Source organism: Nocardioides sp. zg-1308, from assembly GCF_013155375.1.
GTDB lineage: Bacteria > Actinomycetota > Actinomycetes > Propionibacteriales > Nocardioidaceae > Nocardioides > Nocardioides renjunii.
Genome location: NZ_JABJQY010000002.1, coordinates 2,308,942 through 2,363,946, shown reverse-complemented (window position 1 = coordinate 2,363,946; position 55,005 = coordinate 2,308,942). Strand labels below are relative to the sequence as shown.

The window sequence follows — 55,005 nt, the reverse complement described above, 5'->3', positions numbered from 1 at the left end:
GGCACCGACGACGGCGTCGCGCAGGGCGCCGCCCGCGCCCTTGCGACGGTGCGCCAGGTGCTGCCCAGCCACCTGCGTCACCGCGTCGACGCCGTCCGCGTGACGGCGCTCGACCGCGGGCCGGCCGTCGATCCGGCCGTCATCGTCGAGGTGAGCACGGCGATCCGCCGCTGCGAGGTGCTGCGCTTCGACTACGGCGAGGAGTCGCCCGGCGCGCCACCGCGGCGGACGGAGGCGGTGCACCTGGTCCGGCGTCGCTCCCGCTGGTACGTCGTCGGGTGGGACCTCGACCGCGAGGCCTGGCGGACCTACCGGCTGGACAGGATGCGGTTGCGCACCCCCCACGGTCCGCGCTTCGTGCCCCGCGAGCTGCCGGCGCCCGACGTGGCGACGTTCGTGTCCGCGCGCTTCAAGGGCTCGGCCGACGAGGACGCGTGGCCGTGCCGGGGCACCGCGGTGCTGCGGGCACCCGCCTCCGAGGTGGCGCCCTTCGTCGGCGACGGCGACGTCGAGGCGCTCGCCGACGGCACCTGCCGGGTCACGCTCGGCGCCTGGTCGTGGGTGGCGCTCGCGGCGGCGTTCGCCCGCTTCGACGCCGACGTGGAGGTCGTGGCGCCGCCCGAGCTGGCGGCGGCGTGCCGGGTGCTGGCGGCCCGGTTCGCGGGGGCCGGCGGCTGAGCGCCGCGCGGCTCAGGCTGGCGGCAGGTTCCACCACGTGTCGAGACGGGCGACGGCGGGCGCCGTACGACCCTCGCGGAGGACCCGCGAGAGCCGCAGCAGGTGGGCCGCGATGCCGGCGGCGCCCTGCATCCAGCCGACTCCGGGCGGCAGGAGGGGGTCGTCCCTGCGGTGCTCGGTGAAGCGCCAGCACGCGCGGTCGCCGTCGCGGACGGCCCGGTCGAGCAGCGCATCGCCCAGGACCGTCGCGAAGGCGAGGTCGTCGGGGTCGCCGAGCCGCTGCCACGCGTCGAGGAACACCTCGCCGACACCGGCGGTGCCGCAGCAGCGTCCGTCGTTGTCCCAGAAGCCCGGGCGCAGCCGTCGCGGCACGCCGGACGTGCGGACGCTGCGCAGGCAACGGCGGTGCCACTGGGCCGGGGACTCGCCCGCGACCACGTCGACGCCGGCGTGCTCGAGGGCGGTGAAGAGCAGCGAGGTGCCGGTCGGTCCGTGGCACCAGGTGAACGTGACCTCCTCGAGTCCCGGTGAGGGCGGGATCGCCGCCGGCACGACGAAGCCGTCGCCGCCGGTGTCGCCCAGCGTCACCAGGTGCTCCGCCCCGCGGCGTGCCGCGTCGACGAGGTCCGGCCGGCGCAGCTCGCTGCCCGCCACCGCGAGCGCGGCCGCGATCCCGGCGAGGCCGTGCGACCAGTTGGGCATCTCGCGCTGCCGCTCGACCGGCACGTCGGCGCGGAAGCGCCTCGGCACGAACGACCAGTCGGTCCCCGCCTGCGTCGGCTCCCCCTCCGCGAGGAGGATGCCGGCCGCCCGCGCAGCCAGGTCCTCCGCCCCGCGTGCGCCGTGCCGGTGGGCCCACACCGCGCCGAGCAGGACACCGGCCGTGCCCAGCGTGACGTCGTTGATGCGGGTGTGCGGCGCGAACGGGGGCGGCACCAGGTAGGGCTGCTCCCACCCGTCGTCGGTCGCGAGCTCGACGAGCCGCGCGACCGCGACGCCGGCATCCTCGGCACTGCCTGCGCCTCGTGCGTCCAGGGCGATCAGCACCCCGAGGTCGCTGACCACCCCGTCGAAGTACGTCGCCAGCCCCTGGGTCGGCAGTCCTGCGCGGATCCGGGCCGCGATGCCGTCGGCGAGCCGCTGCTCCTCGTCGGTCCACGCCCGCCCGAGCCGGACCTCGGCGAGCACGAGGGCGAGCCCGCCGATGCCGCTGTGCATGCCGTCGCGCTCCTCGGGCGGTCCCCCGGCGTGCGGCACCGTCTCGGGGATCCACGGCCCCGCGTCGTCCCACCGCACCTGGTCGAGCACCCAGCGCCACGCCGCCTCGCCGAGGTCGGCGTACGTCGCGGGGTCGGTCATCCACCGATCATGGCAGCACGGGAACCCTGTCGTCGCGCAGTCGATCCTGTGCACCAGGTTCCTGCGACGAGTACTGGTCTATCGCAGGAAGGTGGCGCTCCGGATCGACTGCCTGACGGGTGTGCGGCACCAGGCGTCAGCTCGTGCGAGCCGGCCACCTGCGGGCGCGGATGCCCCGGATCGGGTCGTAGTCGGCCGTGACGACGGCGGAGACGCCGACCCGGGTCAGCTCCTGGACGAGGATCGACTTCATCGTGTCGGCCATCCGGCGGCTCAGCCATGCGTCGGTGTCGGCAGCGACGTAGGCCGCGTCCTCGTCGACGGAGACAGCGGTGCTGCTCGGCCCGCGGTCCTCCTCGTCCCAGAAGTCCTCGTCCTCGCTGTGCTCGGTGCCGCTCTCCCCCACCATCATGAAGCGCTCCGCTGCCACGAGCAGTGCGTCCGCGGCGAGCTCGACGGTGTCCGTGGCCACCCTGAACCGTGGCTCGGCCTCCCACCCTCGCCCCTGGTCGAAGCACCCGGTCCCGAACGTCACGGCCATGCGCACACCCTAGGAGCGGCGGAGCAGTGCGCCCAGCACCCGCGTCCCGGCCGGCAGCCCGTGTCGGTCGTAGTAGGCGAACATCGCGGTCAGCCACGGGTGCGTCCCGGGGTCGTCCACCCGACGGGCCTCGACACCCGCCTCGTCGGCGAGCTCGCGCACGGTGGCCACGCGGGTCGCGAGCTCGTACGTCGCCCCGCCGTGCCCCGGCTCCGTCAGGACGAAGGCCGCGGCGCGGCCGAGGTCGGCGAGGTCGAGGAAGCCGAAGGGGACGTCGAGGGAGTACGGCACCTCGAGGCGCCCGGTGAGGTCGAGGTTCTGGAGGTAGGCGCCGGGCTGCAGGATCGTCCACTCGAGCCCGCTGCGGCGGACCAGGTCCTCACCGGCCGCCTTGCCGAGGTGGTGCGGCATCGCAGGGACGTAGGGCGAGGCGACCGAGTGGTAGACCACCCGGGTGACGCCGGCGGCGTGGAGCGCTGCCAGCGCCGCGGCGACGTAGGCCGGCTCGTCCGGGTGCAGGTTGGGCGCGATGACGTAGGCCGCGTCGCAGCCGGCCAGCGCGACCGCCAGGGACGACCACTCGGCCCGACCCAGCGGCAGCGCCTCGGCGCCGCGGTCGGCGAGCGCAGCACCGACGGCGCGGCCGGTCTTGCCGTGGCCGCCGAGCACCGCGACCCGCACGGCCGCCTGCACCCCCGACCGCCGCTCAGACGGTGTCGACGTCGGCGTGGGGCGCCCCGTCGGCCAGCGAGGCGTAGCCCGGACCGCGGTCGAAGAAGGCGTCGTCCTCACGGCTCCACGGCGCCCGGCCGCCGCGCTCCGCGGCGGTCGCGTCCGCGTCGTGGGCCAGGCTGCCGTCGTCGACCGAGCCGGTCAGGACCACGCCGTAGTCGCGCAGCGCGGCCTCGGCCGAGACCTTGCGCCACACGACGTCGCGGACGACGAGCTCGGGGTCGCGGGCCAGCGGGTCGCCCCAGCCCCCTCCGCCGGTCGTACGGATGCGGACGACCTGGCCGGCGCGGACCACCTCGGCGTCGGCGAGGGCGTCGACCTCGCGCTCCTCCGGCCCGCCCGGGTCGATGACGACCTGGAACGGCGAGCCCGCCCTGCCGCCGCGCACGCCCCAGCAGGCGAGGATCGAGCGGTCGGCGATGGACATGAAGTGCGCGTCCTTCAGCATCCGGATGTGCTTCTCGTATCCGAGGCCGCCGCGGAACTGCCCGGCGCCGCCGGAGTCGACGGCGAGCCCGAGGCGCTCGACGACGAAGGGGAAGCGCGACTCGGTGAACTCGGTGGGCAGGTTGCGCGAGTCGGGCACCACGTGGATGGTGTCCTCGCCGTCGGCGTAGTAGCGACCGCCGGAGCCTCCGCCGAGCACCTCGCGCATGAGGTAGTCGTTGCCGTCGAGGTCCTTGCCGTAGACGCCGGTGTAGCGGATCGTCTCCTGGTCGGCGGGCATCTTGCCGTCGACCGCCTTGGCCACGACGCCGGCGAGCACGCCGAGCAGCCGCAGGATCACGAAGGTGCGGGCGTTGGTCGGCGCGGGGTGGATCGGCGTGAGCAGCGTGCCCTTCTCCGGGAACCGCATCTCGATGAGCGGCACGATCCCCTCGTTGACGTCGAGCTCGGCCATCCGCTCGGGGGTGTCGGCGAGGTTGCGCAGGATCGGCGCGAGCCACTTCTTGAGGAAGTTGCCGCCGACGTAGTCGCCGCAGTGGTTGATCGGTCCCTTGGCCTGGGCGCTGGTGCCGGTGAAGTCGATGATCAGCCGCGGGCCGGCCGGGCGGCCGTTGTCGGGGTCGGCGGGCGCGTCGCTGACCTTGGTCAGGGTGATCCGCTGCGTGTGCAGCTGTGGCTCGTCGACGCCGTCGTGCTCGGCGTAGTCCTCCCAGACGTAGGTGCCGTCGGGGATCTTCGACAGGATCTCGCGACGGTAGGTCTCGGTGGTCGCGTCCAGGATGGCGTCGAACGACGCCTCGATCGCGTCGCGGCCGTAGCGCTCGAAGAGCTCGCCGAGCCGGCGCGCCCCCATCAGGCAGGCGGAGCACTCGGCGTCGAGGTCGGCGGCGAGGCTGTCGGGCATGCGCGAGTTGCGCGTCATGATCCGCAGGGCCGACCTGTTGGGGACGCCCGCGTCCCACAGCTTGATCGGCGGGACGGCCAGCCCCTCCTCGTAGACGGTGGTCGCGTTGCTGGGCATCGAGCCCGGCACCGCGCCGCCGATGTCGTCGTGGTGGCCGAAGGCCTGCACGAAGGCGACGACGCTCTTCACACCATCGGCCTCGTGGAACACCGGGACGGTGACGCACAGGTCCGGCAGGTGGCCGATGCCGCCCTCGGACTCGTAGACGTCGTTGTGGAAGAAGACGTCCCCCTCCCGCATCTCCTCGATGGGGAAGTCGCGGACGATCGGGTGCACGAGCGCGCTGTAGGACCGGCCGGTGAGCTTGCGCAGCTGGCGGTCATGGATCCCGGCCCGGAAGTCGTGGGCGTCGCGGATCATCGGCGAGCGGCTGGTGCGGCCGATCGCGGTCTCGACCTCCATCTCGACGCTGGCGAGCGTGCCCTGGACGATCTCGACGAGGATCGGGTCGACCGTCGTCCCCTCGGCGGTGAGTCGCCCGCCGTGCTCGTAGGCCGTGGGCAGGCCGGCCGGGTTGGCCGGCCGGGCGGTGACGTAGGCGGGGTCCACTGCGGTGCCGCTCATCGGGCGGCCTCCTTCCGGATCACGAGGTTGGCCCAGTCGTCGACCACGACCTCGAAGCCGGGGTGGACGGGGATGGTCGAGCCGAACTCCTCGACCACCGCCGGGCCGCTGAAGGCGTCGCCGGCGCCGAGGTCGCCGCGCCAGATGACAGGCGTGTCGACGTAGCCCTCGTCGGCGTCGAAGCACACCTGTCGCCGGCTGCGCACGGCACGCTCGAGCACCTCGCCGTCGGCCTTGTCGAGCATCGGGATCTCAGGACGCGTGATCGGCCCGATGCCGGTGACCCGGAGGTTGACCCACTCGACCTGCTGGTCGCGGTCGCCGCGGAAGTCGTAGCCGTAGAGCTGGCGGTGCTCGGCGTGGAAGGTGTCGGCCACCTGCGCGACGTACGTGTCGTCGACGGCGCCGTCCGGGGCGGGGACCCGCACCTCGTAGGCCTGGCCGACGTAGCGGACGTCGATGGTGCGCAGGAACTGGTGCTGGTCGGCGGTGAAGCCCTCCTTGTCGAGGGCGCTCCGGGCGCGGTCGGTGAGGTCGTCGAGGATCGCCTGCACGACCGCGTGGTCGAGCGCCGACTCCTTGGCGACGTGGGTCTGGACGTAGTCGTTCTTGACGTCGACCGTCAGCAGGCCGAACGCGCTCACGTTGCCCGGGTCGGGGGGTACGACGACGCCGGCGAGGTCGAGGATGTCGACGAGGCGGCAGGCCAGCAGCGAGCCGGATCCGCCGAAGGTCGTCAGCATGAAGTCACGCACGTCGAGGCCACGCTTGACGCTGACCTGGCGCAGGGCGTTGGCCTGGTTCCAGGCGGAGATCTCGAGGATGCCCGTGGCGCACCGCTCGAAGTCGAGCCCGAGCTGCTCGGCGAGGTCGGCGATCCCGTGCCGAGCCGCCTCGACGTCCAGCGGGATCTCGCCACCGAGCAGGTGCGGCGGGATCCGGCCCAGCGAGACATGGGCGTCGGTGATGGTGGGCTGGGTGCCGCCCTTGCCGTAGCAGAGCGGGCCCGGGTCGGCCCCGGCCGAGTGCGGGCCGACCTTGAGGGAGCCCTCGGGCGAGAGCCAGGCGATGGAGCCGCCGCCGGCGCCGACGGTGACCACGTCGATCATCGGGATTTTGCTCGGGTAGGCCCCGACCGTGCCCTCGGTGGTGAGGGTCGGCTGGCCGTCGAGCACGACCGACACGTCGGTCGACGTGCCGCCGCCGTCGCAGGTGAGGATCCGCGGGAAGCCGGCGACCTCGGCGATGAGCGCCGCGCCCAGCGCGCCCGCGGCGGGCCCGGACAGCACGGTGGTGATCGGCTGGTGGACGACCTCGTCGGCCGAGAGCACGCCGCCGTTGGACTTCATCACGTAGAACGGGATCGAGGCGCCGCCGGCACTGCGCCCGCCGGTGAAGGCGTGCAGCCGCTCGGTGATGTTGGTGACGTAGCGGCTGACGTTGGGCTTGACCGCCGCGTCGACGAGCGTGGTCATCGCGCGCTCATACTCGCGGTACTCGCGCAGCACCTCGCTGGAGATCGAGACCACCGCGTCGGGGTGCTCGCGGCGCAGGATGTCGCGCATCCGCAGCTCGTGCTCGTCGTTGGCGTAGGCGTGCAGGAAGCAGACGCCGAGCGTGGTGATCCCCTGGTCGCGGAACCATCGCGCCGCGGCGACCGCCGCCTCCTCGTCGAAGGGCCTGATCTCGGCGCCGGTGAAGTCGAGGCGGCCACCGACCGTGCGCACCCGGTCGGCCGGCACGATGCGGTCGGGCTTGACCCAGAAGTAGGAGTTGCCGTAGCCGTCCGGCACGGACTGGCGAGCGATCTCGAGCATGAACTCGTAGCCCTCGGTCGTGATGAACCCGAGCGCCTCGACCTTGCCCTCGAGGAGCTTGTTGGTCGCCACGGTCGTGCCGTGGGAGACGGCGGTGATGTCGCCGCCCCCGGCACCGACGATCCCGAGGATCTTCTCGATGCCCGCGATGAAGCCGTCGGCGGGGTTGCCCGGGGTGCTGGGGGTCTTGGTCGTGACCAGCTCGCCCGAGTCCTCGTCGAGGGCGACGACGTCGGTGAACGTGCCGCCGGTGTCGATGCCGATCCTGATCCGCGTCATGGGCTCGATTCAACCGACGCCGGGTGGGCGGCGACCACGGCAGGGATTGCCGACGACCGGGTCTACCTTCGGCAGATCGTGTGGACGTCAGTCGTCGCGCAGGGCCCGGTAGTGGTCCCGGTTGCCGTCGCCCTCGGGATCGCGGGGCGGCTCGGGGTCGACCTCGGCGATGGTGTCATCGAGCCGCACCGGCGCGGGCAGGTGGCGGTAGTCCGGGTCGGTCATCCCACGCGCCGGCTCGACCCGGGGCCGGTCGAGGACGAGGTCGAGGGCCTCGTCCAGCGTCATCCGGGCCCCCTCGGACCGTAGCTCCTCGAACCGTTCGTCCCCGAGCGCGGCCCGGATCGCCGCGACTACCCGGTCGTGCTCGGGCACGTCGCCGGGGTGGCGCCGGGCGCCGAGCACGCGCAGCGCCTCGTCGCCGGCACCGATGAGCACCGCGCCGAGCTCGGGCCGGCCCAGTGCGTGCTCGGGGCCGGCGAGCTGCGAGACGGTCCAGGCCGCCATCAGCCGGCGGCCCTGCGACCAGCAGATCCGCAGGGCCCGGTGGGTGAGCCGCCGGGCCTCCTCGTGGTCGCCGCGGTGGTCGGCCAGGTAGCTCAGGTTGGAGAGGAACACGCTGACGTACAGCTCGTCGTCGAGGTCGGACGAGATCTGCAGGCCCTCCTCGTAGGCCGCGCGCGCCTCCTCGTCGCGCCCGGCAACGCGGGTCAGCTCGCCCCGGATGTTGAGCACCTGCGCGACCAGGGCGGGGCTGCCCACGCCACGTCCCAGCTCCAGCGCCTCGTCATTCGTCTGCATGGCGAGGTCGATGCGCTCGTCGTCGTCGATGTAGGTCGCCGACGTGACCGCGAGCCCGTAGGCCACGAGCCGGGTCTCCCCCAGGTCGCGGAAGAGCCCGGTTGCGCGCTCCCAGTGGGTGCGCGCCTCCGGCCGGCTCGACGGGAAGGCCATGAATCCCGCCGCGAGGCGGATGCGAGCCGACACGAGGGGGTCCAGCTGGTCCTCCACGGCGAGCATCTCGTCGATCCAGCGCAGGCCCTCGGCGTGGTTGCCCTCGAGGAACCAGTAGGCGCCCAGCGACGCCGTGATGCTCGCGGTGAGCGTCAGGTCCCCCTCGCGTGCCGCCCAGGCGTGCGCGGCCCGCACCTCGTGCAGCATCTCGCCGATGTCGTCGAGCCATCGGTACGTCGCGTCGGTCCACCGCCGCTCGTAGAGGTCGTCGAGGTAGGAGGCGAAAAACGCGGCATGGGCCGCCCGGCCGGCGTCCCGGTCGCCGTCGACCAGGCGCGCGGCGTGCTCCCGCACCAGCGACAGCATCCCGAAGCGCGGCTCGTTGCGGTAGCCGGTCGTGCGCCGGACCAGGCTGTGGTCCACCAGGACGCTCAACGGGTCGACCACGTCCCCGTCGGCCCACACCGCTTCGACCGCCTCGAGCGGGACGGCGCCGTGGAACAGCGAGAACAGCCCGAACAGGCGCTGCTCCGCCGGCCCCAGCAGCTGCAGGCTCCAGTCGATCGCGGCCGGGATCGTCTGCTGCCGGTCGGGGAGGTCGCGGCCCGCGGCGGCCGCCGAGCCCAGGCGGCTGGTCAGCCGCTCGCGCAGCAGCGCCGGGGAGAGGGTGCGCAGGTGGCCTCCGGCGATCTCGATGGCCAGCGGCAGGCCGTCCACCGCTCGACAGATCGCGACGACGTCCTCCGTGTGGTGTCCCAGCTCGAAGTGCGGGTCCACGGCGGTCGCCACCTGCTCGAAGAGGGCGACGGCGTCGGTGAGGCCCTCGTCGCCGTCGACGGTCAGGGGATGCACCTCGTAGACGTGCTCGCCGGCGACGCGGAGCCGTGCCCGGCTGGTCACCAGGACGCGGAGGTCGGCGGACCACTGGAGCATCTCGCTCACGAGGTCGGCGGCCTCGACCACGTGCTCGAAGTTGTCGAGCACCAGCAGCATGTCCTGTCGCTGCAACGCCTCGTGGAGCATCTGGACGACGTTGGAGTTGTCGCCGGACCTGATGCCGAGCTCGCTCACGGCCAGCTCGGCGACGAGGCCGGCGTCGGCCACCTTGGTGAGGTCGACGTAGGCGGTCCGGTGCGGGGTCGCCCTGCCGTAGGCGTGCGCCACCTCGGCCGCCAGCCGCGTCTTGCCGACTCCCCCGACGCCGAGCAGGGTCACGAGGCGGTGGTCCTCGAGCAGCGAGACGACAGCGGCCACGTCGTCCTCGCGCCCCACCGTCGGGGTCGCCGGCCGCGGCACCCGGGTCGAGCCCGAGCCCGGCGCCAGCGCCGACGGCTCGACCGGCGGCATCGCCTGCGCCCGCGCGTGCAGCGCTCGGGCGGCCGGCCCGGGCTCGGCACCGAGCTCGTCGCGCCAGAGCCGCGCCATCGCGTCCAGCTGGCGCAGCGCCTGGCCGCGGTCGCCGCTCTCGACGTGCTGCTGGACGAGCCGGAGGTGCGCCTCCTCGTCGAGCGGCTCGGCGACCAGCAGCTCGGCCCAGCGCCCGGCAGCGCGGAGCAGCTGGAGGTAGCAGACCCGCAGGCGCTGGCGCTCGGCGTCGGCCCACGGCTCGTAGAGGTCCTCCGGCAGCAGGTCACCCCGGTAGAGGTCGATCGCGTCCCCGACCGACGACGGGTCCCCCGCCGCCCGGTCGAAGCGCTCGACGTCGACCGTCACCTCGGCACCCGGCAGGAGGGCGACGACGTCGCCGGCGAGGACCACGGCGGACGGGATCCCGACCGCCGTCCTGGCGTAGTGCGCCGCCTTGTGCAGCCGGGGCGCCGCCTGCTCCAGCAGGAGGTCGGGCCACAGCAGGTCGACCAGCCGCTCGCGGGGCAGCTGTCGCCCGGGGCGCAGCGCGAGCACCTTCACGAGCGTGGCCGCGCTGCGACGGCCCCATGCGTTCGCGGCAACAGCGCGGCCGTCGACGACGACCGCGAAACCTCCGAGGAGGCTGATGTCGACGTGCATCGCACCCTCCCAGCCACGAGCGATGCGACTCTACGCCCGCGCGGGCACCCGGATCGACGCCAATTCTGGGGTCGTGCGACCGCGGCCCGCCGGCGGGGCGCTCAGCCGGCCACGTCGAGCCGGCCGAGCGACTCGAGGTGCTCGACCTCGTCACCCATCGCGGCGCTGAACTGCAGGAGCAGCGAGCGGATGCCCGGGGCGTCCCAGTCGTACGCCGCCACGCGCTCGGTCACCTCGAAGAGCTGCCGGGAGAGGCGCTCGCGGGTGCCCTCGTAGCGCGCGAGGGCCACCTGCTCGGCGACGGCGCCCGCGTGGGCGGCGAGCACCTGCTCGGCGAGCAGCTCGGCGTCGCGCAGCGCGTCGGTGATGCCGTGGGAGGTGATCGGGTCCTTGAAGTAGCCCGCGTCCCCGACCAGCGCCCAGCCGGGACCGCCCGACTCACGGACGAAGCCCGGCACGCCTCCCCAGCCCCGGACCGGAGACACCGTCCCCAGGTCGTGCGCACGCTCCACCGCGGCGGGTCCTGTCTCGCCCAGGAGGTCGGCGAAGGCGCGCTCGACCCCGAGACGGCGCAGGCGACGCATGCGTCCGGGCGTGGTGGCCACGAACAGGCAGGAGGCACCGTCGTTGGTCGGGATCAGCCCCGAGCCGGCGGCGTCGCCGTAGGCCCACTCGTAGCCGTCTCCCCACGGGTCCTCGACATAGCGGTAGAGCACGGCGCTCGAGGTCCGCCCCTGCCGCAGGGCCCGGGCGCCGACCTGCTCCGCGACCCGGGACCGGAGGCCGTCGGCCCCGATCGTTAGGCCGGCGGCCAGCTCGACGCGAGCGCCGGCCCTGGTGCGGGCGACGACGCCGGCCACCCGGCCGGTCCTGCCGCGGCGCAGGGACGTCACGGTCGTCTCGTGCAGCACGTGTGCTCCGGCCTCCTCGGCGGCCTCGACGAGGAGCCGGTCGAGCAGGTGGCGGCGCGGGGCGTACAGCGCGTCCACGCCGGCCCGGGGGCCGATGGCCACGTCGGTGACCTCCCCGTCGGCGTAGCGGAAGACCGTGCGCCGCACGGCCGGGGTCCCGGCGGCCACGAGGCCCTCCAGCACCCCCCAGCGCGCGAGCTGGAGCGCACCGCCGCGCATCAAGGCGTGGGTCGAGAGGGTGTCGCTCCCCCGCCGCCCCCGGTCGAGCAGGGCGACCGACAGGCCGGCCCGGGCCAGCAGCATGGCGCTGGAGGCGCCGGCGACGCGTCCGCCCACCACCACGACGTCGTACCGCCTCATGCCGCCGGCTCCCGTCGACGCGCGCCGGCCCCGGCCGTCGCCGGCGTCGGGGTCCCGGAGGCCGCCAGGAGGTGGTCCACCACGGCCCGGGCGTCGTGCCGGGCGCCGTCGATCTGGCCGGAGTCGCGCCGGTGCTGGAACCGCTGGCCGACGACGTACACGCCCTCGGCAGGCGTCACGCCGCGGCGCTGTCGGACGGTCCCGTCGGCGTCGGTGATCGGGAGTCGCAACCACGGGTGGTGCTGTCGGTACCCGGCGGCGAGCAGCACCGTGCCGATGCCCTCGGCGCGCAGGTCGACCCGGGTGCGGGCGGGCCCGATCGCGACCGGGCGGGGGCGCGGCCCGTCCCACAGCTGTCCGCCCAGGCCGACACGCTCGACGAAGCGGTCGAAGCTCTCGAGCAGCTCGGCCAAGGTGGCGTCCGCCGCCGCGACGTTCGCGGCGAGGTCGCTGCGGAACCGCGCCGTGCATCCCTCGACGGCATCGAGTCGTCCGACCAGTCGGACGCCGTGCTCCTGGAGGCGCCCGAGGTCGAGGTCCTCAGTGGCACGCACCCGGTCGTCACGGCCGACCAGCTGCAACGACGTCTCCGCGCGTGCAGCCACCGGGTCATCCATCTCGTCGATGGTCCGCGCCAGCCGACCGGTGTTCTCGAGCCACCAGAAGATGTCGAGGCCGCGGTGGCGCCGCGGCATCCGGGTGTGCGTCCCCACCGCGAGCGTGACCTCCCGGCCGGCGCGGTTGAGCTCGTCCGCGATCTGCACGCCCGACGCCGACGCGCCCACGACGAGCACTCCTCCCGACCCGAGCCGGGACGGGTTGCGGTAGTTGTTGGAGGTGACCAGGTCGACCCGGGCGGTGTCGAGCCCGGCCAGTCCGGCCGGGACGTACGGCGTCCCGTGCGGCCCCGTCGCGATGACGACGTGCCGGGTGTGCCAGGTGCCGCGGCTCGTGACGACGCGGTAGCGCCGGGCCGCCGGCTCGCCGGTCGCGGCCGAGACCTCGTGCACGGTCGCGCCGTCGACCACGGGCGCGTCGAACGAGGCGGCGTACGCCTCGAGGTAGCCGATGAAGGAGCCGACGCTCAGGTAGCCGTCGGGGTCGGGACCGCGATAGCCCCAGCCGGGCAGCCTCGTCATCCAGCTCGGGGTGAGCAGGTGGAGGGAGTCCCAGCGCTCGGTGCGCCAGCGGTTGCCGATTCGGCCGCGGTCGAGCACGACGTGCTCGCGGCACGCGTCCGTGAGGAGCTTGCTCACCGCCAGGCCGGCATGGCCGGCACCGATGACGACGGTGTCGATGGTGGTCATCCGGGTTTCCTTTCCAGGAGCGGCCGGCCGGAGGTCCGGCCGGCCGCTCGCACGGGCGACGGGGTCAGCCCGTCACGACCTCGATGTGGACGGGTGTGGGGTTGGTCAGCGCGTCGTAGACGGCCGAGCGACGGCGGGACTGCTCGACGATGTCGCGCAGGGTGGCGTCGTCGGCGTCGCCCTCGACGCGGAAGGTGACCTTGACCTGCTCGTAGCCGTTGCGGACCGCGCCGCCCGACAGGCCGAGGATGCCGAGCAGGTCGATGTCGCCGGCGACGGTCGAGGACACGTGCGTGAGCCGCACTCCCCGGGCCGCGGCGACGTTGGCGATGCCGGAGGTGAGGCACGCCGCGATGGCGTGGAGGAGGTACTCCACGGGCGTCGGTGCCACGTCGCTGCCGACCAGGACGGCCGGGTGGTCGGACTCGACCACGGTGTCCTGCTCGTGGCGCAGCTCCTGCATGGCGCCGTGGAAGTCGGCGAACGTCGATCGGCTGTGCGTCCCGGCCACCCAGGCGTTGGTGGCCCGGAACTGGAACTTGGCGATCTCGTTCGTCTGCTTGACGGCGTCGCGGGTGCCGAGGAGCGTGGCGACGTCCACTCCATTGAGGGGCGCCCTCTCGATGGTGGTGCTCATGCGATCTTCTCCTGTGTCGATGCCGGTGACCCGGCGCTGGATGGGGTGACGGCACGAGGTTGCTGCGCGCACCTTCCGCGGGCCTTCCGGATTCCTTCCCCGCGCGGCCCGTCGGGAGGGAAGGGCGCCGGAAGGCGGTCGGACCAGCCTCGGTGGTCCAGTCCGACACCGACCCAGGAGCACTTGATGCACCACGACCTCAGCGCGGCCCTCGCGGGCTCGCGCGAACGGGAGCTGCGCACCGTCGTACGCCGTCCCGACCACCTGATGGCCCACGCGCTCGAGCTCGACGGCGACGTCCCGCCGAGCAGGCGGGTGCGCCGCACGCGTCCCTCGACCCGGTCCCGGAGGAGGTCCTCATGACCTGCAGCACCCTGACCGCGCCACGCACCACCGCAGGCGACGTGTGGCCGTCACGCCCGACCCACGTCCACGTCCACGTCCGGCTCCGCGACGGCGGGTCCGCCCTGCTCCGGCCGCTCGAGGTCGGGGAGGTCTCCGTCCTGGAGGCCGTCTTCGAGGGCCTGTCGACGCAGTCGCGGCGCAGACGCTTCCTCGTCCCGATGCCGCGCCTCCCGGGTGCCCACCGGCGCGCGCTGGCGGACGTGGACGGCTACCGGCACGTCGCCTGGGTCGCGCTCGTCGACGGCGAGCCCGTGGGCATCTGCCGCTACGTGAGGACCGCTCCGGACGCCGCGGAGCTGGCCTTCGAGGTCGTCGACGCCCACCACGGCCGGGGCATCGGCTCGGCACTCGTCGACGCCGTCACCACGGTCGCCCACGCGCGGGGCATCACCCGGCTGGAGGCGACCGTCGAGCCCGGCAACCTGGCCTCGGAGGCGATGCTGGCCCGCGTCGGCGTCCGGCTCCGCCTGGTCGACGGCCTGCTCGAGGGCCAGGGTGAGCTGCACCTGTCCACGACACCGGCACGGGTCAACCGCCGGGCCGTGCTGGCGCTCGCGGGTCAGCCGGCGAGCAGCGCCTCGAGCGCAGCCGCCACCTCGAGCAGCCGGCGGTCGGCGCCGTGCCGGGCGACGAGCTGCACCCCGACGGGCAGCCCGTCGGGCGTCGTGCCGGCGGGCACGGAGATCGCGGGACAGCCGGTGACGGTGATGAAGTAGGCCGAGCGCATCCAGGCGAGGTAGTCGGGCATCTCCTGGCCGTTGATCGTCTCGGGGAACTCCTGCTCCACCGGGAACGGCGGCACCTGCGACGTCGGCAGCAGCAGCACGTCGTGGTCGCCGAAGAACAGCCGCATAGTCTCCGAGAGCGCGGTGCGCTGGGTGTAGCCGCGGGCGACGTCCGCACCGGTCAGCGGCTCCCCGGCCCGGATGTTGGCCTCGAGGGATGCCTTGAACGCCGTGGGGTGCTCGGCGAGCAGCGGGCCGAGCTTGGCCTGGAAGTGCCAGGCCCGCAGGGTGCGGAAGGTGTCGTCGGCGAGCGAGAGGTCCGGGTGGGCCTCGGCGACCGCGGCGCCGGCGTCGGAGAGCCGCGCCGCCGTGGCGCGTACGACGTCCGCCACGGCGTGGTCGACGACGATCTCGCCGCCGAGGTCGACCGAGCAGGCCACCCGCAGGCCGGCGAGCGGTGCCGGGGCGAGGGGCGGTGCGAACGTCGAGCCGGCGTCGCCGAGCGCCTGGGGCGCCCGGGGGTCGGGACCCGCGAGGACGGACAGCAGGAGGGCGAGGTCGCCCACGTTGCGGGCCAGGGGTCCACCGACCGACGTGCTCTCCCACTGGTTGTAGAGGGGCCACTCGGGCACGCGGCCCAGCGAGGGCCGCATCCCGACCACGCCGCAGAAGGACGCCGGGTTGCGCAGGGAGCCGCCCATGTCGGACCCGTCGGCCAGCGGCACCATGCCGGCCGCCAGCGCGCACGCCGCTCCCCCGCTGGAGCCGCCCGCCGACCGCGTCGGGTCGACCGGGTTGCGGGTGACGCCGAAGACGGTGTTGAAGGTGTGGGACCCCGCGGCGAACTCCGGCACGTTGGTCTTGCCGACGAACACGGCGCCGGCCGCGCGGACGCGCTCGACCAGCAGGTCGTCGTGGTCGGCGACGGCGTCCGCGAAGATCGGCGAGCCGTACGTCGTGCGCCAGCCCTGCAGCGCGTGGGTGTCCTTCACCGCGAACGGCAGGCCGTGGAGGGGGCCCAGCTCCTCACCCGCGGCCATCGCCTGGTCCGCGCCCGCCGCCGCGGCACGGGCCCGCTCCTCGTCGAGGGAGACGATGGCGTTGAGGTGGGGGTTGCGCTCGGCGATGCGGTCGAGGTGCAGCTCGAGGAGCTCGCGGGCCGAGACCTCGCCGGCCTGGACCGCCGCGGCCTGGTCGCGCGCGGTGGAGTCGACCGTCAGGTCGGTCACCGGCGACGACCCAGCAGCACGCCGAGGGCGACGAGGCCGGCCCCGATCGCGACGCCGAGCAGGAGCTCCTGCCGGCCACCGGCCGTCGGCGCGGCGGCGGGCGCCGTGAAGACCGCACCACTGCTCGTCGCGGCCGGGGCGCTCGTGTCCGCCGCGACCTCCGTGGCCGTCCCGGCGGGAGCGGCTGCGCCGCCGCCGGCGATCGCGGCGTCGACGTTGCCGAAGAACTCCCCCGCCATCCGCTTGGAGACGCTGGTGAGCATCCGCTGGCCCACACCGCCGATCATCCCGCCGACGACCGCGTCGGCGTCGTAGGAGATCCGCGTCGAGGAGCCCTCCGGCGTGAACCGCACGTTGACCGTGGCGCCGATGGTGCCGGGCGCGCCGGCGCCGTCGAGCTTCATCACCAGCGACTCGTGCTCGACGAGGTCGCGGAGCTGGCACGACCCGGCGTACGTGCCCTTGATCGAGGCCACGCCCGCGGTGACGGTCATGGCGTAGGCGTTCTCGCCCGTCGCCTCGAGCCGCTCGCAGCCGGGGATCGTGCGGACGAGCACGGCCGGGTCGAGGAGCGCGTCCCAGGCCTGCTCGACCGGCGCGGCCAGGACGTTGTCTCCGGTGAACTTCATCGGGTCTCCTCAGCGATGGCTTCTGCGGGTGTGTCGGCGTGCGCCAGGCGCAGCGCGAACAGCTCGGACGGCGAGATCGGCATGGCGGTGATCGGGAAGCCCTCGGCGTCCTCGATGGCGGCGGCGAAGACCGCGGCCGACGGGATGACCCCCGCCTCGCCCGCGCCCTTGATGCCGAGCGGGTTGAGCGGCGACGGGGTCTCGAGGTGGTCGATGTCGATGGTGGTGGGCACCTCGGTGACGTAGGGCATGAGGAAGTCCATGAAGGAGGCGTTGAGCAGCTGCCCCGACTCGTCGTAGGCCATCCGCTCGTAGAGCGCGCCGCCGACACCCTGGGCGACACCGCCGTGGATCTGGCCCTCCACGATCATCGGGTTGATGAGGTGGCCGCAGTCGTGCACGACGGCGTACTTGAGGATCGTGATCTCGGCCGTGTCCGGGTCGGTCTCGACGATGACGGCGTGCATGCCGCTGGCGAAGGTCGAGCGCTCGGGCGAGTAGAAGTCCTTGCCCTCCAGGCCGGGCTCGTCGTCCTCGGCCACCGGCGGCTTGCCCGGGTCGCCGACGGAGAACTGGGTGGCGGCCTTGGACGCCTCGTCGAAGGCGTAGCGCAGCGGGTTGGACAGGACGGCGACCGTGCCGAGGTCGATCGAGGTGTCGGTGCCGCGCACCGAGACGACGCCGCCGGCGATCTCCAGGTCGTCCTCCGAGGCCTCGAGCGCCTCGGCGGCGATCCGCAGCGCCTTCTCCTTCGCGCGCAGGGCGGCGAGGTGGATGGCGGAGCCGCTCATCACGGCGGCGCGCGAGGCGAAGGTGCCGACCGCGTACGGCATCTTGCGGGTGTCGCCGGTCGTGATCTCGACGTCCTCGAACCGCACGCCGAGGGTGTCGGCGACGATCTGCGCGAACGCCGTCTGGTGCCCCTGGCCCTGGGTGGTGAGCCCGGTGGCGACCTTGACCCTGCCAGAGGTCTCGATGTGCACGTGCGCGCCCTCGTAGGGGCCGACGCCGGTGCCCTCGACGTAGCAGGCGAGGCCGATGCCGACCCGCCTGCCCTGCGCGGCCATCTCGGCGCGGAAGTCCTCGAACTCGTCCCAGCCGACCAGCTCCTTGAGCTTCACCAGCGAGGCGGGGTAGTCGCCGGAGTCGTAGGTCAGCTCGCGGCCGTCCTGGAACACCAGCCCGTGCTCGAAGGGGAACTCGTCGGGCTGGATGAAGTTGGTGCTCCGCACCTCGGTGCGGTCCTTGCCGAGGTAGGCCGCGATGGCGTCCATCGTCCGCTCCATCACGAAGCACCCCTGCGGCCGGCCGGCGCCGCGGTAGGGGGTGACGATGACGGTGTTGGTGTAGAGCGACTCGAAGACGACGCGGTAGTTCTGCGGCTTGTAGGGGCCGAGCAGCTGGGTCGAGGTGATGATGGGCACGATCAGCCCGTAGGGCGTGTAGGCGCCGTGGTCGTGCCAGAACTCCACGTCGAGCCCGAGCAGCCGGCCGTCGTCGTCGAAGCCGACCTCGACGTGGTGCTGCTGGGCGCGCTCGTGCGCGGAGGAGATGAAGTGCTCGCGGCGGTCCTCGGTGAACTTCACCGGCCGGCCCAGTGTCATCGCCGCCAGCGGCACCAGCAGCTCCTCGGGCCAGGGGTGGTTGATCTTCACCCCGAACCCGCCCCCGACGTCGGGGGTGATGACGTCGACCTTGGCGAGGTCGAGACCGAGCTTGGCCGCGACGCAGCCGCGTACGCCGGTGGAGGTCTGGGTCGAGGACCACACGGTGAGGCGCGACGTGTCGGGGTCCCACCTCGCGACCGTGCCGCGACCCTCCATCGGCGTGCACGCCGAGCGCTCGACGTCGAGCTCGAGCGTCAGGGTGTGGGGGGCCGCGGCGATCGCGGCCCGCGCGTCGCCGTTCTCCTGCTCCATCCGGGCACCGACGTTGTCGGGCACGTCGTCGTGCACCGTCCGCCTCGCGGCCCGCGCGGCGGCGATCCCCACGACGGGCTCGAGGTGCTCGTAGTCGACGCGGATGCGCGAGACGGCGTCCTCGGCGACGTAGCGGTCGACGGCGACGACGAAGGCGATCGCCTCGCCGACGTAGTTGACCTCGTCCTTCGCCAGGGCGTACTGCGTGCGGCCGTGGGTCAGGGTCGGGTGCGGGATGAGGAGCGGCAGCGGCTCGGCCATCGGGCCGGTGAGGTCCTCCCACGTCCACACGGCGAGCACGCCCTCGACGTCGAGGACGTCGGAGACGTCGATGTCGAGGATGCGGGCGTGCGCGTGCGGCGAGCGCAGCACCGCGGAGTGCAGCAGCCGGGGGTCGTCGGTGAGCAGGTCGTCGACGTAGCGGCCCTGGCCGCGCAGGAAGCGCTGGTCCTCCACCCGCGGGACCTTGGTGCCGAAGAGCTTGGTGGTCATCCGCGCTCCTCCTCCGTCCCGACCTTGGTCCCGCCCTGGATCTGGGAGGCCCGCAGCACCGACTTCACGATGTTCTGGTAGCCCGTGCAGCGGCAGAGGTTGCCGGCGATCATCTCCCGCGCCTCGTCCTCCGACGGGTCGGGGTTGTCACGCAGGCCGGCCGTGATGGTGGTGAGGAAGCCGGGCGTGCAGAAGCCGCACTGCAGGCCGTGGCAGTCCGAGAAGGCCTGCTGCACCGGCGACAGCGACCCGTCGGCCTCGGTCAGCCCCTCGACGGTGGTGATCTCGGCGTCCACGGCCGACACGGCGAACATCAGGCACGAGCGCACCGGGGCGCCGTCGACCAGGATCGTGCAGGCGCCGCACACGCCGTGCTCGCAGCCGACGTGCGTGCCGGTGAGGCCGCAGTCGTGGCGCAGGGCGTCGGAGAGCAGGCGCCGGGCCGGCACCTGCACCTCGTGGACGGACCCGTTGACGTGCAGGCGCACGTCGTGGAGCTTCTCGCTGGTCACGCGGGGCTCACCTCTCGTGCCCGGGAGCGGGCGTGGTCGGTCGCGGCGGCCAGCACGCGCGGGGTCAGCACGCTGACCAGGTGCGCGCGGTAGGCCGCGGTGGCATGGATGTCCTGGGCCGGGTCGAGCTCGGCGAGCGCCGCGGTCGCAGGGGCGTCGAGCGCATGGGTCACGTCGACGACGACGGGGACGTCGCTGACCGAGACGAACCCGACCCTCGCGCGGGTCACCTCGTCCCCGTCGGTCTCGACGAGCGCGGCGACGCCGACGAGCGCGTAGTCGCCGTGGCGCCTCGCGATCTCCTGGAACGCGACGCCGGCGCCGGCGGGCAGGGCCGGGAAGAACGCCTCCACGGCGAGCTCGTCGTGGGCCAGCGTCGACTCGAGCGGTCCGGCGAACAGCTCCGCCGCCGGGATCGTACGACGACCGCGCACCGACGCGACGTCGACCGATCCCTCCAGGAGCCGCAGCACCATCGGCATCTCCGCCGCGGCGTCGGCGTGCACGATGGAGCCCACGGTGGTGCCCCGGTTGCGGATCGTCGGGTGCGCGACGTGGGACAGCGCCAGCGCGAGCAGCGGCTGGACCTCGGCGGCCTCCGCGGAGCCGAGCACGTGGGCGTGCCGGGCGAGGGCCCCGATGCGCACGCCCGACGGGTCGCAGTGGACGTGGTCGAGGTCCGGGAGGCCGTTGACGTCCACCAGCATCGACGGCGCCGCCAGCCGCATGGACAGCAGCGGCACCAGCGACTGGCCGCCGGCCAGCACCTTCGCCCCCTGCTCCCCGGCGAGGGCCGCGAGGGCCTCCTCGAGGGTGGTGGGGCGCAGGTAGGCGAAGGGTGCGGGCTTCATCGGGGCGCGGGACCTCCGGAGGCGACGTCGTCGACGCCACCGTCGTAGTCGGGGTGGCTGAGGTTGCGGGTGACGTTGCCGGAGCCGGAGCGGTGGTCGCCGCGACCCTTGACCATGTGGAAGAAGACGATGACGAGGATGGTGCCGAGCGCGATGCCGCCGAGCTCGAAGTCGTCGCCGAAGGTGAGGGTCACGCCGCCGATGCCGGCGATCAGGCCGGCGGCGAGGCCGACCATGTTGACCGGGTTGCCGAAGTCGATGTTGTTCTCGACCCAGATCTTGGCACCCACCAGACCGATCATCCCGTAGAGCACAACCGTGATGCCGCCGAGCACCCCACCGGGGGTCGCGTTGACGATCGCGCCGAACTTCGGGCAGAGGCCGAGCAGGATCGCCACGATCGCGGCGACGTAGTAGGCCGCGACGGAGTAGACCCGCGTGGCGCCCATGACGCCGATGTTCTCGGCGTACGTCGTGGTGGGCGAGCCGCCGAAGGCGCTGGCGAAGGCGGTGGCGATGCCGTCGGCACCGATGGCGCGGCCCATGTAGGGGTCGAGGTCCTCGCCGGTCATCTCGGCGACCGCCTTGACGTGGCCGGTGTTCTCCGCGACGAGCGCGATGACGCCGGGCAGGACGAGCAGGATGGCGGTCAGCGAGAAGGACGGGCCGTGGACCACGGAGACGCCGTCGGCAAGCGTGCCGCTCGGGAAGCCGATCCAGCTCGCGGCCTCGACCCCGGCCCAGGAGACGCGGTCGTGCTCGGTGGCCTCGGTGGCGCCGCCGAGGACGGACGTGATGGGTCCGAACAGCAGGTCGGCGACGTAGGACAGGACGTAGCCGAAGATCAGCGCCAGGAAGACGGCCACGCGGGACCAGAAGCCGGGCAGGGCCACCGCCGCGAAGACCATGAAGGCCGCGGTCGCCAGGGCGATCCACTGGTCCTGCGGCCAGTAGACGCCGGCCACGACCGGGGCGAGGTTGAAGCCGATCAGCATGACGACCGCGCCGGTCACGGCCGGCGGCAGGATCCGGTGGATGAGGCCGGCGCCGGCGAAGTGGACGAGCACGCCGACCGCGGCCAGCACGAGCCCGCCGACGAGGATCGCGCCCGTCACGTAGGAGGAGTCATTGCCCTCGTCGAGCGCGCGGATCGCCGCGACGGAGGCCACGAAGGAGGCGCTGGTGCCGAGGTAGCTCGGCACCCGGTTCTGCACGATGAGCAGGAACAAGATCGTGCAGAGGCCCGAGAACATGATGGCGAGGTTGGCGTCGAGCCCCATCACCAGCGGGAAGACGAAGGTGGCGCCGAACATCGCGACGACGTGCTGGGCACCGAGCCCGATCGTCTTGCCCCACGGCAGGCGCTGCCGCGGGAGGACCGACTCACCCGGGGCGGGATCGACCACGTCCCACTTGAACATCGACATGTGCAGGCCTCCAGTTCGGCGGGGATGTGTACCCGAGAAGCCACAAACTAGTGCGCCACATCACACACCCTCACTGGCGACATCTGCCGAAGGAACGCCGGGGTCGATGACAAGTTATTCCGCGGGTCCACCCGACGTACGACAATGCCCACATGACCGCCGACACCGAGCTCCGCCGCGCGACGGCCGCGGACGTCCCGGCGCTGCAGCAGATCGCCGAGGCGGCGTACTCGCCCTACGTCGCGCGGATGGGCGGGCTGCGTCCCGGGCCCATGGAGACCGACTACGCCGGCGCGGTCGAGGGCTCCGAGGCGTGGGTCGCGACCGTCGACGGCGAGGTCGTGGGCTTCCTCATCCTGGTCCCCGAGCCCGACACGATGCTGCTCGAGAACGTCGCGGTGCCGCCGGACCACCACGGCCGGGGCCACGGACGGAGGCTCCTCGACCTGGCGGAGTCGCGGGCGCTGGCGCACGGCCTGCACCGGATCCGGCTCTACACCCACGAGACGATGCTCGAGAACCAGCGGCTCTACACGCGCCTCGGCTACACCGAGACCCACCGCACGACCGAGCACGGCTTCACGCGGGTGTTCTACGAGAAGCCGCTGGCCTGAGGGCGCTGCCGCGCTAGCCCACGATCTCCAGCGCGCGCAGCGCGACGGCCACGTCGAGGCGCAGGTGCGGGTCGCTGGCGACGGGGCCGAGGAGGCGCTGCAGCTTGCCGACGCGGTAGCGCATCGTGTTGTAGTGGAAGAACTGGGCGCGGGCCGCCTCGGCCACGTTGAAGTTGGTGTCGAGCAGCACCTGCAGCGTCTCGCGCAGGTCGGCCGCCTCCGGCGTGCGCTCGGCCAGCGGACCGAGGACGTCGGCGGCGAACGAGGTCAGCTCGGCGCTGTCGGGCACGAGCGCGAGGAGCCGGTGCAGGCCGAGCTGGTCGAAGCGGGTGACCGATCCCCCGCCGTGCACCCGACGGCCGATCTCGACGGCTCGCTGAGCCTGGCGGAACGCCTCGGGAAGGTCGCCGAGGCCGTTCGCGACGCGGCTGACGCCGGCCGAGAACGCGACCCGGCCGCCGCCGCGGTCGCCGCGGACCGCCTCGATGATCCGGTCGACCGCGCCGTGGTCCCCCACTCCGCCGCCCGGGCCACCGGGAGCGCTCCCGACCGGGGTGCCGACCGGGACCAGCGTGACCACCTCGCGGCTGAACGCGACCGACGCGATGCTGCCGTCGACCGTCGCGGCGACCTGGCGCCAGGCCTGCGCGAACCGGTCCTGCCACGCGCGGCGCTCCTCCGGGTCCGGCCCGAGGGCGGCGATCGCGTCGGGGTCGAGGACCGCGACCACCACCAGGACCGGGCGGTCGAGGTGCCAGCCGAAGGCCTGGGCGTGCTCGGCGACGTAGTCCTCCTCGCCGGCGCGGCCGAGGAACACGTCGCGGAGGAAGTCGCCGCGGTACTTGTTCTCCACCGCGGTGATCGCCTCGACGCGCGTGACGAGCAGCGCCGCCACGATCGCCGCCCGCTCCAGGGCGTGCACGTCGGAGGAGTGGATGGTGCCGTCCGGGCGCAGCGCGACGAGCCGCGCCAGGTCGACGCCGGCGGCCACGACGCGGCGCACGAGCGCCTCCCCCTCGCCCACGGCGGTGCCGTCGGGGTCGATCCGCTCGACGCGCAGGCGACCGGTCGGGTCGAGCAGGTCGGCGGCCGCCAGCGACTCGCGCTGCGCCTCGTCGAGGTGGGCGGCGCGCTCCCGGCCGTCGGTCGAGGTGAAGACGACGCCGCAGCCCAGCGCGTCGCCGACGGCCTCGGCGATCGCGGCCAGGTCGCCGCCCTCGAGCACGATGTGGGTCAGCGCCGTGTGCAGCGCGTCGGCGCGCTCGAGCGCCGCCACCGCCTCCGGGTCGTTCATCAAGTCTTGGCCCACATCTGCCCCCTGCGCTGACAAGTTCTCACATTCGCGAGTCTGTCACGTGCCGCTAGCGTCTGGGGAGTGATCGCCCGCCAGGTTCCGGTGGCTGCACCGACCCGCGTGCGGTCGCGGCTGGCCGCGGCCCACGACGGACCCCGCCGCGTGCTGCACGCGAGCGCGACCGGCGTCTACGTCGACCTCGACGGCTGGTGCGTCGGCCTGGTGTCCGCCACGGCGACCCGGGTGCCGTGCGCCGTGTGGTCGACGCTGCCCGACCTCGCGCACCTCGCCGGGCTGCCCGTGGCGGTGCACGGCGGGACGCTGGTGGTCGGCGACCAGGAGCTCCGGGTGGTGCGCCTCGCCGACCCCGGCGTCGCCCGCGTCGGGCGCCACGACGTCGTCCCGCCCACACCGGCCGCGGTGACGGCGTACGGCTGGGACCTCCCTGCCGACGGCCGGCTCACCCCCGCGCACGTCGACCGGCTGCTCGGGCGCGGCCCGGGGTTGACCCCGCTCGGCGACGACGTGCTCGCCGGGTGGTTCCTCACCCGGGCGGCCCTCGGCCTCCCCGACCCGGCGCTCGTCGCGGACCTCCGCCGGCGGCTGGGCGTCACCACGCTCCTGTCCGCCACGCTGCTCGACTGCGCGCTCCGCGGGGAGGCGCTGCCCGAGCTCGCCGCGTGGCTGGCCGACCCCACCGCCGCCGCCACCGATGCCCTGCTCGCCGTCGGCGCCACCTCGGGCGCCGGCCTCCTCGCCGGAGCCGGGCTCGCCCTGGCCTCCGTCTCCACCGACCGCCCCGGGAGGGCCGCATGAAGGACCAGTCGTGAAGGACCACGTCGAGCTCCGCCCCGGCGCGTACGCCGACTCCGTCACCCTGCTGCAGGTGAGCCGCGCGGTGCAGGCCACGCCGGGCGTGGTGGCCGCGCAGGTGGCGATGGCCACCGGGCTCAACCTCGAGGTGCTCGCCGGCATGGGCTTCGACGTGCCGGGGTCCTCGCCCAACGACATGGTGGTCGCGCTGCGCCTCGATGACGACGCCGAGCTGGGCGCCGCGCTCGCGGCCGTCGATGCCGCCCTCGTCCCCACCCGGCCCGGCTCCGGCGACAGCCGGGTGGCGCCGCCGCGGACCACGGGGTCGGCGCTGCGGCACGCCGGCCCGGGCGCCGTCGCCCTCGTCTCGGTGCCCGGCGCGAGCGCGACGGTCGAGGCGATGGACGCCCTCGAGTCCGGCCACGACGTGATGGTCTTCAGCGACAACGTCCCGGTCGCCGAGGAGGTCGCCCTCAAGACGTACGCCGCCACGCGCGGCGCGATCGTGATGGGTCCCGACTGCGGGACCGCGGTCATCGACGGCGTCGGCCTCGGCTTCGCCAACACGGTGCGCCCCGGGCGCATCGGCCTCGTCGCCGCCTCCGGCACGGGCTGCCAGCAGCTGCTGGCGCTGCTGCACCACGCCGGTGAGGAGCTGGCGGCCCACGGCAGCGACGGCGTCGGCGTGCGCCACGCGCTCGGCGTCGGCGGGCGCGACCTGTCCGCCGCGGTGGGCGGGCTCGCGACCCGCGAGGCGCTGCGCCGGCTGGACGCCGACGCCGACGTCGACCTGGTCGTGGTCGTCTCCAAGCCACCGGCGCCCGAGGTCGCCGACGCCCTCGCGACGGAGGCCGAGGCCCTCGGCACGCCCGTCGAGCTGGGCCTGCTCGGACCCGGTCAGCGCGACCTCACCGCGGTCGCCGAGGCCGTCCTCGCCCGCCTCGGCCACGACGCCCCGCAGTGGCCGGTCGCCGGCGCGCACAACACCGGTGCCGCCACGGGACCGCTGCTGCGTGGGCTCTTCGTCGGCGGCACCCTCTGCGACGAGTCCATGCTGATGGCGACCGAGGCCCTTGGCCCGATCCGCAGCAACATCCCGCTCGCCGACGACCTCGCCCTGGCGCCCGACGAGCTGCTCGTGGACACCCACACGATGGTCGACTTCGGCGACGACGCCCTCACCCAGGGCCGGGCGCACCCGATGATCGACCCCACGCTGCGCAACGAGCAGCTGGCCCGCGCGGCGGCCGACCCCGCGACCGGCGTCCTGCTGCTCGACCTCGTGCTCGGCCACGGCGCCGAGCCCGACCCGGCGGCGGGTCTCGCGCCCGCCATCGCGGCGGCGCGCGCAGACCGGCCCGTCCCGGTGGTCGTCAGCCTGGTCGGCACCGACCTCGACCCGCAGGGCCTCACCGCCCAGCGCGACGCGCTCGTCGCGGCCGGCGCCGAGGTGCACCTGTCCAACGCCGCGGCCACCCGCCGCGCGCTCGACCTGCTCAGCCAGCTGGAGGCGTCGTGATGAGCGAACCCACCGTCGTCACCCCCGGGGCCACCGGTCCCACGGTCGTCACCTGCGGTGCCGACATGTTCGCCGAGGCGGTCGCGGGCCAGGCCGTCGGCGTGGAGCGCGTCGACTGGCGGCCGCCGATGCCCGGCACCGAGGCGGACCTCGCCGCGGTCGCCACCGACCCGCGCCGCCCGGACGCCAACCGCCGCGCGGTCGAGGCGGTGCTCGGCGTGACCGCCACCCTCGTCGACGTCGCCCCGGCGTCCGAGGTCCTCGGCCTCGAGCCGGGCCAGTTCCTCCACGCCGGCCCGCCGATCGGCTGGGACCGGGCGTCCGGTCCCCTGCGCGGCGCCCTCATGGGGGGTGCGGCGCTCGAGGGCCTCGTAACCGACCCCGAGGACGCGGTCGCGCTCTTCGAGTCCGGCAGCTCCGTGAGCCTGGAGCCCTGCCACCACCGCAGCGCCGTCGGACCGATGGCCGGCGTCGTCACCCCCTCGATGTGGATGTGGGTGCTCGAGGACGGCACCACGGGCCGGCGCACCTACTGCTCGCTCAACGAGGGCCTCGGCAAGGTCCTGCGCTACGGCGCCTACGGACCCGAGGTGCTCGCCCGGCTGCGCTGGATGGGCGAGGTCCTGGGCCCGCTGCTGCAGGCCTCGACCCGGGCGGTCGTGGCGGAGTCCGGGCCGGTCGACGTGACCGGCATCCTCACCCAGATGCTGCAGATGGGCGACGAGGCCCACAACCGCAACCGCGCCGGCACGCTGATGCTGCTGCGCGACCTCGCTCCGGCGATGGTCGCCAGCGGTGCCGACGCCGGGTTCGACGGCTCGGACGTGGCCGAGGCGCTGCGCTTCGTCGGCGGCAACGACCACTTCTTCCTCAACCTCGCGATGCCGGCCTGCAAGCTGGCCCTCGACGCCGGGCGCGACATCCCCGGCTCGACGATGGTCGTGGCGATGGCCCGCAACGGCACCGACTTCGGTATCCAGGTCTCGGGCACCGGCGACGAGTGGTTCACCGGTCCCGCGCAGGTGGCCGAGGGGCTGTTCCTCGGCGACTACGGCCCCGACGACGCCAACGCCGACATCGGCGACTCCGCGATCACCGAGACCGCCGGCATCGGCGGCTTCGCGATGGCCACCGCACCCGCGATCGTCCGCCTCGTCGGCGGGTCGGTGCCCGACGCGCTCGCGACCACCCGCCGGATGCACGAGATCACCCTCGCCGAGAACCCGCGGTGGTCCGTGCCCGTCCTGGAGTTCCAGGGCACCCCGACCGGCATCGACGTGAGCAAGGTCTGCCGCACCGGCATCCTGCCCCAGATCAACACCGGCATGGCCGGTCGCGTGGCGGGCGTGGGCCAGGTCGGCGCCGGCCTGGTCACCCCGCCGGCAGAGATCTTCCCGCAGGCGCTGGCCGCGCTCGCCGCGCGCACGCCCGGGGCGGGGGCCTGACGGCGGTCGGCTCTAGGACGGGTCCTGCGCCTCGGCCGGACGCTCGTTGTAGACGCCGGCGGGCTGCTGACCGGTCAGCTCACCGATGGCGCCCATGATCCGGTCGGTGAGGTCGCGGCGCGCGCGACCGGTCGGCACGCCGTCGTACTCGCTCCCGACCGTGATGGGCGCGCCGAACCGCACGGTGACCTCCACCTTGCCCAGTCGGGGCCGGTTGGTCCCGACGGGCTGGATGTCCTCGGTGCCGCTCAGCCCGACCGGCACGACCGGGCAGCTTGCGGTCAGGGCGAGGTGGGCCACGCCCGTGCGGCCCCGGTAGAGCCGGCCGTCGCGGGAGCGGGTGCCCTCGGGGTAGATGCCGAAGGCCTCGCCGCGCCGCAGCACCTCCAGCGCGGTGTCGAGGCTGGCGATCGCCGCCTTGGTGTCGTCGCGGTCGACGGGCAGCATGCCCAGCCCCTCGAACCACACCCGCGTCAGCGTGCCCTTGACGCCAGTGCCGGTGAAGTAGTCGGACTTCGCCAGGAACACCACCTTGCGGGGCACCACGACGGGGATCACCACGCTGTCGAAGAAGGACAGGTGGTTGCTGGCCACGATCACCGGGCCGGTCGAGGGCATGTGGTGCAGCCCCTCGACCGTCGGGCGCCACACGGCGCGCGCCACCGGGGGGATGACTCCGTGCGCGACCGTGTAGAGCATGCGGGTCATTGTGCCCCGAGGCTCGGCCGGGCGAACGCGCGTCCCAGGTCGACCGCGCCGCTCGCCCGCAGCGGCGTGCCCTCCTCGAGGTAGGCCTGGCGCGCCTCCTCGTCGTGCGAGGGCGGCAGCGAGCCGTCGGCCCGCACCACGCGCCACCACGGCACTCCCCCGCCGTGGCGGGCCAGCACCGACCCGACCAGCCGGGGACCGCCGCGACCCAGCCGCTCGCCCACCACGTCGGCGATCGCCCCGTACGTCGTCGCGCGCCCGCGCGGCACCGACTCCGCGCACCGCAGCACCAGCTCGGCATAGAGCTCGCGCTCCTCCTCGGTCGTCACTCGGGCTCCGGCTGGGTGAAGCGGGCGGTGACCGCGAGCAGGACCGCCGTCGCGACGGCCGCCGCGGTCCACAACCACGGGGGCGCCAGGTCGGCGTCGAGCCCGCGCACGGCGAGCCACGTGACGGGCATCGGCACCAGCGCGAGGAGCGCGCGCCGCGTCCACAGCCGGGCGAGGCCGGCGTCGACCGGCAACGTGACCGGTCCGTGCGCGAGCACCGTCGCGACGACGTGGGCCGCGACGAGGAGGACCGCCACCACGAGGACGCGCCAGTCCACCACCCCGTGCGCCGCCCACCAGCCGGCGACGAGGAGCAGCGCGACCGCTCCCGCGACGTGGTCGGGGGTGCCCGCCCACCGGGCCGAGCACGCGACGACCAGGGCGACCACGACCAGGTTCGGCACCTCCGGCAGTGCCACCGCCAGGGCCGCGCAGGGCAGGAGGAACAGGACCGTGCGCAGCGCCAGTCCCGACCGGGCGGCGCCGGGCGGGAGGATCCTCGCGACGATCCCGTCCGCGGTGCTCTGCTCGGTGCTCACCGCGACCGGACCTTCGGCACCTGGGCGCGCCGCGCCAGCTGGTGCAGGACGGTGTCGAGGGTCCCCGGCCCGCGCCACGGGACGACCGGGCACCCGAGCGCCGCGAGCTGGCGCAGCCGGTCGTCGCGCTCGATCTTCTGCATCCGGGCGGCCAGGCTGGGCAGGGCGAGGCGGTCCTGCCCCGTCGTCCGGTCGCCGAGCGTGTCGATGACGACCACGGACGCACCGCGGCGCTGCAGGCCCGCGGTCGCCGTCACGAGCGGGGTGAAGAGCATCGGCGACAGGACGTGGACGACGCTGCCGGCTCCCGCGCCGAGGTCGAGCCGGGACGGCGGCTTGCTGCGCGCGTCGGTGCGGATCCGGGCCAGTGTGCCCTCGAGCCGGTGCAGGTGCCGCGGGCCGGAGCCGAGGGGCACCCGCGCGCGGTCGGAGGACACGACGAGCAGGCCGACGCGGTCGCCGGTGCGGATGTGGTGCTCGGCCAGCGCGGCGGCCGCGCGCACCGTGAGGTCGAGCGAGCTCGCCTCCCCGTCGATGCCGCCCGAGGCGCCGATGTCGCGCAGCCCGTCGACGACCAGCCACACGCCGGCGTCCTGCTCGGCGCGGGTGGTGATGACGTGGAGCTCGCCGGTGCGCAGGGACACCGGCCACGTGATCCGCTTGAGCCGGTCACCGGCGGCGAACTGCCGGATGCCCTCGAACTCGGTGCCGCTGCCGAGGCGGCGGGAACGGTGCCGGCCGACGAGGCCGTCGGGCTGCGGCACCTCCGCGCGGCTGTCGTACGGCGCGGTCTGCGGCAGCACGAACAGCCCGTGCTCGGGCAGGTCGGTCGGACCCCAGCGCCAGCCGGCCCACGGGCCCGTCAGCGCCACCCGCTCGGCGCCGATGACGCGGCGACCCCACCGGCGCGGGCTGAGCTCGACCACGGGGAGGCCGTCGGCCACGAGGGCCCCGGAGGCGCCGTACGTCGGCCGGGTGGCCACGTGCGGCGCCGGGGCGGCGACCCGGGTGACGTGCTCGACGCCGGTGAGGTCGTCGACCACCAGCCGTGACGCGGTGCCCTGGCCCTCGTGGAGCCGGTGGTGGTCGATCTCGCTGGCGACCCGGGGCAGGTGCCGGGGGCGGCCGAGCACGCCCGCCGCGGCCAGGACCACGAACGGGGCGGCCAGCACCACCAGCACGTCCAGGCCGGCCACGACGCCACCGGCGAGGCCGCCGAGGGCGAGCAGGCACGACCGGACGAGCGACGGCGTCGGCCGCCAGGGCGTCACCGCGGCGACTCCAGCGTGCGGGGCGTCGCGACGGTGCCGAGCACCGAGTCGACCACCCGGGCGCCCGAGGCCTGGGTCATCCAGAGCTCCGGCTTGACCGTGATCCGGTGCGACAGCACCGCCCGAGCGACCACCTTGACGTCCTCGGGCACCACGAAGTCGCGACCCCGGATCGCCGCCCAGGCGCGGGCGGTGAGGACCAGGCCGAGGCTGCCGCGCGGCGAGGCCCCGGTGAGCACGTCGGCGTGCACGCGGGTCGCTGCGACCAGGTCGACGCAGTAGCGGGCCACGGACTCGTCGACCGAGACCCGCTCGACGGCGGCCTGCACGGCCGCGAGCCCGGCGGCGTCGGTCACCTGCGCGATGTCGACCTCCTCGCGCTGGCGGTCGAGGCGACGGCGCAGCACGTCGTACTCCTCGCCGGCGCTGGGGTAGCCGAAGCCGACGCGGAGCAGGAAGCGGTCGAGCTGGGCCTCCGGGAGCGGGTAGGTGCCCTCGTACTCCACGGGGTTGGCGGTGGCGAGGACGTGGAACGGGCTGGGCAGCCGGTGGGTCTGGCCCTCGACGGTGACCTGTCCCTCCTGCATCGCCTCCAGGAGGGCGGCCTGGGTCTTGGGCGGCGTTCGGTTGATCTCGTCGGCCAGCAGCAGGCCGGCGAAGACCGGGCCCGGCCGGAAGTCGAACTCGGCGCGGCGCTGGTCGTAGACGTAGGAGCCGGTCAGGTCGGCCGGCAGCAGGTCGGGGGTGAACTGGGCCCGCGCGAACTGCAGGCCGAGGGCGCCGGCCAGCGAGCGCGCCGCGAGCGTCTTGCCGAGCCCCGGGAAGTCCTCGAGCAGCACGTGGCCCTTGGCGAGCACGCCGGCGAGCACCAGCGTCAGCGCCTCCCGCTTGCCGACGACGGCGCGGCCGACCTCGTCCAGGACGCGCTCGGCGAACGGCGCGACGGCCGACGGGTGGACGGGTGCCTCAGTCACGGGCTTCCTCGATTCGGGTCAGGATCCGGTCGATCTCCGCCGGCGACAGCCGGCGGTCGGGCTCGAGCTCGGCGTGCAGCGCGTCACCGAGGTCGGGGTCGCGGCCCCGGGCCAGGGCCACGAGCCGGTCGCGCAGCGCCTCCGAGGGCGCCCGCGCCTGCTGGTGGCTGGTGAGCACGCGCAGGTCGGAGGTGGCCTCGTCGGCGCGGTCGCCGGTGCGCGGGATCACCGAGACCCACTGCGCCGTCTCGGCGTCGGCGGTGTCGAGGACCAGCCACGCCAGGGCGAGGACGACGACCGACATCACGACGTACGGCACCGGCTGCGGGTCGAAGCGCAGCAGGAACGCGTAGCCGTAGCCGACCGCCGCGACCACGGCGCCGGTGAGCAGCCGGCCGCGCCACCGGCGCGACGGGGCGGGCAGCCTCATGTGCGCACCTCCAGGCTGCGCCGGATCGTGGCCAGCGCCTCGAGGGCACGGCTGCGGTGGTCCTCGGTGATCGGGTGCTGGGAGAAGCGGGCCTCCCGGTAGAGGTCGGCCAGCCGGGTGACCGCCCCCGAGTCGGCGGAGACCAGGTCGAGGATGCGGAGGGCGTACTCCGAGGACGTCTCCCACGACCTGCGCCCCACACCCGCGGACGCGCCCTGCACCTCGAAGCGCAGCCACGCCGCGACGATCGCGTTGCGGGGGTCACCCGTGCCGAGCACCGCGTCCTGCTCGGCGGCGTCCTCGGTGATCGCCTCCACCAGCCGGTCGGGCTCGTCGAGCGTGGTGAACTCGACGGCCTCGCGGCGCTCGCGCCGGCGCGGGCCCGACCGGTCCCGGGCGAGGCGGACGACGAGGACCGCGGCGGCGAGCACCCCCGCCAGCACGGCGAGCAGGAAGACCCAGGCGAGCACCTGCAGCCAGAGCGGTGCGTCGGACCGCGGCGGCGGGTCCGAGCGGTCCTCGCCCCCGGCGGGCTGCTCGCACAGCGGCAGGCCGCGGGGGTTGTCGGGCACCTCCTCGGTGGTCGTCCCGTCGGCCCCGGTCACCACCTCGAGGGGCAGGCAGGTCCGCGTCTGGGTCGGCGCGGGCCGGTCGATCCGGCCGGGACCCGTGAAGACCTCGCCGGGCCCGATGAGCGTGGCCCATGCGACCAGCACCATGAACAGGCTCGTCGCAGCCACCAGCAGCACCGCGCGCGCTGCCGGGAGGTCTCGCAACGCACGCATGGCGCGACCCTAGGTGAGCGGGTCGCGCCGTGCGAGTGGTGCAGGCGAGTGGTGCGTCAGTACGTCGGCTGGCTGGGGTCGATCTGGCTGACCCAGGCCACGACGCCGCCGCCCACGTGCACCGCGTCGGCGTAGCCCGCGCCCTTGACGATCGCCAGGGTCTCCGCGGAGCGCACGCCCGACTTGCAGTGCATGACGATCTGCTTGTCGCTGGGCAGCTGGGTGAGCGCGTTGCCGTTGAGGAACTCGCCCTTGGGGATCAGGACCGCGCCGGGGATGTGGTTGATCTCGGCCTCGTTGGGCTCGCGGACGTCGACGAGGAGGAAGTCGCGCTCGCCGTTCTCGCGCTCCTTGAGCATGTGCTCGAGCTGGACGACCGAGATGGTCGACCCGGCGGCGGCCTCGGCGGCCTCGTCGGACACCGCGCCGCAGAAGGCGTCGTAGTCGATGAGCTCGGTGACGGTCGGGTTCTCGCCGCACAGCGCGCAGCTCGGGTCCTTGCGCACCTTGAGCTTGCGGTACTCCATCTCCAGCGCGTCGTAGATCATCAGCTTGCCGGCGATCGGCTCGCCGATGCCGGTGATGAGCTTGATGGCCTCGTTGACCTGGATGGAGCCGATCGAGGCGCACAGCACGCCCAGCACGCCACCCTCGGCGCAGCTGGGGACCATGCCCGGCGGCGGCGGCTCGGGGTAGAGGCAGCGGTAGCAGGGCAGGTCCTCGCCGAGCATCGGCGCGAAGACCGACGCCTGGCCGTCGAAGCGGTAGATCGAGCCCCAGACGTAGGGGATCCCGAGGAAGTACGCCGCGTCGTTGACCATGTAGCGCGTGGCGAAGTTGTCGGTGCCGTCGACGATGAGGTCGTAGCCGCGGAACACGTCGAGCACGTTGTCGTTGTCGAGCCGGTCGGGGTGCAGCACGACCTCGACGTAGGGGTTGATCTCGGCGATCGACTCCTTGGCCGACTGACCCTTGGGCTTGTCGATGTCACTGACGCCGTGGATCACCTGGCGCTGCAGGTTGGACTCGTCGACCGTGTCGAACTCGGCGATCCCGAGGGTGCCCACGCCGGCCGCGGCGAGGTAGAGCAGCGCCGGCGAGCCGAGGCCGCCGGCCCCGATGACCAGCACCTTGGCGTTCTTGAGCCGCTTCTGCCCGGCCATCCCGACGTCGGGGATGATCAGGTGGCGGCTGTAGCGACGGACCTCGTCGATGGTGAGCTCGGCGGCCGGCTCGACGAGCGGCGCCAGTCGAGGCGAGGACTGCGACACGGTGACTCCTTCGGGGGACGGGCAGGTCCCGGCACAACCTGCGGGACCGCCTCCATGTTCCCGCCGCCGCCCCGGCCCGCCGTACGACGTCCCGGCATCCGGACCCGGTGCCGGGCGCGAGCGTCGCCCGTGCACCGTGTCGCTCGGCGCGGACCCGGCTGCCGATAGGCTCCCCCCACCCTTCCCCGAACCACCCCCACCCGACTCCGAGCAACGTCAGCAGCACCAGGAGCACCACGTGAGCGCAGGCAGGCCCGACACGACGTCCGAGACCGCGCCGCGCCCGCGCGGCGGCCGGATGCCGCGCCGCGAGCGTCGCGCCCAGCTCCTCGAGTCCGCGCTCGAGGTCTTCGTGGCCCAGGGCTACCACGCCGCCGCGATGGACGACATCGCCGAGCGCGCCGGGGTCTCCAAGCCGGTGCTCTACCAGCACTTCCCCGGCAAGCTCGACCTCTACCTCGCGCTGCTCGACAGCTCCTGCGACATGATCATCGACAACTGTCGCGAGGCGCTGGCCTCCACCTCGGACAACAAGGACCGCGTCGCCGCGACGATGCGGGTCTTCTACAGCTACGTCGCCTCGGAGGAGGGTGCGTTCCGCCTCGTCTTCGAGTCCGACCTCACCAGCGAGCCCGACGTGCGCGAGCGGGTCGACCGGGTCACCACCGAGTGCGCGTCGATGATCGCCGACGTGATCCGCACCGACACCGGCCTCCCCGACGAGGCGTCCGAGCTGCTCGCGGTGTCGCTGGTGGGAATGGCGCAGGTCTCCGCGCGGTTCTGGCTCGCGGGCGGTGGCGAGATCACCCAGGACGACGCGGCCGCCCTGATCGCCGGCCTGGCCTGGCGCGGCATCCGGGGCTACCCGAGGACCGACGACCACTGAGCAGGTCGCGACCACCGACCCGGCACACTCGGGTCACACCCCCGAACGACAATCCCGCACGACATCCCTGGCTAAGACCAGGACGACAGCTGAAGGAGCACCACGTGGAGGTCAAGATCGGCGTGCAGAACGCCCAGCGCGAGCTGGTGCTCGACACCGAGAGCACGCCCGAGGACATCGAGACCCACTTCGCGGAGGCCCTGTCCTCCGGCGGCCTGCTGCGGCTCGCCGACACCAAGGGCCGCGCCGTGGTCGTGCCCGCGGACAAGATCGCCTACGTCGAGCTCGGCTCGCCGACCACGAGCACCGTCGGCTTCCGCTGAGGCCCCACCCGGGGTGAAGCGCTTCATCCCTACGGGGGGACGGGACGATTAGTCCTTCCCACACGGGGAACAGGGTGAAGAGCCGGCACACGATGCCGGCACTCCAGTCACGAGCTCGTGACAAAGAAAGGGTGATCCATCATGGTCGTAGATCTCATCGTCCTCATCGTCATCGGAGCGATCATCGGGCTGCTCGGCAAGCTGGTCGCCCCGGGCGACAAGGACAACATCCCCATCTGGCTCACGATCCTGTGCGGCATCGGTGGCGTGCTGCTCGGCTACTGGATCTACTCGCTGTTCGGTGGCGACGGCTCCGGTGGCATCGACTGGGTCCGCTGGATCGTCGCGGTCGTGACCGCAGCCGTCCTCGTGGTCATCGCCTCGACGGTGACCGGACGCAACAGCGGCAGCCGCACGCGGGTCTGACCCCGGTCTGATCCCGCGGCACGTCCGCACGGCTCACCACGAAGGGCCCCGCACCGACCGGTGCGGGGCCCTTCGTCCGTGCTGGCGGCTCAGGCCTCGAGGCCGAGCTCGGCCATCCGATCGGTGTGCAGCTCGGTGAGCCGCGTGAACATGCGCCCGAGCGCGGCCAGGTCGAGGCCCGGGCGGTCCACTCCCCCGACCAGCAGCGCGGTGAGGGCGTCGCGGTCGCCGGCCACGCGCTGGGCCTGGGTGAGCGCCTCACCCATCAGCCGCCGGCCCCACAGCGCCAGCCGGCCGCCGAGCCGGTGGTCCTCGGCGATGCCGGCGCGCACCCGCTCGACGATGAAGGCCGTCTGGCCGGTGTCCTCCAGCGAGCTGATGATGACCTCGCGCGTCTCGGCGTCGAGGTAGGCCGCGATCTCGCGGTAGAAGTCGGCGGCGAGGCCGTCGCCGACGTAGGCCTTGATGAGCCCCTCGTAGTAGTCCGAGGGCGCGGTGTGGGCGTGGAAGCTGTCGAAGCTCGTGCGGAAGACCTGCATCGCCTCCGCCGGGTCGGCGCCGAGCTCTGCGAGCCGGCCGACCAGCTTCTGCAGGTGCCCGAACTCGGCGGTGGCCATCGCGCCGATGGCGATCTTGTCGTCGATGCCGGGCGCCATCTTGGCGTCCTCGACGAGCCGCTCGAAGGCGGACAGCTCGCCGTAGGCGATCGCTCCGAGGAGGTCGATCGCGGCCAGGCGGTAGTCCTCGTCGGGCGATTCAGTCATGCGCGCAGCGTAGCGATAGCATGATGTCGACCGAGCCGCCGACAACGTGTCCGGTGGCCGCCTGTATGTGCGCGGTCGGCGATCCTCATCGGAGTGGGCTGACCGCAAACGCGTGGGACGACCCGACTCTGAAAGCGACACTTCGTGACCACCTTCCGTGAACTGGGCGTGCTGCCCAAGATCTGCGACGCGCTCGACCGCGCCGGCATCACCACCCCCTTCGCCATCCAGGAGATGACCCTCTCGGTCGCGCTCCTGGGCACCGACCTCATCGGCCAGGCCCGCACGGGCACCGGCAAGACGCTCGCCTTCGGCATCCCGGTGCTGCAGCGCTCCGTGGCCCCCAGCGACCCGGCCTACGCCGACATGCCGCAGGGCAAGCCGCAGGCGCTCATCGTCGCCCCGACCCGCGAGCTGGCGCTCCAGGTCTCCAACGACCTGCACCTCGCGAGCAAGGACCTCGGCCTGCGGGTCCTCACCGTCTACGGCGGCGTCGGCTACGACACCCAGCTCGAGACCCTCGAGTCCGGCGTCGACATCGTCGTCGGCACCCCGGGTCGCCTCATCGACCTGGCCAACCGCCGGGCCCTCGACCTCTCGCACGTGCACGCGCTCGTGCTCGACGAGGCCGACGAGATGCTCGACCTCGGCTTCCTGCCCGACGTCATCACGCTGCTCTCCAAGACGCCCGAGACCCGCCAGACGATGCTCTTCTCGGCCACCATGCCGGCGGCCATCGTCGCGCTGGCCCGCACCCACATGCGCCACCCGATGAACATCCGCGCCGAGTCGTCCTACGACACGACCATGGTCCCGGCCACGGCGCAGTTCATCTACCAGGCCCACGACCTCGACAAGCCCGAGATCATCGGCCGGGTCCTGCAGGCCGAGGACGCGGAGAAGATGATCGTCTTCACCCGCACCAAGCGTCAGGCGCAGCGCATCGCCGAGGACCTGCAGGAGCGGGGCTTCAACGCCTCCCCCCTCCACGGCGACATGGCGCAGGTCGCCCGCGAGAAGGCGCTCGCCCGCTTCCGCGAGGACAAGATCCAGGTCCTCGTCTGCACCGACGTCGCCGCCCGCGGCATCGACGTGCGCGGCGTCTCCCACGTCATCAACTACACGTGCCCCGAGGACGACAAGGCCTACGTCCACCGCATCGGCCGCACCGGTCGCGCGGGTGCCACCGGCACCGCGATCACCTTCGTGGACTGGGCCGACCTGCACCGCTGGAAGATGATCAACAAGACGCTCGACCTGCCCTTCGACGAGCCGCAGGAGACCTACTCGACCTCCGAGCACCTCTTCCACGACCAGGGCATCCCGGCCGGCACCAAGGGCCGCATCGTCGACCCGGCGCCGGTCGAGAAGAAGGAGCGGGCTCCCCGCGAGCGTCGCTCCGGCGAGGGCCAGCGCTCCGGCGGCCGTTCCGAGGGCCAGCGCTCGGGTCAGCGCTCCGGCGAGGGGTCGGGCGCGACCTCCGGCTCGGGCGAGTCCTCCGGTGACGCCCCGCGCCGCCGCAACCGCAGCCGTCGCCGCACCCGCGGCGGCAGCAGCGTGGAGACGCCGAACGCCTGATCCACCGGCTCGACGGAGGAGGCCCTCAGCGCTCGCGCGCGGGGGCCTTCTTCCGCGTCCGGGCCGGTGCGGCCTTCGGCCGGGCGGCGCGGGCGACCAGGTTCTCGGCGACCTGCCGGTAGGCGGCGGCGCCCTTGCTGCTGCGGCTGGTGGCCAGGATGGACCGTCCGGCTGCCGGCGCCTCGGCGAACTTGATCGTCTTGGGGATCGGCGGCTCGACGACCTCGAGGTCGTAGGTCTCGCTGATCGTCTCCAGCACGGTGCGGGCGTGGTTGGTGCGGCCGTCGTAGAGCGTCGGCAGCACGCCCCACACCTCGAGGCCGCGGTTGGTGAAGCGGCGTACGTCGTGCACGGTGTCGAGCAGCTGGCCGACCCCGCGGTGCGAGAGCGTCTCGCACTGCAGCGGCACCAGCACGCCGTCGGCGGCGGTGAGCGCGGCGACCGTGAGCACGCCGAGCGACGGCGGGCAGTCCAGCAGGACCCAGTCGTAGGGTCCCTCGTCGGAGTCGGCGAGGTCCTCGGCCAGCTGCTCGAGCGCGCCCTTGATGACGTGCTCGCGCCCGGTGCGGGTGAGCAGGTCGGCCTCGGCGCGGGCCAGCTCGATGGTCGCCGGCAGGACGTCGACGCCGTCCTCGGTCTCGAGGATCACCTCCGCCGGGTCCACGCCCTGGGTCAGCACGTGGTGCACGGACGTCTCGAGGTCCTCCGGGTCGATGCCCAGGGAGAAGGTGAGGCACGCCTGCGGGTCGAGGTCGACCAGCAGCACGCGGTGGCCCAGCTCGGCCAGGGCGGCACCGATCGAGGCGACGGACGTCGTCTTGGCGACGCCGCCCTTCTGGTTGGCGACGGCCAGCGTCACGGGGCCTAGGGCCCGGCTCTCGGTGCTCATTGCCCGCAATTGTGCAGGACGGGGTCGCGGGCGCGAGCCGCGTACTGAAATGCTGGCGCCATGAGCACCTCACTGATCACCGGCGCGACCGCCGGCATCGGCCACGAGTACGCCGTCCAGCTCGCCGCGCGCGGCGACGACCTCGTCCTCGTGGCGCGCGACTCCGCCCGTCTCGAGCAGGTGGCCCACGAGCTGCGCCGCGCCCACCAGGTGGAGGTCGAGGTGCTCGTCGCCGACCTCGTCGACCGCGACGACCTGGCCCGCGTCGAGGCCCGCCTCGCCGACCGCGACCGCCCCGTCGACCTGCTGGTCAACAACGCCGGCTTCGGCCTCAAGCAGCGCTTCCTCGACAACACCGCCGACGAGGAGACCGCGATGCTGGAGGTGCTGGTCACCGCCGTGCTGCGGCTGAGCCACGCCGCGCTCCGCCCGATGGCCGAGCGGGGCCACGGCGGGATCATCAACGTCTCCAGCGTCGCCGCGTTCCTCCCCCGCGGCACCTACTCCGCCGCCAAGGCCTGGGTCAACAGCTTCAGCGAGTGGGCGCACCTGGAGTACGGGTCCCGCGGGGTCAGGGTCATGGCGCTGTGCCCCGGCTTCACCAAGACCGAGTTCCACCAGCGGATGGACGTCAAGCGCGGCGAGGGCTTCATGTGGCTCGACGTCGAGTTCCTCGTGCGCACCTCGCTCGAGGACTTCGACAAGGGCCGGGCGTACTCGATCCCGGGCGCGCAGTACAAGACGATCGTCGCGCTCACACGCGCCATCCCCAACCGGGTGCTGCGGCTGACGCAGTCGGTCGGGCGTCGCTGAGGGCTCAGGGCAGGGTGGTGTAGCTCGTCTCGAGCGTCGGGAACTCCGAGCCGATCATGCCCCCGAGCGTGATGCTGGCGGTCCGCGCGCTCGCCACCGAGGTGACGATCGTGTCGGCCGGACGCGCCCACGTCGCCGGCACCCGGTCGGTCAGGCGCCCGTCGCGCGCGACCCGGAACGACTCGCCCGCCACCGTCCACGAGCTGTCCTCGCGGGGGTGCCGGACGTACGCGAGGGCGCCGCGGCCGTTCGCGCTGACCGAGACGTCCATGGCCCGACCGAAGATCGCACCGTCGGTCAGGGTCGTGCGCCAGCGGAGGTCCGTCACGGACGGTCTCGGGCGCTTCGGGGCCCACGTCGCCAGCCACGGCTTGGCGGTCCCCCGGCGGTCGACGGCGTGCCACGACGCGACGGCGACACCCGCTCGCGTGGTGGCCGCCGAGCCGGTGAGGACCCAGCGGCTCCAGCGGGACGCCGAGGACGATCGCGGGTCGCCCGGCCGGCCCGACAGGACGACGACCCGGTCGTCGAGGCCGTCGAGCTCGCCCGTCGACCGGGACCGGACGATCGTCGCGGTGAACCGACGCCCGACGAGGTCCACCGCCAGCGGGTCGATGCCGCCGTCGGGGTGGCTGCGGTCGAGCCGTCGCGTCCAGGTGCCCGCCGCGTCGTCGTACGTCTCGACGCGGAGCCGACCGCCCCAGTAGTAGCCGGGCTCGTCCTCGAAGCCGGCACCGCGCACGGCGACCACGTTGCCGGAGTCGCTGATCGCGGCGACGATGTCGTCCCCGGTCAGGCCGAGCTCGTCACGGGTGAGGTCCCGCCAGCCGAGGTCGGGGTGGTAGCTCGTCACGTGGTGCGGCTCGCCGTACTCGCTGTTGGTCGCGAAGGCGACGTACTGGCCCCCCGCCGAGTAGTCGAGCGACCCGAGCTCGGCCTCCGGCTCGACGCGCGTCACCCAGCCGTCGTCCTGGGTCCACACCAGCTCGACCAGGGTGGCGGGCGGGTCGTCCTCGCCGGTCTTCGTTCGGCACTCCACGGCGACCGCGAAGCTGCCCCGCGCGGTGACGGCCTCGGCCGGGCGGCAGCTCCTCGCGTGCTCGACCGAGGTCACCAGGGTTAGCGGCAGCAGGGTGCCGTCGGCGGTGCGGCGCTGGTCGAAGATGGTGGCGTCGTCGGGTCCGCCGACGCTGACGAGCGCGGTCGTCCCGTCCTCCAGCGCCACGGCGACGGTGGCGCCACCCACGTCCTGCAGCGGGCTCCAAGCGTCCTCCACCCCGGCGACCGCACCGGGTGACGGCAGGACGAGGGAGGCGACGACGCCGACGAGGGCAGGAGCGGAGAGCAGGCGGAGCAGGTGCACAGGGACCCCCGAGGAAGGTGAGCTCCTAGGGTAGGCGCACGCCGGCATCCGTCCGGGTGTGGTGGGGTACGGCTCGGCGCAGGCGTGCCGCACGCCGGGCAAGGGGGGACCGTGATCCGCGAGGACGTCGTGCCGCACGTCGCGTCCGTCAACGTCGGCCTGCCGCGGCCGGCGCCCTGGGCCGGGCTCGGCGCCACCGGGATGGACAAGGCGCCGGCCACCGGCGCCGTGCCGATCACCAGCAGCGGGCTGCGCGGCGACGGAGTGTTCGACACGGTGAACCACGGCGGGCCCGACCGCGCCGTGTCGGCGTACGCGCGCGAGGACCTCGACCACTGGGCGGCCGAGCTGGGCAGGAGCATCGGCGACGGGCAGTTCAGCGAGAACCTCACCACCGTCGGGATCGACCACGGCCAGTGCCTGCTCGGGGAGCGCTGGCGGATCGGTGGCGTCGTCCTGGAGGTGGCGTCGGTCCGGACGCCCTGCAACGACTTCAAGACGTGGATGCAGCGCACGGGCTACGACCCCAGCGCGTGGGTCAAGCGGTTCACGAGGGAGGGACGGCCCGGCGTCTACCTCCGCGTCCTCGACGAAGGACTGCTGCGAGCGGGCGACGCCGTGGACGTGGTCGAGCGGCCTGCGCACGGCATCACCGTGGCGACGTTGTTCCGCGCCCTGACCGTCGAGCCGGCCCTGCTTCCCTCGCTGCTCGCGGTGGACGGTCTTGCCGGGCACGTCCGCGAACGGGTCGACGCCCACCAGCGGCCGCGAGCGGGGCGCGTGACCTGAGCCCGCTGCCCGAACGCCCTGGCGGCAGGCTCGCTGGCCACTAGTCTGGCGCGCGTGAGCTTTTACGGACCTCCTTCTCCCTCATGGCGATCGGGATGCTGAGCGACGGGTGGTACGCCGTCTTGACCGGCGCTGCCCTGCTCTTCCTCGCCTCCCTGCTCGCCCCGACCCCGTTGTCCGTCGATCCCGCCGCGCCGGTCGTGGCGGTCGCGTTCCTCCTCCTGGGCGCGTGGCAGGGGCGGCAGGGTGTGCCGGCCGAGGTCCACCCGCGCAGGTCGACGGACCGGACCGGCTGACCGGGGGGCGTTCGGTGGCCATGGTCGACCCCGTGTCCGTGCCCCGGTTGCACTTCGAGGAATACGCCGCTCGACTGTCGGACTGCGCCACTCTCCAGACCAGCGAGGACCACGGAGCGACGTTCCTCCGCATCGTGCCGCGCAGGCCGGATGCGGTCGGTGTCGTCCTGTACCTCGGCAACGGGTACCACGGGACGGTGCAGCTCGACGACCAGGCGGCGGTCCCGGCGGAGCTCAGCGAGGACGTCGCGCTGGCCGTCCAGTCGATCGACGAGGTCATCCGACTCGCCGTGGAAGGACGCGCGACGGCGTTCCATCTCGGTCGCGGCGGTTGCCTCGAGGAAAGGAACGCTGGCGCCACGACCCGGAGCTGGAGGAACGCATGGCCGTGGCCCGGGTGGCGACGGCGAGCCCACCGCGTCGACTTCCTCCCCTACCGCTGAAGCCGTCCACGTGCTGCCAGCCCGATCACCACGAGGTGTCGGGATCGGCGGGGCGGTCAGGGTCGTCGACGCGGAGGATCGGTGGTGACGTGGCCCCCGGCGGGAAGGGTCCACTCGTAGGACCCGTCGGGCAGTCGGACGTACGCGAAGCGACCAAAGGTCTTGGCTCGGTGGTGCCGTCGGCACAGCGGGGCGAGGTTGTCAGGCCTGGTCTGCCCCGGCGGCCCTCCCTCGTCGAACGGGGCGTAGGGCTCGATGTGGTCGAGGTCGCAGGACCTCGAGGGCCTGCTGCAGCGAGGAAAGACGCAGGTCCCGTCGCGAAGGCGAACAGCCTCGACCATCGCGGCAGGCGGGTCGTGCTGGTCGACCGAGGTCATGGTCGCCGGGTCGAGGACGGGCTTCACAGTGACCTTGTCGGCCGCGAGGAGCCAGGTGCGCAGCCGCCCGACCAGGAGCGAGCCCAGCTCGGGGCACCGACCTCCGCCGGCAGTGGGGTACGACGTGTCGGGTGTGCCGACGGCGAGGAGGTCACGGTCCGTCACGTGGAGGACGACCACCGCCTCGCGGGCGCCGTGGCCGACTCCCCCGAACGGGGTCGGCGAGGCGTGGGCCAGATCCTCGGCGAGGACGACGGACGGGTCGGTGTCCGGGTCAGGTCGGTCCGGATCGGCTGGATCGACCGCCAGCAGGTCCAGCGCCTTCTGCGGGTCGGCCAGCAGGCCGACGGCGTGGGCGCGGCGCGGCCCGAGCTCGCCAGGGTGCCCGAGGGAGCGCATGGTGGCCGCCATGGTCGAGACCGTCCGGTCGAAGGCGATGGCGTCGTCCGTGTCGAGGGTCATGAAGACCTCCGAGGTCCCGGGGGCGCCGTGCTCGTGGTGGACCTCGACGCGGCGGGATGCGAGGGCGGCGTCGTGGTCCGCGAACGCGCGGTCGGGATCTGCGTAGAGCCGGGCCTCGTGGACCAGGACCCCGACCCGGTGGGGGTTGAGCCGACGTGGCTGCCACACCAGGAGGCGGTCGGCACGGGCCGCGGCGGCAAGCGAGAGGTCGCGCGACTCCCGCGCCGCCTCGCGACCGAGGTGGGCCGGCACGCGCAGCGCCCGGACCAGCTCCCACAACCGCGGCAGCCGATGGGCGAGGTCCAGCACGTCGCCGACCAGGGACAGCGCCCCCTCGTGCGACAGGTCGAGAACCGCAGCGAGCTCCATGACGGCGAACTCCGCCACCAGCGGCGTTCCCTCGCCCGCGATCGGCAGCGCCCGGTCGCCGAACAACGCACCCGGACCGCCCAGCGGGCGGACCGTCTCCGACCGCCACCCGGCAGCGTCCTCGTCCGCCGACACGACGTGCGTCCGTGCCCAGTCCAGCGCGGACTCGAGCACCTCGACCTCGACGCGCCGCTTGGCGGCCATCGCCGCCGCGGCTCGGTCCAGCGCGCTGCGGCGGGAGGCCCGGGCGGCGGGAGTGCGGATGGTGTGACTGGACATGGGTCCATCGTGGCAGCACCCACCGACAGTCTGACCTGTTGCAACAGGCCTGTGAATCGGCATTTTCGAACACATGCGCTCATGGCGCCCATTGCCCTGTGGCGGCCCTCGTGCCTCTCGTGGCATCGGAGGCGCCACAACCCACGACGAGCGCCAGGCCCTACGGCTCCGCGCGGCCCAGCCCCTCCATCCATGCCGCCAGCTCGCGCGGGTGCGAGAACAGGAGCACCTCCGGACCCTCGGCATCGGCGGCCCAGGCGCGCATCCGTGCCCGCTTGCGGGCGAAGGACCGGAAGTGCCAGAGGAGGATGGAGTCGCTGCTGACCATGTTGCGCCAGCTCTCGACGTTGCCGTTGCAGCGCGGCTCCTTCGTCACCGCGCCCGAGACGGTGCGGCGCACCAGCCGGGCGAAGGACAGCCAGCGGGGATAGTCGAGGCCGACGACGAGCTGGGTGCGCGGCAGGACGAGGTCGAGCCAGGCGCCGTACGCCGAGTCGAGCACCCACCGGTCCTCGGAGACGATCGCGCCGATCAGTTCCCGCTGTACCGCCTCCTCGACCGGCACCCAGCCGGGCAGCCAGGTCAGCTCGTCGACGAGGGTGGCCGGCAGCCCGGTCCGCGCACCGATGGCGAGGGCGGCCGTGCTCTTGCCGCTGCCGGTGACGCCGTAGACGAGGATCCGGTCGGGCAGGGGGCCGTTCACGTGCGGGAGGCGACCAGGGACATCAGCCGCTCGTACTGCTCCGGGTCGGTCGTGTTGACCCCGAGGTCGTGGTCGACCTTGCCGAGCCCGTGGTGGTCGCTGCTGCCGGTGACGACGAGGTCGAGGTCGCGCGCGATGCCGCGCAGCTCGGCGCGCGTGCCGGCGTCGTGGTCCTGGTGGTCCACCTCGATCCCGGCGAGCCCGAGGTCCTTGAGGAGGGCGAAGTCATCAACGTCGAGGACGGAGCGCCCGCTCCTCCCCCACGGGTGGGCGATCACCGTCACTCCGCCCGCGGCGGTGATGATCGGCACCATCTCCTCCAGCGGCGCGGCGTAGCGGTTGGCGTAGCCGGGCCGGCCCGGGTTGAGGAGCTCGTCGAAGGCCTGCGTGCGGTCGGCGGCGACGCCGAGCCGGACCAGGGCGTCCGCCACGTGCGGCCGGCCGGCGGCCACGGACCCGCCCGCCTCGCGGCGTACGTCCTCCTCGGTGATGCCGATGCCGTGCCGGCGCAGCGCGTCGACGATGGCCGGCGTCCGCGCCGTGCGCCCGGCCAGGATCCGGTCGAGCGCGGCGACGAGCGGCGGGTGGGCCGGGTCGGGGAGGTAGCCGAGCAGGTGCACGCCGCGGTGGTGGTAGGCGGTGCTGACCTCGAGACCGGGCACCAGCGTGATGCCGACCTCGTCGGCGGCCTGCTGCGCCTCCACCCAGCCCGACATCGCGTCGTGGTCGGTGAGCGCGACGACGTCGAGCCCGGCGGCCCTCGCCTCCCGGACGAGGTCGCCGGGGGTGTCGGTGCCGTCGCTGGCCCGGGAGTGCGTGTGGAGGTCGATCCGCACGGTCAGCTGTTCCACTTCAGCAGCGCCGGGTGCTCGCGCTCGAACCCGAGGACCGAGATGGTGGAGGTGTCGAGCTTGAAGAAGCGCCCCTCGTCGGCCGGCTGCTCGAGCCAGCGCGCGGTCAGCACCCGCAGCGAGTGGCCGTGAGCGAAGACCAGGCTGCGCCCGTGCCGCCGGGTCCGCTCCACGACGCGGTCGAGGCGGACGGACACCTCGTCGGCGCTCTCGCCGCCCGGGCTCGGGTGCGTCCACACCGTCCAGCCCGGCACCGTCTCGCGGATCTCCGCGGTCGTGACGCCCTCGTAGTCGCCGTAGCCCCACTCGACGAGGTCCTCGTCGACCTGCGCCTCGGGGAAGCCGGCCAGCTCGGCCGTACGACGGGCGCGCCGGCGCGGGCTCGTCAGGACGAGGTCGAACTCCACCTCGGCCAGCCGGGTCGCCAGCGAGACGGCGGCCAGCTCCCCCACGTCGGTGAGCGGCAGGTCGGTGGTCGAGGTGTGCCTGCCGTCGCGGCTCCACTCGGTCTCGCCGTGGCGGACGACCCAGAGCTCGGCTCCCTCGGCTGACGACATGCCGCGAGTCTGCCACGCGCGGGAGGTCGGCCTGCCACCATGCTCGCCATGACTGCAGACCTGCGGCGGGCCCGCCTGGCGATCTCCGCGGCGTTCCTGGTGCAGGGCCTGGTCTTCATCAGCCTCACCACCCGGCTGCCGCGCATCCAGGACCGGTGGGACCTCGGCGAGCTGGCCCTGTCCGGGGTGCTGCTGATGATGGTGCTCCTGGCGGGGGTCGGCTCGCTGGTGGCCGAGCGGCTGGCCCCGCGCCTCGACAGCGCGACCGTGCTGCGCGCCGGTCTGCTCGTCCTCGCCGCGGGCGTCGCGGTGGCCGTGCTCGCCCCCTCGACCGTCGTCTTCGTGCTCGGGCTGGCGACGTACGGCGTCGGGCTGGGCCTGGTGGACGCCACCGGCAACATGCAGGCCGTGGCGCTCGAGCACCGGCTCGGCCGGGTGGTGCTGCCGTCCTGCCACGGCGCCTGGACCCTCGGCGGGGTCATCGGTGCGCTGATCACCCTCGGCACGGGCGACGTGCCGTGGTCGGCCGTCGCGCTGCTGGCGGTGCTGCCCGTCCTGGCCTCCGCTGCCCCCTACCTCGCCCGGGACCACGGCGAGGCGGCCACGTCGACCCAGACCGGCGTGCCCTGGCGGGCGATCGTGATGGTCGGGTTGGCGCTGGTGGCGTTCTACACCGTCGACACGGCCGCCGCCACGTGGGGACCGGTCTACCTGGACGACGAGTTCGGCGCACCCGAGGACCTCGTCGCGCTCGCCACGCTGCCCTACCTGGTCGCGAGCGGCCTGGTGCGGCTGGTCGGCGACCGGCTCACCGAGGAGGTCGGCGCCGTGCGGCTGCTGCGCGCGGGCGCCGCCATCGCGTTCGTCGCCCTCGTCGTGGTCGTCGCCGCCCCGTCGTGGCCGGTGGCCGTCGTCGGCTTCACGCTGCTCGGCTGCGGCGTGGCGGTCGTGGCGCCGCTGAGCTTCTCGGCGGCCGCCGCGCTCGCCGGGCGCGACGCGGACCCGGCGACCCGGCAGGCCCGGGTGGACGCCGTCGTGGCGCGGTTCAACCAGTTCAACTACGCCGGGGCGCTGCTCGGGGCGGTGATGACGGGCGCGGTCGGCGCCGGCTCCCTGCGGGTGGGGTTCGCGGTGCCGCTGGTCATGGTCGTGGCCCTGTTCTGGCTGGCGAGGGCGTTCGCGCCGGCGGACGAGAACCCCGCGGGGTCGTCCGCCGGCGCGTCGCGGTCCTAGGTCGGAGCGGGTCTCAGACCCCGCCGCCCCCGGCCTTGCGGCGGTGCATCGGCTTCGCGACGTTCTTGTCGCTGACCTCCGAGCCGTGCGCCTTCTCGCGCGAGCCGGCGCTGTCGTCGGGGTGGTGGTGACCCTTCTTGCGATCGAGGGCCTCCCGCATCTTCGCCTTGATGTCTGCGTTGGGGTCCTGGTCAGGCATGGGTCCTCCTGGATCAAAGGGGTCGCGTGCGGCCTCGTGGTGCGGACTGCCACCCTGCCAAAGACGTCGACCCCGGTCGAGCGGTTAAGCCGACCTCATCGGCGATCGGGCGCCCGCAGCACGTCGATGCGCCCGGCGAGCTTGCCCATCATCCGGTAGACGTGCCAGCGGCAGTCGCCGAGCATCACGTCGTACGCCGCGTCGCCGAACTCGGCGCGGTAGCGGTCGGGCGCGCGGAGCAGCCGAGCCAGGTGCAGCAGCGCCCGCGCGGCGCGGCCGTCCTGCTCCTGCGACCACTCCCCCCACTCGCCGGCCAGGTCGATCGTGTCCACGACCTCGAGCCCCGAGCCGGCGATCGCCGCGTCGAGCACGCGCGGGTCCGCCGAGCCGGGCACCACCCCCATCACCTCGAAGAGCCAGTCGGCCTCCTCGGGGGCGAGCAGGTCGGTGGCGACCGCCTGGTAGCCGACGACGTGGCCACCGGGGCGCAGCACCCGGGCGAACTCGTCGTACGCCTCGGCGGGGTCGTCGACGTGGACCATCACGTCGCGGCACCACACCAGGTCCTGGGAGGAGTCCGCCACGGGGATCCGCGTCGCCGAGCCGCGCTCGAAGGAGACGCGCGCCGCGATGTCGGGCACCTCCTCGCGGCGGGCCTCGCGGGCCAGGTCGAGGTGGCGCTGGACGGGGTCGATGCCCAGCACCCGGAAGCCGAAGTGGGTGGCGAGGCGGAACGCGTGACCGCCCTCGCCGCAGCCGACGTCGACCGCCCGGCTGTCCGGCTGCAGGTCCAGCTCGCGCACCACCTGCAGCAGCACCGACGGCCCGCGCGGGTCCAGGCTCTCGTCGAGGCGCTCCCCGAACGCGGCCTCCGCCCGGGGGTAGGTGTCGTAGAAGAAGTCGCGATCCCAGGCCACGGGGCGAGTCTGCCGCACCCAGTAGGGTCACCGGCATGGCCCGCCGTGCGTTCCTCCACGTCGGCACCGCGAAGTCCGGGACGACCTACCTGCACGACCTGTGGTGGCAGCACCGCGAGACGCTGCGGCACCGCGGGCTGCTCCTCCCGGGCGCGGTGATGCGCGACCACTTCGTCGCGGCCGCCGTCGTCAAGGGCATGGACGCGCTCGTCAGCCGCCTCGACGAGGAGCAGCTGCGGACCTGGGACCGGCTCCTCGAGCGGTCCGGTGAGTGGAGCGACGACGTGCTGATCAGCCACGAGCACTTCTCCGACTCCCCTCCCGAGGCCGCTGCCGGCGCGCTCGACCGGCTCGCCGCCGTCGCCGACGAGGTGCACCTCGTGCTGACCGTGCGCGACCTCGGCCGGGTGCTCCCGTCGGCCTGGCAGCAGCGCGTCAAGCAGGGGGCGCGCCAGCCCTTCGGCAGGTTCCTCGGCTCCGCCCGTCGCGGCGACGGCGAGCAGAAGTTCTGGCGCTACCAGGACGTCCCGGCCATCCTCGACCGCTGGACCGTGGGCCTGCCCGACGAGCGCGTCCACCTGGTCACGGTCCCCCCGTCCGGCGCGCCCCGCGACGAGCTGTGGCGTCGCGCCGGCACGGTGCTCGGCGTGGAGGTCACCGACCTCGACACCGTGCCGCGCCTCCCCAACGACTCGATCGGCATCGTCGAGGCCGAGCTGCTGCGGCGGGTCAACGACCGCTTCCCGCGCGAGCGCCGCTCGCTCGACGTGACGCGCTACCGCAAGGGCGCCTTCACCCGCGACGTGCTCGCTGGCAGCGCACCCGCGGAGCCGTTCGTCCTCCCCGCGAAGCACCATGACTGGGTGCGCGAGCGCGCGGAGGCGATGGTCGCCACGCTCGGCGAACGGTCCTACGACGTCGTCGGCGACCTGGACGACCTCCTGCCCGCCGCCCCGCGCGCGGGGCGTACGCCCGACGAGGCCGACGACGCCGAGCTGCTCGACGCCGCGACCGTGGTCCTCGACCGGCTGGGCGTGGCTCCGCCCGAGGCGCTCGACGACGCGCTCGAGCTCATCGCCGCCGAGCTGCTGGCCCGCACCGTGCCCGACCCGGAGCCCTCGCGCAGCTGATCGAGGGTCAGCGCGGGATGAACACCCAGTGGTCCAGGTCGAGCAGGACGCCGTCGGCGTGCCTGCCGTCCTCGCCGCGCAGGGTCATCGACTCGTCGCGGCCGCGGGTGGCCACCAGCCGGAGCCGGAGCGCACCGACGCCCGGCGCGTCGACGGTCGCCTTGTCGAGGACCTCGGACCACGCGTAGACCGTGTCGCCGGCGAAGGCCGGCGCGACGTGGGCGCCGGCGTTGATCGCGGCGACGAGCTGGGCGTTGGCGAGGCCGTTGAACGACAGGGCCCGTGCCAGGGAGATGACGTGCCCGCCGTAGACCAGTCGCCGGCCGTCGGGGCGGGCGTCGGTGCTGAAGTGGACCTTCGCGGTGTTCTGCCACAGCCGGGTGGCCATCATGTGCTCGGCGTCGGTGAGGCTCACGCCGTCGACGTGGTCGATCCGCTCCCCCACCTCGTAGTCGTCGAACAGGTGCGGCCCGCCGGCGGCAGCGACGTCGTACGACGTCAGGTCGAGGCCCGCCGGGACGACGAGGTCCTCGGGACGGACGACGTCCGCGAGGGCGGGCACGACGGTCTCCGGCGCCGGCGCGTCGGCCGACCGCTTGTGCACCATCACCCAGCGGGCCCAGTCGATGACGACCTCGCCGCGCTGGTTGGTCGCCGTGGACCGCACCCACACGACGCCCGTCCTCCCGTTCGAGTTCTGCTTGAGGCCGATGACCTCCGAGCGCGTCCGCAGCGTGTCGCCCGGCACGACCGGGGCGTGGAAGCGGCACTCGGCGTAGCCGAGGTTGGCGACGGCGTTGAGCGAGACGTCGGGGACCGTCTTGCCGAAGGCGACGTGGAAGCCGACCAGCTCCTCGACCGGGTGGGGCACGAGCCCGACCGACGCGGCGAACTCCGCCGACGACGCGATCGCGAAGCGGGTCGGGTAGATCGCGCCGTAGAGCGCCCGGTCGCCCTCGGTGACGGTGCGCGGGGTGGCGTGGTCGATGACCTGGCCGACGGCGAAGTCCTCGAAGAAGCGGCCGGGGTCGGTCTTCGCTGCGTGTGCGGTCATGGCGGACATGGTGCCGCAACCCGCGACGGACGGACGGCTGGCGTCACGTGGGATCGGTCACCCGCCGTAGGGGTAAGCGCGGACGACGTCGCCGGCCAGCGTGGTCCTGAGGTAGCCGCTCTCGTCGAAGCGGTTGGCGACGTAGATGTTGACCGACGGTCTCGCCTCCATCCACGAGTTGACCAGCACGTGCGTGAGCTCGCCGCGCGGCACGTCGAGCGTCTTCTGGGCGGTGTCGATGTTGGCGAAGAGGCGGCGCACGTCGAGCGCGCCGAGGTCGATGACCGGGCTCCCGTCGCGCACGGCCGACGCGTCCGACTGCCGGCTCCAGGCGCCGTCGAAGGACCAGCGCTCGTAGCGGGGACGCGCGCCCCGCACCGGCACGAAGGCCCAGGCGTGCTCGGGGTAGAGGCCGGTCTCGAAGGCGTCGAGCGTGCCGAACTCCGCCTCGTAGTCGCGCAGGAGGCCGCGCACCCCGGCCGGGGTCAGCTCGAACGACGGGGGCCCCGGCTGCCCGATCGCCGGGTCCTGCCCGGGCACGGCCGGTGCCGGGTCGACCACGGTCGACGTCGTGGCGTCCGGGCCACCGCTCACCGCGAACATCGCCAGGGCCACCACCCCGGTGACCCCCACCGCGACCAGCACGACGAACACGACCAGCCCGACCAGCACGCCACGCGCCCCGGACGAGGGTCGGGACAGCACCCGGACCGGCGTCCGGCTGGGGGCTGCCGGAGGGACGTGGCCCTCCGGCAGCTGCAGGTCGCGCGTCAGCGTCTGGAGCTCGTCGAGCGTCTCGGCCGTCAGGGCCCGGCTCACCCGCAGGTCGCGGTCCTCGGCGCCGAGCTGGCCGTCGACGTACGCCGCCTCGATCAGCTCGACGAACCGGTCGCGGTCCGCGTCCTTCGCCCGGAAGCCCCTCATGCGCGGAGTCTAGAGGCGATCAGCCCTACGACTGCGTGCTGAAGGCCGCGTCGAAGGCCGCCGTGGGGGCGTCGAAGGCCAGGCGACGCACGAACTCGAGCGCCTCGGGCGCCCCGACCAGGCGGTCCATCCCGGCGTCCTCCCACTCCACGGAGATGGGCCCGTCGTAGCCGATCGTGTTGAGCATCCGGAAGCACTGCTCCCAGGGGACGTCACCGTGGCCCGTCGAGACGAAGTCCCAGCCGCGTCGCGGGTCGGCCCACGCCAGGTGGGAGCCCATGCGTCCGTTGCGGCCGTTGCCGACCTGCTTCTTCGCGTCCTTGCAGTCCACGTGGTAGATCCGGTCCTTGAAGTCCCAGAGGAAGCCGACCGGGTCGAGGTCCTGCCACACGAAGTGGCTGGGGTCCCAGTTGAGGCCGAACGCCTCGCGGTGCCCGATGGCCTCCATGGCGGCGACGGTCGTCCAGTAGTCGTAGGCGATCTCGGAGGGGTGCACCTCGTGCGCGAAGCGCACGCCCTCGCTGTCGAAGACGTCGAGGATCGGGTTCCAGCGGTCGGCGAAGTCCTGGTAGCCGGCGTCGACGAGCGCCTGCGAGGCCGGCGGGAACATCGCGACGTACTTCCAGATGGAGGAGCCGGTGAAGCCGACGACCACGTCGACGCCGAGCTTGCGCGCGGCCCGGGCGGTCATCTTCATCTCCTCGGCGGCGCGCTGGCGCACGCCCTCGGCGTCGCCGTCGCCCCAGATCCGGTCGGGCAGGATGTCGCGGTGGCGCGCGTCGATCGGGTCGTCACAGACGGCCTGGCCCTTGAGGTGGTTGCTGATGGCGAACACCTGCAGGCCGTGCTTCTCCAGCATCTCGCGCTTCGCCGGGACGTAGCCGTCGTCCTCGACCGCGGCCCAGGGGTCGAAGTGGTCGCCCCAGCAGGCGATCTCGAGGCCGTCGTAGCCCCAGCCCGAGGCCAGCTTGCAGACCTCCTCGAACGGCAGGTCGGCCCACTGGCCGGTGAACAGGGTGATGGGTCGGGTCATCGGTCGCTCCTTGGTCGTCGTCTGCTGATGGTGGCCGGCGGGGCGCCGCTCAGCGGGGGATGTCCTGCCAGGCGTTGGTGTCGGAGCTCGTCTCCACCGCGGCGAGGACCCGCTGCACGCGGAGGCCGTCGGCGAAGGACGGAGCCGGGTCGTTGCCGGCGGCGATGTCGTTGACGAGGTCGACGACCTGGTGGGTGAAGCCGTGCTCGTAGCCGATGAGGTGGCCCGGCGGCCACCACGCCTCGACGTAGGGGTGCTGCGCCTCCGTGACCAGGATGCGCCGGAAGCCGGCGGTGCCGGCGTCCTCGGTGCCGTCGAAGAAGTGCAGGATGTTCATGTCCTCGAAGTCGAAGGCGAGGCTTCCGGCGGAGCCGTTGATCTCGACCCGGATCGCGTTCTTGCGGCCGTTGGCGAAGCGGGTCGCCTCGAAGACGCCCATCGCTCCCCCGTCGAACTCGGCGAGGAACGTCGCGGCGTCGTCGACGGTGACCGTGCCGGTCCCCGTCCCGGCCGTCCCGGACAGCCCCGAGTGCTCGCTGGGCAGCGGGCGCTCCTCGACGAAGGTCCGCAGCCGGCCCGAGACCCGGCGGATGCTGTCGCCGGTGATGAACTGCGCCAGGTCAATGATGTGGGCGCCGATGTCGCCGAGCGCGCCGGAGCCGGCCTGCGACTTGTCGAGGCGCCACGACATCGGCGCCTCCGGGTCGACGATCCAGTCCTGGAGGTACTGCGCGCGGACGTGGTGCAGCGTCCCGAGCCGTCCCTCGCTGACGAGCTGGCGGGCGAGGGCGATCGCGGGGACGCGGCGGTAGGTGAAGCCGACCATCGACCGGACGCCGTGGGCGGCGGCGGCCTCGGCGGCGCGGACCATCGCCTCGGCCTCCTCGACCGTGTTGGCCAGCGGCTTCTCGCACAGGACGTGCTTGCCCGCCTCCAGCGCCGCGATGGCGATCTCGGCGTGGGTGTCGCCGGGGGTGCAGACGTCGACGAGGTCGATGTCGTCGCGGGCGACCAGCGCCTTCCAGGACGTCTCGGTGGACTCCCAGCCCAGGCGGTCGGCGGCCGCGGCGACGCGGCCGGCGTCGCGGCCGGCGAGGGCCCTCATCCGCGGGCGGATCGGCAGGTCGAAGAATCGGGGCGCGCTGCGCCAGGCCTGCGAGTGGGCGGCGCCCATGAAGGCGTAGCCGACCATGCCGACCGCGAGGTCGCCGGTGCCGTCGGAGGTGGTGGTCATCGGACTCCTCGTACGAGATCGGTGGAGCGATCAGGATCGGTCGAGCGGTCCGCCCCGGTCGGGGACGGAGGACCGCGGCGGCTCCCGGAGGACCGGGAGCCGCCGCGGGTCTGTCAGGACTCGAAGGCCGAGTCGATGAACTGGTCGACGTTCTCCGACGTCACGACCGGTGCGTAGAGCTGCACCATGCGGGGCACCTCGACCTCGACCAGGTCGCCCATGGCCTTCTCCTGCACGAGCAGGCGGGCCAGCTTGACGCCGTCGGCGCCCTGCGTCGACGGGTAGATGACGGTCGCCTTGAGGACGCCGCTGTCCTCCTGGATCGAGCGCATGGCGTTGGCCGAGCCGGCGCCACCGACCATCACGAACTCGTCGCGACCGGCGTTCTCGATGGCGGCCAGGACGCCGACGCCCTGGTCGTCGTCGTGGTTCCACAGGAAGTCGATCTTCGGCTCGGCCTGCAGCAGGTTGGACGCGACCTCCTCGCCGCTCTCGACGGTGAACTCGGCCGCCTGGCGGGCGTCGACGTCGAGGCCGCACTCGGACAGCGCGTCCTCGAAGCCCTGGCTGCGGTCCTGGGTCAGCGGCAGCGAGTCGATGCCGGCGATCTCGGCGACGATGGCGTCCTCGTTGCCACCGGCCTGCTCGCAGACGTACTGGCCTGCGGAGACACCCATGCCGTAGTTGTCACCGAGCACGGTGACGCGGGCGGCGTTGGGGTCGTCGAACTCGCGGTCGACGTTGATGACCGGGATGCCGGCCTCCATGGCCTGCATCGCGACGGGGGTCATCGCCGCGCCGTCGAAGGGCAGCAGCACGATGGCGTCGACACCGTCGTTGATGAAGGTCTCGACCTGGCTGATCTGCAGGTTGACGTCGTTGGTTCCCTCCGCGATCTGCAGGTCGAGGTCGGGGTACTCCTCGGCGAGGTCGCGGACGTTGTTGGTGATGGCGGCCATCCAGCCGTGGTCGGCGGCGGGCGCCGAGAAGCCGATGGTGACCGTGTCACCCTCCTCGTCGTTGCTGCCGGCGGCGGCGGCCCGGGCGGCGTCGCTGCTGCTGTCCTCGTCGTTCGAGGCGTCCTCGGCGCTGCCGGTGCAGGCCGTCAGGGCGAGGACGGCGACCGCGCCGACCACGAGGCCGGGGTAGCGGCGGCTCTGCTGCCGTCGGGAAGTGGTGCGCAGTCGCATGGGATGTGCTCCTTGTTTCTGGGATGGGTGCCGTGCTGAACCGAGCGGTGGGTGCTGCTCCAGGTGGTGCGGTCGTGCGGTGCTGCGGTGCTGCGGTGCTGCGGTGCTGCGGTGGTGCCTGTGGTGCGGTGGTGTGGCCCGAGCCGTGGGCGTGCTAGGTCGAGGTCGTACGCCGGGCCAGCCGC

55 protein-coding genes and 1 pseudogene (2 of these 56 cut by a window edge) are annotated in these 55,005 nt (G+C 73.6%); 17 read left to right on the top strand and 39 right to left on the bottom strand.

Going from position 1 to position 55,005, the window contains the following annotated elements; genetic code table 11:
• Positions 1-678, top strand: the 3' portion of a protein-coding gene (locus tag HN031_RS13135) for a YafY family protein (protein WP_172270531.1). Its footprint begins 282 nt before the window's first position; only the last 678 of its 960 coding nucleotides appear in the window; its start codon lies beyond the left edge, outside the window; it ends in the stop codon at positions 676-678.
• Positions 679-690: 12 nt separating this feature from the next.
• On the opposite strand, the gene HN031_RS13130 is transcribed toward HN031_RS13135, so the two are convergent.
• The 9 genes from HN031_RS13130 to HN031_RS13090 all read right to left on the bottom strand — a co-directional run bounded on the left by HN031_RS13130 (position 691) and on the right by HN031_RS13090 (position 13,557).
• Positions 691-2,037 carry a lanthionine synthetase LanC family protein gene (locus HN031_RS13130; protein WP_172270529.1) on the bottom strand — a complete coding sequence of 449 codons (1,347 nt, stop codon included), beginning with the start codon at positions 2,035-2,037 and terminating at the stop codon, positions 691-693.
• Between the two features lie 136 nt (positions 2,038-2,173).
• A complete protein-coding gene (locus HN031_RS13125; protein WP_172270527.1) occupies positions 2,174-2,578 on the bottom strand; it encodes a hypothetical protein in 405 nt (134 codons plus the stop codon).
• Between the two features lie 9 nt (positions 2,579-2,587).
• Complete coding sequence (locus HN031_RS13120; RefSeq protein WP_172270525.1) at positions 2,588-3,271, bottom strand: NAD(P)H-binding protein; 684 nt, start codon at positions 3,269-3,271, stop codon at positions 2,588-2,590.
• Positions 3,272-3,284: 13 nt separating this feature from the next.
• Complete coding sequence (locus HN031_RS13115) at positions 3,285-5,285, bottom strand: hydantoinase B/oxoprolinase family protein (protein ID WP_172270523.1); 2,001 nt, start codon at positions 5,283-5,285, stop codon at positions 3,285-3,287.
• Entirely contained in the window at positions 5,282-7,381 is a 2,100-nt protein-coding gene (locus tag HN031_RS13110; RefSeq protein ID WP_172270521.1) for a hydantoinase/oxoprolinase family protein, read from the bottom strand. The genes HN031_RS13115 and HN031_RS13110 overlap by 4 nt, the downstream gene beginning before the upstream one ends.
• Positions 7,382-7,468: 87 nt before the next feature.
• Positions 7,469-10,342 (bottom strand): NB-ARC domain-containing protein, encoded by a 2,874-nt coding sequence (locus tag HN031_RS13105; protein WP_172270519.1) that lies wholly within the window; start codon positions 10,340-10,342, stop codon positions 7,469-7,471.
• Between the two features lie 101 nt (positions 10,343-10,443).
• On the bottom strand, positions 10,444-11,613 hold the full coding sequence (locus HN031_RS13100) for an NAD(P)/FAD-dependent oxidoreductase (RefSeq protein ID WP_172270517.1): 1,170 nt from the start codon (positions 11,611-11,613) through the stop codon (positions 10,444-10,446).
• Positions 11,610-12,920, bottom strand: coding sequence for an NAD(P)/FAD-dependent oxidoreductase (locus tag HN031_RS13095; protein ID WP_172270515.1), 1,311 nt, complete (start codon positions 12,918-12,920; stop codon positions 11,610-11,612). Before HN031_RS13095 ends, HN031_RS13100 begins: the two co-directional genes overlap by 4 nt.
• Positions 12,921-12,984: 64 nt before the next feature.
• The gene (locus tag HN031_RS13090; protein WP_172270513.1) at positions 12,985-13,557 is read right to left on the bottom strand and encodes an OsmC family protein; all 573 of its coding nucleotides are present in this window, start codon (positions 13,555-13,557) and stop codon (positions 12,985-12,987) included.
• A gap of 186 nt (positions 13,558-13,743) precedes the next feature.
• On the opposite strand from HN031_RS13090, the gene HN031_RS13085 reads away from it, so the two are divergent.
• Both HN031_RS13085 and HN031_RS21595 read left to right on the top strand, forming a co-directional pair.
• Positions 13,744-13,920: a hypothetical protein gene (locus tag HN031_RS13085; RefSeq protein WP_172270511.1), complete on the top strand. Its 177-nt coding sequence runs from the start codon at positions 13,744-13,746 to the stop codon at positions 13,918-13,920.
• A pseudogene (locus HN031_RS21595) lies at positions 13,917-14,417 on the top strand (N-acetyltransferase family protein); the annotation flags it as partial. The gene HN031_RS13085 and the pseudogene HN031_RS21595, both read left to right, overlap by 4 nt.
• Positions 14,418-14,521: 104 nt before the next feature.
• Here the strand turns inward: HN031_RS21595 and HN031_RS13080 are convergent.
• Genes HN031_RS13080 through HN031_RS13055 form a run of 6 tightly spaced genes read right to left on the bottom strand, consistent with a single transcriptional unit; the run spans position 14,522 to position 21,746 of the window.
• A complete protein-coding gene (locus HN031_RS13080) occupies positions 14,522-15,916 on the bottom strand; it encodes an amidase family protein (RefSeq protein WP_172270509.1) in 1,395 nt (464 codons plus the stop codon).
• On the bottom strand, positions 15,913-16,545 hold the full coding sequence (locus HN031_RS13075; RefSeq protein ID WP_172270507.1) for a carbon monoxide dehydrogenase subunit G: 633 nt from the start codon (positions 16,543-16,545) through the stop codon (positions 15,913-15,915). The genes HN031_RS13080 and HN031_RS13075 overlap by 4 nt, the downstream gene beginning before the upstream one ends.
• Positions 16,542-18,956, bottom strand: a complete 2,415-nt coding sequence (cutA, locus tag HN031_RS13070) for an aerobic carbon-monoxide dehydrogenase large subunit (RefSeq protein ID WP_172270505.1) — start codon at positions 18,954-18,956, stop codon at positions 16,542-16,544. Before cutA ends, HN031_RS13075 begins: the two co-directional genes overlap by 4 nt.
• A complete protein-coding gene (locus HN031_RS13065) occupies positions 18,953-19,468 on the bottom strand; it encodes a (2Fe-2S)-binding protein (protein WP_172270503.1) in 516 nt (171 codons plus the stop codon). Before HN031_RS13065 ends, cutA begins: the two co-directional genes overlap by 4 nt.
• A complete protein-coding gene (locus HN031_RS13060; RefSeq protein ID WP_172270501.1) occupies positions 19,465-20,319 on the bottom strand; it encodes a xanthine dehydrogenase family protein subunit M in 855 nt (284 codons plus the stop codon). Before HN031_RS13060 ends, HN031_RS13065 begins: the two co-directional genes overlap by 4 nt.
• Entirely contained in the window at positions 20,316-21,746 is a 1,431-nt protein-coding gene (locus tag HN031_RS13055) for a uracil-xanthine permease family protein (RefSeq protein ID WP_216652129.1), read from the bottom strand. The genes HN031_RS13060 and HN031_RS13055 overlap by 4 nt, the downstream gene beginning before the upstream one ends.
• Before the next feature lie 152 nt (positions 21,747-21,898).
• Between HN031_RS13055 and HN031_RS13050 the strand changes: the two genes are divergently transcribed.
• Positions 21,899-22,360: a GNAT family N-acetyltransferase gene (locus tag HN031_RS13050; protein ID WP_172270499.1), complete on the top strand. Its 462-nt coding sequence runs from the start codon at positions 21,899-21,901 to the stop codon at positions 22,358-22,360.
• A gap of 13 nt (positions 22,361-22,373) precedes the next feature.
• On the opposite strand, the gene HN031_RS13045 is transcribed toward HN031_RS13050, so the two are convergent.
• Positions 22,374-23,654 (bottom strand): CdaR family transcriptional regulator, encoded by a 1,281-nt coding sequence (locus tag HN031_RS13045; RefSeq protein WP_172270497.1) that lies wholly within the window; start codon positions 23,652-23,654, stop codon positions 22,374-22,376.
• A gap of 102 nt (positions 23,655-23,756) precedes the next feature.
• Here HN031_RS13045 and HN031_RS22365 point away from each other — a divergent pair, with 102 nt between their 5' ends.
• Genes HN031_RS22365 through HN031_RS13030 form a run of 3 tightly spaced genes read left to right on the top strand, consistent with a single transcriptional unit; the run spans position 23,757 to position 27,431 of the window.
• The gene (locus HN031_RS22365) at positions 23,757-24,470 is read left to right on the top strand and encodes a DUF2877 domain-containing protein (protein WP_172270496.1); all 714 of its coding nucleotides are present in this window, start codon (positions 23,757-23,759) and stop codon (positions 24,468-24,470) included.
• A 10-nt stretch (positions 24,471-24,480) separates the two neighbouring features.
• Positions 24,481-25,986, top strand: coding sequence for an FdrA family protein (locus HN031_RS13035; protein ID WP_367650757.1), 1,506 nt, complete (start codon positions 24,481-24,483; stop codon positions 25,984-25,986).
• Complete coding sequence (locus tag HN031_RS13030) at positions 25,986-27,431, top strand: DUF1116 domain-containing protein (RefSeq protein ID WP_172270494.1); 1,446 nt, start codon at positions 25,986-25,988, stop codon at positions 27,429-27,431. Before HN031_RS13035 ends, HN031_RS13030 begins: the two co-directional genes overlap by 1 nt.
• A 12-nt stretch (positions 27,432-27,443) precedes the next feature.
• Here HN031_RS13030 and HN031_RS13025 read toward each other — a convergent pair whose 3' ends face one another.
• From HN031_RS13025 to moeZ, 8 genes are read right to left on the bottom strand one after another with little or no spacing between them, the layout of a single operon-like run.
• On the bottom strand, positions 27,444-28,130 hold the full coding sequence (locus HN031_RS13025) for a 1-acyl-sn-glycerol-3-phosphate acyltransferase (RefSeq protein WP_172270493.1): 687 nt from the start codon (positions 28,128-28,130) through the stop codon (positions 27,444-27,446).
• 5 nt (positions 28,131-28,135) lie between these two features.
• Entirely contained in the window at positions 28,136-28,468 is a 333-nt protein-coding gene (locus tag HN031_RS13020) for an MGMT family protein (RefSeq protein WP_322424702.1), read from the bottom strand.
• Entirely contained in the window at positions 28,465-29,007 is a 543-nt protein-coding gene (locus tag HN031_RS13015) for a hypothetical protein (RefSeq protein ID WP_172270492.1), read from the bottom strand. Before HN031_RS13015 ends, HN031_RS13020 begins: the two co-directional genes overlap by 4 nt.
• Complete coding sequence (locus tag HN031_RS22360; RefSeq protein WP_172270491.1) at positions 29,004-30,278, bottom strand: DUF58 domain-containing protein; 1,275 nt, start codon at positions 30,276-30,278, stop codon at positions 29,004-29,006. The genes HN031_RS13015 and HN031_RS22360 overlap by 4 nt, the downstream gene beginning before the upstream one ends.
• A complete protein-coding gene (locus HN031_RS13005; RefSeq protein WP_172270490.1) occupies positions 30,275-31,252 on the bottom strand; it encodes a MoxR family ATPase in 978 nt (325 codons plus the stop codon). The genes HN031_RS22360 and HN031_RS13005 overlap by 4 nt, the downstream gene beginning before the upstream one ends.
• A complete protein-coding gene (locus HN031_RS13000) occupies positions 31,245-31,682 on the bottom strand; it encodes a hypothetical protein (RefSeq protein WP_172270489.1) in 438 nt (145 codons plus the stop codon). Before HN031_RS13000 ends, HN031_RS13005 begins: the two co-directional genes overlap by 8 nt.
• Complete coding sequence (locus HN031_RS12995) at positions 31,679-32,467, bottom strand: DUF4129 domain-containing protein (protein ID WP_172270488.1); 789 nt, start codon at positions 32,465-32,467, stop codon at positions 31,679-31,681. The genes HN031_RS13000 and HN031_RS12995 overlap by 4 nt, the downstream gene beginning before the upstream one ends.
• A 56-nt stretch (positions 32,468-32,523) precedes the next feature.
• Positions 32,524-33,738, bottom strand: coding sequence for an adenylyltransferase/sulfurtransferase MoeZ (gene moeZ, locus HN031_RS12990; RefSeq protein WP_322424705.1), 1,215 nt, complete (start codon positions 33,736-33,738; stop codon positions 32,524-32,526).
• A 298-nt stretch (positions 33,739-34,036) separates the two neighbouring features.
• On the opposite strand from moeZ, the gene HN031_RS12985 reads away from it, so the two are divergent.
• The 3 genes from HN031_RS12985 to HN031_RS12975 all read left to right on the top strand — a co-directional run bounded on the left by HN031_RS12985 (position 34,037) and on the right by HN031_RS12975 (position 35,373).
• Positions 34,037-34,624, top strand: coding sequence for a TetR/AcrR family transcriptional regulator (locus tag HN031_RS12985; RefSeq protein ID WP_172271692.1), 588 nt, complete (start codon positions 34,037-34,039; stop codon positions 34,622-34,624).
• Between the two features lie 104 nt (positions 34,625-34,728).
• The gene (locus HN031_RS12980) at positions 34,729-34,947 is read left to right on the top strand and encodes a DUF3107 domain-containing protein (protein ID WP_172270486.1); all 219 of its coding nucleotides are present in this window, start codon (positions 34,729-34,731) and stop codon (positions 34,945-34,947) included.
• A 141-nt stretch (positions 34,948-35,088) separates the two neighbouring features.
• Positions 35,089-35,373, top strand: a complete 285-nt coding sequence (locus tag HN031_RS12975) for a GlsB/YeaQ/YmgE family stress response membrane protein (protein WP_172270484.1) — start codon at positions 35,089-35,091, stop codon at positions 35,371-35,373.
• Between the two features lie 89 nt (positions 35,374-35,462).
• Here the strand turns inward: HN031_RS12975 and HN031_RS12970 are convergent, their stop codons facing one another.
• A complete protein-coding gene (locus tag HN031_RS12970) occupies positions 35,463-36,137 on the bottom strand; it encodes a ferritin-like fold-containing protein (protein WP_172270482.1) in 675 nt (224 codons plus the stop codon).
• Between the two features lie 144 nt (positions 36,138-36,281).
• Between HN031_RS12970 and HN031_RS12965 the strand changes: the two genes are divergently transcribed.
• Positions 36,282-37,715 (top strand): DEAD/DEAH box helicase, encoded by a 1,434-nt coding sequence (locus HN031_RS12965; protein ID WP_322424706.1) that lies wholly within the window; start codon positions 36,282-36,284, stop codon positions 37,713-37,715.
• A gap of 25 nt (positions 37,716-37,740) precedes the next feature.
• Here HN031_RS12965 and HN031_RS12960 read toward each other — a convergent pair whose 3' ends face one another.
• The gene (locus HN031_RS12960) at positions 37,741-38,604 is read right to left on the bottom strand and encodes a ParA family protein (RefSeq protein ID WP_172270480.1); all 864 of its coding nucleotides are present in this window, start codon (positions 38,602-38,604) and stop codon (positions 37,741-37,743) included.
• 60 nt (positions 38,605-38,664) lie between these two features.
• Here HN031_RS12960 and HN031_RS12955 point away from each other — a divergent pair, with 60 nt between their 5' ends.
• Complete coding sequence (locus tag HN031_RS12955) at positions 38,665-39,417, top strand: SDR family oxidoreductase (protein ID WP_172270479.1); 753 nt, start codon at positions 38,665-38,667, stop codon at positions 39,415-39,417.
• Positions 39,418-39,421: 4 nt separating this feature from the next.
• Here the strand turns inward: HN031_RS12955 and HN031_RS12950 are convergent, their stop codons facing one another.
• A complete protein-coding gene (locus HN031_RS12950; RefSeq protein WP_172270478.1) occupies positions 39,422-40,780 on the bottom strand; it encodes a hypothetical protein in 1,359 nt (452 codons plus the stop codon).
• A gap of 111 nt (positions 40,781-40,891) precedes the next feature.
• Here HN031_RS12950 and HN031_RS12945 point away from each other — a divergent pair, with 111 nt between their 5' ends.
• From HN031_RS12945 to HN031_RS12935, 3 genes are all read left to right on the top strand, one after another.
• Positions 40,892-41,569: an MOSC domain-containing protein gene (locus HN031_RS12945; protein ID WP_367650756.1), complete on the top strand. Its 678-nt coding sequence runs from the start codon at positions 40,892-40,894 to the stop codon at positions 41,567-41,569.
• Positions 41,570-41,652: 83 nt separating this feature from the next.
• Positions 41,653-41,865: a hypothetical protein gene (locus HN031_RS12940; RefSeq protein ID WP_172270477.1), complete on the top strand. Its 213-nt coding sequence runs from the start codon at positions 41,653-41,655 to the stop codon at positions 41,863-41,865.
• A gap of 20 nt (positions 41,866-41,885) precedes the next feature.
• On the top strand, positions 41,886-42,308 hold the full coding sequence (locus HN031_RS12935; RefSeq protein WP_172270476.1) for a hypothetical protein: 423 nt from the start codon (positions 41,886-41,888) through the stop codon (positions 42,306-42,308).
• Positions 42,309-42,364: 56 nt separating this feature from the next.
• On the opposite strand, the gene HN031_RS12930 is transcribed toward HN031_RS12935, so the two are convergent.
• The 4 genes from HN031_RS12930 to HN031_RS12915 all read right to left on the bottom strand — a co-directional run bounded on the left by HN031_RS12930 (position 42,365) and on the right by HN031_RS12915 (position 45,906).
• Positions 42,365-43,795 (bottom strand): HNH endonuclease signature motif containing protein, encoded by a 1,431-nt coding sequence (locus HN031_RS12930; RefSeq protein ID WP_172270475.1) that lies wholly within the window; start codon positions 43,793-43,795, stop codon positions 42,365-42,367.
• A gap of 160 nt (positions 43,796-43,955) precedes the next feature.
• Positions 43,956-44,498 (bottom strand): adenylate kinase, encoded by a 543-nt coding sequence (locus HN031_RS12925; protein ID WP_367650755.1) that lies wholly within the window; start codon positions 44,496-44,498, stop codon positions 43,956-43,958.
• The gene (locus tag HN031_RS12920; RefSeq protein WP_367650754.1) at positions 44,495-45,349 is read right to left on the bottom strand and encodes a PHP domain-containing protein; all 855 of its coding nucleotides are present in this window, start codon (positions 45,347-45,349) and stop codon (positions 44,495-44,497) included. Before HN031_RS12920 ends, HN031_RS12925 begins: the two co-directional genes overlap by 4 nt.
• Entirely contained in the window at positions 45,337-45,906 is a 570-nt protein-coding gene (locus tag HN031_RS12915; RefSeq protein WP_172270474.1) for a histidine phosphatase family protein, read from the bottom strand. The genes HN031_RS12920 and HN031_RS12915 overlap by 13 nt, the downstream gene beginning before the upstream one ends.
• Before the next feature lie 48 nt (positions 45,907-45,954).
• On the opposite strand from HN031_RS12915, the gene HN031_RS12910 reads away from it, so the two are divergent.
• Positions 45,955-47,139 carry an MFS transporter gene (locus tag HN031_RS12910; protein ID WP_253943062.1) on the top strand — a complete coding sequence of 395 codons (1,185 nt, stop codon included), beginning with the start codon at positions 45,955-45,957 and terminating at the stop codon, positions 47,137-47,139.
• A 13-nt stretch (positions 47,140-47,152) separates the two neighbouring features.
• Here HN031_RS12910 and HN031_RS12905 read toward each other — a convergent pair whose 3' ends face one another.
• Positions 47,153-47,338 (bottom strand): DUF5302 domain-containing protein, encoded by a 186-nt coding sequence (locus tag HN031_RS12905; protein ID WP_172270471.1) that lies wholly within the window; start codon positions 47,336-47,338, stop codon positions 47,153-47,155.
• A 95-nt stretch (positions 47,339-47,433) separates the two neighbouring features.
• Positions 47,434-48,255 carry a class I SAM-dependent methyltransferase gene (locus HN031_RS12900; RefSeq protein ID WP_172270470.1) on the bottom strand — a complete coding sequence of 274 codons (822 nt, stop codon included), beginning with the start codon at positions 48,253-48,255 and terminating at the stop codon, positions 47,434-47,436.
• 35 nt (positions 48,256-48,290) lie between these two features.
• Here HN031_RS12900 and HN031_RS12895 point away from each other — a divergent pair, with 35 nt between their 5' ends.
• On the top strand, positions 48,291-49,385 hold the full coding sequence (locus tag HN031_RS12895) for a hypothetical protein (protein ID WP_172270469.1): 1,095 nt from the start codon (positions 48,291-48,293) through the stop codon (positions 49,383-49,385).
• A 7-nt stretch (positions 49,386-49,392) separates the two neighbouring features.
• Here HN031_RS12895 and HN031_RS12890 read toward each other — a convergent pair whose 3' ends face one another.
• The 6 genes from HN031_RS12890 to HN031_RS12865 form a co-directional block, all read right to left on the bottom strand.
• Positions 49,393-50,439, bottom strand: coding sequence for a MaoC family dehydratase (locus tag HN031_RS12890; RefSeq protein ID WP_172270468.1), 1,047 nt, complete (start codon positions 50,437-50,439; stop codon positions 49,393-49,395).
• Positions 50,440-50,496: 57 nt separating this feature from the next.
• Positions 50,497-51,363, bottom strand: a complete 867-nt coding sequence (locus HN031_RS12885) for a DUF1707 domain-containing protein (RefSeq protein WP_172270467.1) — start codon at positions 51,361-51,363, stop codon at positions 50,497-50,499.
• A 25-nt stretch (positions 51,364-51,388) separates the two neighbouring features.
• Complete coding sequence (locus HN031_RS12880; RefSeq protein ID WP_172270466.1) at positions 51,389-52,396, bottom strand: sugar phosphate isomerase/epimerase; 1,008 nt, start codon at positions 52,394-52,396, stop codon at positions 51,389-51,391.
• Between the two features lie 49 nt (positions 52,397-52,445).
• Positions 52,446-53,630 (bottom strand): Gfo/Idh/MocA family protein, encoded by a 1,185-nt coding sequence (locus HN031_RS12875; protein ID WP_216652127.1) that lies wholly within the window; start codon positions 53,628-53,630, stop codon positions 52,446-52,448.
• A 113-nt stretch (positions 53,631-53,743) separates the two neighbouring features.
• Positions 53,744-54,820, bottom strand: a complete 1,077-nt coding sequence (locus tag HN031_RS12870) for a substrate-binding domain-containing protein (protein WP_172270465.1) — start codon at positions 54,818-54,820, stop codon at positions 53,744-53,746.
• Between the two features lie 154 nt (positions 54,821-54,974).
• Positions 54,975-55,005, bottom strand: partial view of an ABC transporter permease gene (locus tag HN031_RS12865; protein ID WP_172270464.1) — the end only. It continues 1,067 nt past the right edge of the window; the window shows 31 of its 1,098 coding nt (coding positions 1,068-1,098); the start codon falls outside the window, past its right edge; it ends in the stop codon at positions 54,975-54,977.

Excerpts from the sequence above, each read along its gene's own strand:
- HN031_RS12995 (WP_172270488.1), bottom strand. The coding sequence starts at position 32,467 with ATGCGTGCGTTGCGAGACCTCCCGGCAGCGCGCGCGGTGCTGCTGGTG.
- HN031_RS12935 (WP_172270476.1), top strand. The coding sequence starts at position 41,886 with ATGGTCGACCCCGTGTCCGTGCCCCGGTTGCACTTCGAGGAATACGCC.
- HN031_RS13100 (WP_172270517.1), bottom strand. The coding sequence starts at position 11,613 with ATGAGGCGGTACGACGTCGTGGTGGTGGGCGGACGCGTCGCCGGCGCC.
- HN031_RS12890 (WP_172270468.1), bottom strand. The coding sequence starts at position 50,439 with ATGACCGCACACGCAGCGAAGACCGACCCCGGCCGCTTCTTCGAGGAC.
- HN031_RS13000 (WP_172270489.1), bottom strand. The coding sequence starts at position 31,682 with ATGAGGCTGCCCGCCCCGTCGCGCCGGTGGCGCGGCCGGCTGCTCACC.
- HN031_RS13060 (WP_172270501.1), bottom strand. The coding sequence starts at position 20,319 with ATGAAGCCCGCACCCTTCGCCTACCTGCGCCCCACCACCCTCGAGGAG.
- HN031_RS13045 (WP_172270497.1), bottom strand. The coding sequence starts at position 23,654 with ATGAACGACCCGGAGGCGGTGGCGGCGCTCGAGCGCGCCGACGCGCTG.
- HN031_RS12905 (WP_172270471.1), bottom strand. The coding sequence starts at position 47,338 with ATGCCTGACCAGGACCCCAACGCAGACATCAAGGCGAAGATGCGGGAG.
- HN031_RS13025 (WP_172270493.1), bottom strand. The coding sequence starts at position 28,130 with ATGCTCTACACGGTCGCGCACGGAGTCATCCCCCCGGTGGCGCGCGCC.
- HN031_RS12930 (WP_172270475.1), bottom strand. The coding sequence starts at position 43,795 with ATGTCCAGTCACACCATCCGCACTCCCGCCGCCCGGGCCTCCCGCCGC.
- HN031_RS12880 (WP_172270466.1), bottom strand. The coding sequence starts at position 52,396 with ATGACCCGACCCATCACCCTGTTCACCGGCCAGTGGGCCGACCTGCCG.
- HN031_RS12970 (WP_172270482.1), bottom strand. The coding sequence starts at position 36,137 with ATGACTGAATCGCCCGACGAGGACTACCGCCTGGCCGCGATCGACCTC.
- HN031_RS12910 (WP_253943062.1), top strand. The coding sequence starts at position 45,955 with ATGACTGCAGACCTGCGGCGGGCCCGCCTGGCGATCTCCGCGGCGTTC.
- HN031_RS13110 (WP_172270521.1), bottom strand. The coding sequence starts at position 7,381 with ATGACGCGGATCAGGATCGGCATCGACACCGGCGGCACGTTCACCGAC.
- cutA (WP_172270505.1), bottom strand. The coding sequence starts at position 18,956 with ATGACCACCAAGCTCTTCGGCACCAAGGTCCCGCGGGTGGAGGACCAG.
- HN031_RS12940 (WP_172270477.1), top strand. The coding sequence starts at position 41,653 with ATGGCGATCGGGATGCTGAGCGACGGGTGGTACGCCGTCTTGACCGGC.
- HN031_RS12885 (WP_172270467.1), bottom strand. The coding sequence starts at position 51,363 with ATGAGGGGCTTCCGGGCGAAGGACGCGGACCGCGACCGGTTCGTCGAG.
- HN031_RS13030 (WP_172270494.1), top strand. The coding sequence starts at position 25,986 with ATGAGCGAACCCACCGTCGTCACCCCCGGGGCCACCGGTCCCACGGTC.
- HN031_RS13115 (WP_172270523.1), bottom strand. The coding sequence starts at position 5,285 with ATGAGCGGCACCGCAGTGGACCCCGCCTACGTCACCGCCCGGCCGGCC.
- HN031_RS13090 (WP_172270513.1), bottom strand. The coding sequence starts at position 13,557 with ATGAGCACCACCATCGAGAGGGCGCCCCTCAATGGAGTGGACGTCGCC.
- HN031_RS12985 (WP_172271692.1), top strand. The coding sequence starts at position 34,037 with ATGCCGCGCCGCGAGCGTCGCGCCCAGCTCCTCGAGTCCGCGCTCGAG.
- HN031_RS13085 (WP_172270511.1), top strand. The coding sequence starts at position 13,744 with ATGCACCACGACCTCAGCGCGGCCCTCGCGGGCTCGCGCGAACGGGAG.
- HN031_RS12955 (WP_172270479.1), top strand. The coding sequence starts at position 38,665 with ATGAGCACCTCACTGATCACCGGCGCGACCGCCGGCATCGGCCACGAG.
- HN031_RS13055 (WP_216652129.1), bottom strand. The coding sequence starts at position 21,746 with ATGTCGATGTTCAAGTGGGACGTGGTCGATCCCGCCCCGGGTGAGTCG.
- HN031_RS13075 (WP_172270507.1), bottom strand. The coding sequence starts at position 16,545 with ATGAAGTTCACCGGAGACAACGTCCTGGCCGCGCCGGTCGAGCAGGCC.
- HN031_RS13050 (WP_172270499.1), top strand. The coding sequence starts at position 21,899 with ATGACCGCCGACACCGAGCTCCGCCGCGCGACGGCCGCGGACGTCCCG.
- HN031_RS12895 (WP_172270469.1), top strand. The coding sequence starts at position 48,291 with ATGGCCCGCCGTGCGTTCCTCCACGTCGGCACCGCGAAGTCCGGGACG.
- HN031_RS12875 (WP_216652127.1), bottom strand. The coding sequence starts at position 53,630 with ATGACCACCACCTCCGACGGCACCGGCGACCTCGCGGTCGGCATGGTC.
- HN031_RS12975 (WP_172270484.1), top strand. The coding sequence starts at position 35,089 with ATGGTCGTAGATCTCATCGTCCTCATCGTCATCGGAGCGATCATCGGG.
- HN031_RS12960 (WP_172270480.1), bottom strand. The coding sequence starts at position 38,604 with ATGAGCACCGAGAGCCGGGCCCTAGGCCCCGTGACGCTGGCCGTCGCC.
- HN031_RS13095 (WP_172270515.1), bottom strand. The coding sequence starts at position 12,920 with ATGACCACCATCGACACCGTCGTCATCGGTGCCGGCCATGCCGGCCTG.
- HN031_RS13130 (WP_172270529.1), bottom strand. The coding sequence starts at position 2,037 with ATGACCGACCCCGCGACGTACGCCGACCTCGGCGAGGCGGCGTGGCGC.
- HN031_RS12915 (WP_172270474.1), bottom strand. The coding sequence starts at position 45,906 with ATGTCGTCAGCCGAGGGAGCCGAGCTCTGGGTCGTCCGCCACGGCGAG.
- HN031_RS13105 (WP_172270519.1), bottom strand. The coding sequence starts at position 10,342 with ATGCACGTCGACATCAGCCTCCTCGGAGGTTTCGCGGTCGTCGTCGAC.
- HN031_RS12870 (WP_172270465.1), bottom strand. The coding sequence starts at position 54,820 with ATGCGACTGCGCACCACTTCCCGACGGCAGCAGAGCCGCCGCTACCCC.
- HN031_RS13125 (WP_172270527.1), bottom strand. The coding sequence starts at position 2,578 with ATGGCCGTGACGTTCGGGACCGGGTGCTTCGACCAGGGGCGAGGGTGG.